A 57,468-nucleotide genomic window follows, 5' to 3' on the forward strand; every position below is an offset into this window, starting at 1 on the left:
ATTCAGTACGAGTTCTTCGGGACTAGCATGATCCATACCGTCTTGAAAATCAGCTTCACATCGAACCAGAGGCTTTGCTGACGGATATAGTACAGATCCAGCTCAACCATCTGCTGGAAGGAAAGCCCATTGCGGCCACTGACCTGCCACAGTCCCGTGCAACCGGGCACGACCAGCAGACGCTGCTTGTCGTAGCCGGTGTACTGGTCCACTTCCCGCTGTAGAGGAGGACGAGGACCTACAAGACTCATCTCGCCCTTCAACACATTCCAGAGCTGGGGCAGCTCATCCAGACTTGTGACACGCAAGATCTTGCCAATCTTCGTAATTCTTGGGTCATCCTTCATCTTAAACATGGCGCCCTGGATTTCGTTTTTGTCGAGCAAATCCTTGAGCAGATCCTCGGCATTCCATACCATGGATCTAAACTTATACATGGCGAATGCTTTGCCATTTTTTCCAACCCGCATTTGCCTGAAGAAGACCGCTCCCTTGGGGTCCTCCAGCTTGATCAAAACCGAGATGACGGCAAACACCGGCAGCAGCAGGAGCAATCCCGCCAGCGAGCCCAGAACGTCCATCGTCCGCTTAGCCCACAAATAAGATTTGCGATGCTCGGTTTTAGCATCCGTGCTGCCTTCCTTAAAATAATGATGCGGGCTTAGAGCCTCCGCTTTATTGGTGTCCGACATTCGTCTATGTGCCTCCTCTAGCCGATAGCCTGCGGCCAGGTGCTTTCTGCAACCATTTTTTCCATCGCTTGCAGCAAAGGCTTGCGCAGCTCGGGATTACGCATCGCAAACTCCAGCGTGGTCATGATAAAACCTAGCTTCTCGCCCACGTCGTAGCGCTTGCCATCAAAGTGATAGGCAAACACGCGATGCGCTTCATTCAGCTTCTGAATCGCATCCGTCAGCTGAATCTCCCCGCCCGCTCCCTCCAGCTGCAGATCCAGGAAGGGGAAAATATCCGCCGTCAATACATAACGCCCCATAATCGCCAGATTGGATGGAGCCTTGCCCAGAGGCGGCTTCTCCACGAATGCCTTGACCTCATACAGGTCCCCAGCCTTGCTGATCGGATCGATAATGCCGTATCGCTGTGTCTCCTGATCGGAGACCGGCTGAACACCGATTACGGAGGAGCCTGTCTGGTTATACTGGTCGATCAATTGCCTCAGGCATGGCTCCTTATCGCTCATGACGATGTCATCGCCAAGCAGTACGGCAAACGGCTCATCCCCAATGAAGCGCCGGGCGCACCAAACCGCATGGCCAAGACCCTTTGGTTCCTTTTGCCGGATATAATGAATGTCCACCTTGGCGGAGCGCTGCACTTCCTCCAGAAGCTTCAGCTTGCCCTTCTCTGCTAGATTGCTTTCGAGCTCGAACGCATGATCGAAATGATCCTCGATCGCCCGCTTCCCTTTACCGGTCACGATGATAATATCTTCGATTCCCGATGCTACCGCCTCTTCGACGATATATTGGATGGTAGGCTTGTCGATGATAGGCAGCATTTCCTTAGGCATAGCCTTGGTAGCAGGAAGGAATCTTGTTCCGAGACCCGCTGCCGGGATGATTGCTTTTCTTACTTTCTTCATCACTAATTCCTCCATGTCACATAGGATTTGTTAGATATATACAAATACGAAAACCATCGCAATGAAGGAATACATGCAGGCCGTCAGGTTTTCGCCGTACATCCATAACGCTAAAAAAACTAACTATGCCGTCTTGGCCTGCTTGCCATCTCCAAGGCAAGACGGCATAAGTAGAATTTTTATATTGATTTAGAAGAAAAATAGGGCATCGAACCCTCCCTCACGCCACACCCTTGACAATAGATGTCTAAGGTGAATCCACCCACAGCATGGCCGAGTGCCTACAGTGATAAAGGTACAGTAGGCATTACCTATCCCGCAGAAGCGGGAGTCGCATGATCACATCAGCAAAACTACGCCTTCACAGTCTTGTCCCTATTCATCAACACACCAAGCAGATTGGCTTTAACACGCCCCAGTTCTTCCTTGGAACGTTTAGCCAAATTACGTTTGACCTTGCCCTGCTGAATGACGAACACTACCCCGTCGCACTTGGCACTCACAATCTTGGAATCGATATGACCGATTACCGGAGGGGCATCCACGATAATGATGTCGAATTCCTGCTTGAGCTGCAGAAGCAGTTCATCCATCGATTCGGAGGAAAGCAAGTCGGAGGCCTGAGAAGTGCCTGTGCCCGCATAGAGCAATGACAAATTTCTCATATCGGAAGTTGACAAAACCTCGCGCAGCTCGTTCGTCCGGTTCAGGACATTGGTCAGACCACGGGCATTGGAGTCACCGTAAAAGGTGTGTACGCCTGGATTGCGGATATCCGCATCGACAAGGATTGTCTTTTTACCTGATTGGGCATAGGCGGCAGCCAAGTTGACTGCAGTTGTCGTACGGCCTTCTCCACGGCATGTGGAGGTGACGGCTACCGTCTTGACTCTCCGCTCGGCCGTAGACTTGAAATCAATATTCACCCTGAGCTCGACATATGCTTCGGGAAGGACCTGCAGAGGTTCACTAGTTCTCGACTGTCGCATATGCAATTTCCCCTCCTTGACTCCGCGGTCTCGTTTGCTTCAGCGACTTGAACTGGCTCTTCTTCATCTCCGGTACGGATGCCAGCAGCTCAAGCCCCATCGTCTGAGTGATGTCATATTCGGATTTCAGGGTATCGTCCATGAATTCGAGCAGCAAGACAACCCCGAGAGCAAAGATGAGTGCTACAAACGCGCTGATAAACACGTATAAGTTCGATTTTTCGTTAATTGGCATCGGATTTTCCTTAGCCTCGGCATTGTGAAGAATTTCGATATTGTTGACTTTCATAATCTTTGGAATTTCGGTTTGGAAGACGGCGGTGACTGCATTGGCGACCTGCATCGCTCTCTCATACGAAAGGTCTCTTACGCTGATGGTCATGACTTGTGTATTGTTGATAGACTGGACGTTGATAATCTGGCTGAGTTCACCCGGACTAAGTCGCAGATCCGGATAGCGCTGGACGACCTTCTCCATGATGGCAGGCGTTCGAATAATTTCCTTGTACGTGTCAATCAAACGAATGCTGTAGGCCATTGATCCCAGGTCCATCTGCTCCTTGCCAAGCTGCTCCAATTCGACAGTTTTATTGACAATTACTTTGGTCGAGGCTTGGTAAACAGGCCGGTAATTATACTTGTTGAACACGGCCGTCGTGATCGTAGCTATGACGACAACGAGCAGAACGATCCATAAACGCTTTTTCAGTATTCTCATAAGTTCTTTGGGCTCCATACGATCCTCCAAGTCGAAAGATACACTATGTATCAGGTTTATACCCTTACTCTATGATACAATATGTATCTTGTCAACCACTTTTTTTGTAAACTTTGTCACAAAAATTCGTAATTTTGAATATGCGGCACCAATGCCCCTTTGTTTTTTACACATAAGACGATAATATGACGCACCTTTTTCTAATATTATAAAAAATTGATGTAGTCACTAGACTTAAGGATACAAATCGTATATAATCCACCTGGATACAAGTTGTATCTAATACAAAGAGAAGATGGGTAGGAGGTGAAGGAAGTTGGAGAAAAAACAGTACGCAAAACCTGAAATCATGAGTCATGAAATGATCAGCTTCGAAACCGGTTTGTCCAGCTGCGTTAAGGTCGCAACTGTTGACGGCACAAACCCTGTTCAAAAGGTATGCCTGAGACCAGACAACACTTGGATCAATCTGTAAGAAGTAGTCCGGCGAAAGACCAGGGATACCTAAAATCCCTGGTCTTTTTTCTTGGGGATAATCTTCAAAAAAAGGCAAACAGTGTCTTAATTCCTAGGGTTTCGATGTGAATTGCATCATCTTCTATTAAGAGTCGGATATATTTAAGGAACCAGTCCGATATATTTTTCATAGGATAGATGGTAAAGTGATTGAGGAAAAAATTACCTTCAAGGGAGGGATTCGGATGATCAAACCGGAATGGAAGCGATTAAGAATATCCTTACTCACGGTGATGATCGCGACCATGAGTCTAACCGGGGCTATACCATTCGGCACCTCAAGCATTCCCAGCTCCAAGGCTGCCGAGCAGAAACAAACTTATGAAGATTGGCGTCAACAGGAAGTCCCGTTTGGCTACCGCTCCTTCAGTCATGCACCTTGGAAAGCCTACATGGATACATGGGATGCCAACCGTTTTCTAGAAACCCCTGCTATCGTTTTCAACGTCAGCCCTCAGGAGGCTGATGCTACCGCACAGGTTCTGGCAGAGTCAGGCATCCGCAGGGCACGCATCGAGATCGGCTGGGGAAGCTTATCCTACGAGGATGAGAGCAAGCTGGTGCCTTTTTCCGAAACTAATTTTACGCAAATTTTACAAGCGCTGCGCAAGTACAATATAAGGCCTCTTGTCCTATTGAATGCCAATGCGGGAGTCCCCGCCCCAGCACAAGATCTGAAAGCAACGCTCAAAGCAGACGCCCCGTCAGGAGCTACCGAGATTTATTTGTCCTCTACCGCAGGTATTGTGCCTGGTTATACGGGACTGATCAATATGGCGTATCAGTCGATGTACCCCGTCATCACTTCCGTCGACCCAGCGACCGGCCGTTGCGTACTGTCCGCTCCTCTACCTAAGGCTCTCCTCAAAGGAGATCTCAGCTTGCGCAAACTGAAATATCAGCCCTTCTCCGGAGTGACCTTCGAGGACGGAAAACCGAATCCGAAGGCCAAGGAAACACTCAATGGCTGGGTCAAATATGTAGAGACCGTCACCAAGTTTGTACAAACTACACTCGGGACAAAAGGCTCCTCCGATGCAGGCTTCGATCTTGAGGTTTGGAACGAGTATACCTTTGGCAGCCAATTTTTGGATATTAATAATTACTATAAGCCGGGATTCAAATTCAGTGAACCGCTCACCTACTCATCCGGGAACAATACAATGACCGGACCCGAGGTCGTTCTACCGCTCACGATCAATTATGTCAAAGACAAAGCGAACAACCTGCCGGGCGTCAAGGTGATCAGCGGCTTCTCCAACCAGCGGCCATGGGAGAACGGAACGGAGAACTGGATCGGTATGGACGGCTTTAGCCGTCATCCTTATACAGGCCGAGATGTCATTAACGAGTCGGTCTTTAATGTGCAGCAGGATAAAATCTTAAGCGACGAACAAAGACCCACCAGCTTTGTACCCAGCTATGTCTCATTTTTCCCTGAAAAATGGTTCTATGCTGTGCAGACCGAATTCTCTACCCGAGACCTGCAGCCCTTCCCGGGCCCGTGGAGTCTCCATGGGCGGTACAGTAATACCGGTAACGGGGTTCCTGCCGAAGTCTGGATGACTGAGGTCAATATGGCCAGATTGAATTTTGCCCGGCTTCTGATCCAGCAAACCGGAGCCAGCAATGACGATCCGGGCCTGCTGAATGTGATGCAGCGGATTGGCACCAAATCTACCTTGCGGCACTACACCTTTTTTAGTCACAAGGGAATCAAGGCCGTCAGCTTGTTCGCAGCCAAGGACAATGATCTGTCCAATGGAGTCATTCCGATGGCGTTTTTCGACGAGCTGCGCAAAAACAAATACGTCCTCACACCTTCCGTCCGTGAGAAGTCAGGTCCTCAGCTGCAGGCGTTGGCCAATACCGTCAATTTGATGAAGACAGGCGTCACGCTGGATAATCCCCGTAATCTGCAGGTACTGGACATCAAGGACCCGTCGCCCAAGCTAGCTTTCCGAGGAGACGGCACGCCAGACAATCCGGACTATTACGAGGATCTTGCTATACTGCCTACTCAGCTCAGAGCCAATAAGTTTGCTATCGGCTACTATGCCGTCACCCGGGACCTAAGCGAAACGCAGAATGCGAAAAAGGGTCTGCTGGATCCATCACGGTATGATATGGCACCCAAAAACATTGAAGTCACCCTCTCGAACATTCAGGGTCAAGGTGCCAAAGTGAGTGCTTATGATCCTATCGACAACCGGAATGTACCGGTAACTGTCACCAAATCGACTTCCAGCACGATTACCGTTCAACTGGAAACGGTCGATTATCCTAGATTTTTGATCGTGGAGGAAGCAAGCAACGGCCCGTTGCTTCAGGATATCAAGCTGGAGCGGAAAGCAACTGGAGGCGCTGTGCTCTCATTCACTCCGAATATAACAGGTCAGGCTTCGATTAGCTGGGGGGCCTATCCGGTTAGGACCTCCAGCACCTTCAAGGAAATTACCTACGTGGACGAACAATTCAAGAAAGAAGAGTCAGCCCGGGACGTGAAGCTGATCCAATTCGATACCCAGAACCAGGTGCTACCGGCGAGAAAAGGCTCATGGAAATGGGTCGGGACTATCGTACCAAAGTATTCCGAATCCTATACCTTCCTGATTGAATCGCCGAACTGCCGCGTCGAACTCTGGGTAGGCGATCAAAAGCTGGTCAACTGGTGTGAAACTAAACGGAGCGGCTCCATAGACCTTCAAGCCGGAAAACCGTATACTTTGACCTTGGCTTATTCCTCACCTTATCAATCCGCTCAAACCGTCAAGCTGCTATGGGCTAGCGCCAACCAGCCTCGGGAGTTGGTAGCGGCGGGCAAATCGACTCAGGCTGCCGTCGTTAACGTCACCCAGAATGTACGCAAATCGATTGATTTGCCTCAGCTGAAGGAAGGCGAAGGCGTAAAGGTGCGGATGACATCAGGAGATCGAACCGTAACCTTCCCGCACTGGAATTATGACGTACGAGGCGCACTCTGGAATACCAAATAATGTATAAAAAGGCAGCCTCTCAAGCTGAATGAGCTTGAGAGGCTGCCTTTTTCACAGCAGAAATCGCTTCACGGCAGAATCCCTGCGAGACGTTCACTTGGAGCTGACCAGTGTATGCAAGTTATGCTCGAAGCGCTCAGCCATTTTATAGGCAGTGAACCGTGATTCCACCGTAGACCGGGCATTTTTGCCGAGCGTCTGCAAGGAGAACTTGCCCTCTACAATACTTTCCATCAACTCCACGAGCTGATCTTCTGTCCCATCGTACAGCAATCCGTCGAATCCGCTGTTGATGATTTCCTTGGGCCCTCCTCGGCCTACCGCCAGTACGGTTTTGCCCAGCGCCATCGACTCCGTGATGACCATGCCGAAGGGCTCCAGCAATGACGCGTGAACCACCACATCCGTGACCGCCAGAATCGGGGCTACCTGCTGCTGATGACCCAGGAAGATGATCCGCTCCGGATGATCAGACTCCAGGGCAATCGCTCTAAGCTCCTCCTCATAATCCGTCTCAAGACCGAACAAGGCGCCGCCGATGACCAGCATATAGACTTGATGCTTACGGCTTACCCGGTTGAAGGCCCGGATCACCACATCGGGCCGCTTCCAGCGCTGAAGCCTGCCCAAGAAGGCGAATACAACCGCTTCCTCGGGGATGCCGTGCACCGGCCGGAAGTCGCTTCCCTCCGGATTAGCCAGCGGAAATTCCTGCAGATCGACGCCCAGGTTATTAAGCAGCACGGGTGCACCCGGCTTCAGCTTCTCCTGATAATGCTTGGAGATTAACGATGGGCACAGCACGCCTGTCGCTGGAATCCGCGATACGAGCCGATCGAGCCAGTGCTTATCCGGTACGCCATGCTGCCACCAGACGGCCGGCTTCTTCTCCAGACGCGCCGCCACCCCGCCGTACAAGTGAGCTTTCGGCATCCAGTTGACGATCAGATCAATTCCCTGACTGCGAATCAATCCGCGCAGCTGGCCGATGACGCGGAAGTACGAAGTGATATTGCGCAGCCTTGCCGCCTCCAGCACATGAGTTCGACAACCCAGCCTCTCGACCTCCTGCACCAGGCTTCCCTGTTGGAAGAAGACGACCTCCGCCATGAAGCGGTCGGCATTCAAATGCTTGAGAATATCGACCATCACCCGCTCGGCCCCGCCTCGCTCAGCTACAGGACTTAAAATAAGAAGCTTCATCTTTTTCATGATTTCCCGGTCCTCCTGAACTCCTGAACTGCCCCGGCTTATACAAGCCCGCCTGCAATCTGTCTTACCTGCCGATTATCCACCTGCAATTGATAGAGGCGCGCATACAGCCCCTTCTTGGCCAACAGCTCATGATGAGTTCCCTGCTCCATGATCCGGCCTTCGTCCACTACAACAATCAGATCGGCATTCATTATCGTAGAAAGCCGGTGGGCAATCACCATCGTCGTCCGGTTGCGCATCAAGCGTTCCAGCGCTTCCTGTACCTGATGCTCCGTCTCGCTGTCCAATGCCGAGGTCGCCTCGTCCAGCAGCAGGATCGGCGCATCCTTGAGCAGAGCCCGTGCAATCGCCAAGCGCTGCCGCTGCCCTCCGGACAGCTTCACGCCCCGCTCCCCGATCTCGGCGTCATAGCCGCCCGGAATTTCCATAATAAACGCATGTGCGTTCGCCTCCTTGGCGGCCTTCACAATCTCAAGCTCGCTGGCATTCGTCTTGCCGAAAGCGATATTGTCCCGGATCGTCCCGGCGAACAAATACGTATCCTGCGGCACATAGGCTGTGTAGCTGCGCAGCTCGGAGAAGGATAGCGACTGCAGCGGCTTACGGTCAATCCGGATTTGACCGCTAGTTGGCTGGTAGAAGCCCATCATCAGATTGAAGATCGTACTCTTGCCCGCCCCGCTAGGTCCTACCAGCGCCACGGCCTTGCCGGCGGGCACCGTCAGCTCGAAGTCTGTTACTGCAGGTTTCGTGCCGTCGTAGCTGAATGATACGCCATGCAGCTCGATGCCATGCTGCAGCTTAGGAGCCGGCACTTGGGTCAATAGCTCTGGACTTTCTGCCGGTATGTCCAGCACCTGCTGGATCCGCTCGACAGCGGCGATGGAGCGCTGGAATGCCCCCCAGATCCCAGCAAGGCCGGTAAGTGGCGCGACCAGATGGTTCATCAGATTGACGAAGGCGAGCAGTTCCCCGACCGACATCTTGTCGCCCATAATAAAATAGGCGCCAACTCCCAGCGTGACGATAAATGCGATCGTCCCAGCCGCACTGGCTCCAACCTGAAAATAGCCTCTCAGCTTCGCCATCTTCAGCTCCAGCGCCAGCAAGCCCCCATTCTGCTCGGCATACTTGTCATGAACTTGCTTCTCCAGCGTGAAGGAGCGTATCACCGTGTTGCCTGCAAAGCTGTCGTTCAGGAAGCTGTGAAGCCCCGCCAGCTTCTCATGCAGCAGCTTGCTATTGGAGCGGAGCAGCTTGCCGAAGACTAGCCCCGACACCGCGGCGATTGGCCCAAGCAATAGACAAATGAGGGTCAGCTGCCAGTTGATATTCACCAGATATACAAAAGCTGCAATCCCCATCAACGGGAGCCGGATCATGCCGATCAGATTGCCGCCGATGGCACCGTCGATGCTATTGGCATCGTTGGTCAGATGGGACACCTGCTCGCCGGAGTGGGTATTCCCATAGTAACGGCTTGGCAGTCTCAGCATGTGGGCGAATAAGTCATTCTTCAGATCGCGCCGGATCCGCTGCACAGCCGACGTCTCCAGATAAGTGCCGAAGAAGTACATCAGACTGGTCACTACGATGAAGCCGATTCCGTACAGCAGAAGCCGTGTCACCTGATCCGTGTTCCGCGCGATAGCCGCATCCGTCACATTCTGCATAAACCAGGTAAAAAACAGCGTTACGCCGATATTCGCCAGCATAAACACGCACAGCCAGAAATAAGTTTCCCAGTACCTCGATACATAACGCAGAAGAAAACCCATCGGCCTGCGGAATTCCCCGATTTCCAGCATTTTTTTTGCTTTCCGTTGCAGTTTTCCTACGATATTCATGTGGCCGCCTTCATTCCCCGTAGTTTTCTCGCCGCTCTCAAGTACCAGTGTATGCCAATAGACAAGAGCGGCATCCGGACCATCATACGGCTCCAGCACGCCAGCAGCACGCCGTCTACGCGGAGCTCGATCCGCTTCTTGCGGATCAGGACGAGCCTGCCGATCAACTGCTCCCTGCGCAGCGGAGGATCGTCCCGGTCCTGAGAATCCCCTTTGCAGATATAGAGCATCTGCCCGCCGTCGGCTGCTTGCCGGAGATAGCGATGCCCGACCAGCACTCCTTTGTCGGATACATACAGCAGAATATCGCCGATGCGGAGCCCGCTATCCGTAAAAGGCTCGAAGCGGCAAATATTGCCGGTACGAATCAACGGAAACATGCTCACGCCATGAGAGGGAATCTCCACGTACCCCTTGGAGGTCATCAGATTGCGGATAGCGCGTACTGTATGTTCATTAGCCAGCATGGTTGATGAGGCCGAGCTGCAGCAGCTGGTTAAGAAAAGCCTCCACGTCCTGGCCAGCTTGCTGCTTCGTAATATCGTAAACCTCCAGCACAGCATCCGTAAGCGAATCCGGCGTCTGCTCTTGCTCCAGTCTCGACCAGATCAATCCGCCCACCTCGTTCAGCTTCGTGATCGTATACTGGTCAGCATGCATGATCACCCATTCTCCGTCTACCTCGAAGGCCTCTGCATTCGTCGTACGTCGGTATGTCGTTGAAATCGATGGATTGGTCATGAAATTTCCTCCCAAAACGTTTCATTTTTCTGAAAATGAAGCTCATAGGCCGGGACATGCTCAATTAGGCGTTTGCACAGCCGCAGCACCTTTCTCGTCTCCTCAGGATCATGAGCCCAGTAAAACACACGATTCATCACGCCTACGACGCCATCGATCTTATGCACCGGTACCCGCTGATTGACCAGAGCCTGCCGCAGAAATTGAATCGCGGCCAGCGGATAAGGCCCCTTCAGCTCAGGCATCCGGGTATCACTGCGAAATGGCGACGTGTACACCTGAACGCCCGTATCGGCAATCTTAATCAGGGTCGCCTCGTCGGACAAAATGGGTCTTGGGAACGAAAGCTGCGCCACCGTTGATTTGCCCGCACCGGAATGTCCCGCGAACAGATACGAGCGCCCGCTTTGCAGCATGCAGGAGGAATGAACGAGAAGTCCCCACTCCCGATGGGTAATGAACGCGCTGAATACATTGACCAGCGCATGCTTGAGCGCGAATTCGTCATATACACTGATCGTAGCCCTGCCGTAGTCGAGATCAGACTCGATCAGATAATCCGAGCGCTTGTAGGTAGCCTGCTGCCCGTCTGAGCCGGCATCCACGTCATAATCGACAAAGGGCTCGCCATAGCCCTCGTTTAAGGTTACATACAGATCCGCCTTCATGACCGAGGCATCGGCAACCGTCAGCTCTGCGAATTTGTCCAGCACATAAGCCTCTATCCAAGCTGACTCGGTATCGAAGATCACCTGATGATCCGCAATATGTACACCTATTACAGACATATCCATTGACTCCTTACTTCCTATATAATGGGATTTACCTTAATAAGCTTTACGCACGGATTTGACTTGATGCTTCAATGTATCGAAGATGAAGTGCCGGAAAAACAGCTTATACCGGTAATATTTATTAGACCGGATGCCCAGCCGGGCATTCTTGATCATCTGATAGTCCCAATGCGTTTCCAGATGTTCGAAGGGAAGGGCACGCCGCAGCTTTAACTGCGGGAATTGAGCATAGACAATGGATAATACGGCCTGTACGCGGCGGGATGTCTTGTCCCGGCGGGAGATTGCCATCACTTCATCCAGATTGAGCTCATCCTCGCATCGATACAACATCTGGGCAAGGTCCAGGACATAACGCACGGAATCCATCTGATGCCGGGCGCCGTGCAGGCACATGAAGTAGAACGTGTGCAAGGTAGACAATTGCTTGACATATTGGTAGTCCTCCAGCTTCTCCGCACCCTGCCAGAACGGATCGCTGCTGAGCTCCGACCACTGAAGCTTGTCGAGCGTCCAGTGAAGTTCCACCATCAAACCGTCCTTTTTCTGCAAACGGGCATGATGGTCCTTCACAATCTCGAACTCATAGCCTAGAGTCTCTACAAGAGAGATCGTCTGCTTGAGATCGTCGGCAGGTACAAGCAGATCAATATCGCTTGTGACCCTGGCCGTAAAATGACCGAAGTACCGCTCAGCAAACCTGACTCCCTTTAAAGGAATAACCGGTTTTGCGTGCTGTTCGAACAAGGCCAGCAGCTCCTCCTCCTTATGCTTCATGAACATATTGTGGTAGCTGGCCTGCGCCGTTCTTTGCTTCAGTTTGTCCTGAAACCAGACTGGCGTTTCTTCATAGCGCCCTGCAGCCTTTAGCAAATGCTGAACTTGTGTCGAAAGCACGAACAGCTCGATTTCTTCCAGAAGCAGCTTATAATCCTCATCCGTGCGAGGCAGGGGCAGATGGAGATGATACAAGGCCTGTAAAAAGGGGATAAGCATGACATCCTCCAAATCGTTTTATTGCCAATCAGTGGTTTTCAAGTACATATAAAGATACAATTTGTATCCTATAAGGCCTACTTTAGTACACGAAATGTATCATGTCAAGTGAATATTACCGTACACGCTGCCTTTCCAGAAAGCGCATTCAAGGCTTGAACCGCTATTTAGTTGCTCTCGACTTCCTCCATTACATACTCCATACTTACCGAAAAATACTGGGCCAATTTCTTCAAGGTTTCATAGGCCGGTTGCCGTCTGTCATTCTCATAATGAGACAGAGCCGCACGGGTTACTCCGAGTATTTGAGCCAGCTCGCCCTGTGTCAACTGCCTGGTTTCCCTAAGCTGGGAAATTCTTTTTCCTAACTTCATGTTTGCCTATCCATCCTTCCGCTTGTACTTGGTAGAACGCCTTTCCGCAGCGCTTTTTCTTCACTAATACTATTGATGTGTTATATTATACACACTTTTTAACTCCGATACAATTTGTATCTTAATGATTTTTAAGATTTTCTTGTCTGTTTTTCATTTTCGTCTTACTTGTTTACATTTTCGCTGCTTTTCTTCCATTTTATAAGGAAATATTCCCCATTTTTAAGGTTCTAAATTTAAATTTATCCACTAGCAAATTCAGAAACCTTATAGTATAATTATCCCAGATACATAATGTATCAAATTTATATAGATAGGAGCTGAACTCTATGGGTAAAAAGTTGTATGCTCGTCCCGAAGTTATGTCCCATGAGATGATTGCTTTTGAGACCGGCTTGTCGAGCTGCATTAAGATTGCAACGGTCCAAAACACCAATCCGCCGGAGAAGGTATGCCTGTATCCTAACCATAAATGGGGTCCACTGCCCAAATAAGGCCGTGTTCTCTGGACTGCTCGCTGTCCTTCATAGACCTGATGTCTGCGCCCGGCTTTACGAGCAGATCTCAGGTCTTTATTCTGTCTAGCGTTTCTCTTCTGCCTCGAGATTATGATACAATTAGTAACGTAATCTATAGGGAAGGTGAACCGAATGCTCAGTCTAACCGCGACTGCACTTATCGTACTGATCGTGATGACATTGCTTCTGTATGCTCTGCTGATTCTCCCTACACAATGGCTTAAGGTCGAACGTGTGCGCTTCGATGCCGGTCTGGGTCTCAAAATTTTGCAGCTCAGCGATCTGCATGTGGAGAGGATGCGGATTGCACCCGGGACAATCCGGCGCATTCTGCGGGAAGAACAGCCCGACTACGTTTTTATTACGGGGGATTTCACCAAGCTTCCGGGACAACTCCCGCGCCTGGGATTGTACTTGTCTGTGCTGGAGGAAAGCGGGGTTCCGGGTTACGCTGTACTAGGCAATCATGACTATCAGCAACCCAAGGTGCGAAGGCTTATTCGTTTTGTCGAACAATACGGCATCCGTGTACTCCGCAACGAATCGGCCCAGCTTGACAGATTTCAGCTCATCGGCATCGATGATTGGAGTAGCGGGAAAAGCCACATCGGGCAGTCCTTTGCCAAAGTGACCGAAGGGCAACCGAAGATCGTGATTACCCATGATCCGAACATTGTGTTAAAGCTGAATCGCCCATTCGGGTACTTAATGGCAGGCCATCTGCACGGCAGGCAGCTCAATGTACCGTTCTTCTTCCGATTTAGACCGATGGGTCCCCTACCGGCAATGGGCATCTATCGTGGGCTGCATAAGACGGATTACGGGGCATATTACATATCGAAAGGATTGGGGCAAACGGCTTTCAATGCCAGATTTCTGGTACGGAGCGAGGTCACCATTCACGAGCTGTAAGCTCACTTATATTAGACCAGCGTATCGATCGAGGATACGGGTGTACCCATCTGATGGAAGGCTAGATAGCTATCTGTCGCTTTGTTTCGCTGAAGCTCCGCATACTCATTTCTTTGTTTGATTAGTTGCATCAACTCTGCCCGGCTGGTGTGATCCATCGCATGAATCGCCGAATACTGCTGGCCGGCTGTCCCCCTGTTCACTTGTCCCGTCAAAATTCCCGTGAAATGAACGGTACCAGAGAGGAGCTCCAGCTCAAAGGATAGGACAATATGCCGATGAACGGGCAGCAGCAAAGGGCTCGCAAAACGAATCTCAGCCATGTCTAGGCCTGTGAGCTCAACCACAGCTTGCCGGGTCTGGACATTTCGGTGATCGATACAAGAGACGGACAGCTTGCCATATATCGCCGGAAGATCGGGAATTTTGAACATGAGGTATTCTTCCTTTCGCTGTAAATGGTCGTTAGGTCATAGACTTCACAATACTTTTTGTATCATAAATAAATAATAAGATACATTTTGTATCTAGTCAATGGGTACCTATGAACCATTACATCCCCTATTACGGGAATGATATAATTGATACATATTGTATCACGAAAGAAAGGATCGATTATGCAAAAAAAAAATGTGAATGAAATTTTCCTGTTGCGGAGTCTAGCTTGTCTCGCCATTGTTTTCCTGCATTCCATTACCTTTAGTCAGTATGATTCGCTGAATCTTCCCACCAAAATGGCTGATGGCCTGGAAGCCTTACAAATGCTGCTCATGTTCGGTACACCAATGTTCGTTTTTATTTCGGAATTTCTAATCTCGTACTCTTATCCAAATAGGCTCCCGTCAGGATTTTTCTCCAAACGGCTCAAACTGATCGCCGCTCCCTTCTTCAGTATGGCGCTAATCTATGCCCTGCTATTCGCCCTGGCCAATTATCAGGGACAAACCCTGCATGCGTTTCTAGTACAAAGCGCACGAAACCTGTTCCTCGGTGATTTTCACGGTTATTTTATTTTGATTATCTTTCAATTTTATGTATTGCATGCACTATTCCAGGCATTTCGCATAGACCGCTTTTCCGCCAAAATGGTCATCCCAATAGCGCTAGTCATCAATATTGCCTACTTGGGGATTTATAATTTTGTCGCCCCGCTCTTCATTGAATACTATTGGAAGCGGCTTGTTCCGCTAGCCTTTCCTGCGTGGCTGGCGTACTTTACTGTAGCGTACTACTGCGGCAGAAATTACGAGAAATTCAAAGCCTTCTGCGCCTCCTACAAAACCGCAGGAATCATGCTGACGCTCGTCTTCGGCGTCCTGATGCTTTACCTGAATCATAGGGAGATTATCGACGATATCCACTCCAAGCGAATCGATGTGCTGTTCTACACGTTCGGCGTCATCATGACGATGTTCCATCTGGCTTCCCGGCTCAAACGTGTCCCCAAGGCGCTAATCGTCATCAGCAACTACTCATTCGCCATCTACTGGATTCACATTGGTATTCAAGTTTATGTCATGCCCCATCTCGTGAAGCCGGCCTCAGTCGCGTCTGTCTTCACGTTTATCCCGCTTGCCTTCTGCATCAGCCTTCTAGGCTCGCTAGGCATAGCCTACTTGATCAACAGAACCAGCATCGGGATGTATCTGATCGGGCGAACGGGATTCGGAGCTTCACAAGCCGGCAGACTGAATATGGTCAGAGGAGGCTCCTCATCAAGACAGAGATAGCTTACGACTTACCTATCGCTTCCTGTCCAGGGATCTAAGCTCTGGCCATGTCCGGCTTCTGTCCATGCATAGATGTACGCAAAAAAAGCTGTTCCCGGGTCTTGTAGGACCTCAGGAACAGCTTCTTTAAGTTCATCTTACAGATCGAAGTACAGGGAGTACTCGTGCGGATGAATTCGGATCGAGACTGCTTTCGCTTCGTCACGCTTGATGGACACATAGTTGTCGATGAAGTCCTTCGTGAAGACGCCGCCTTCGGTCAGGAACTCATAGTCAGCTTCAAGAGCGTTAAGCGCTTCGTCGAGCGTACCTGGTACGCTGCGGATTTCTTTCTTCTCCGCATCGGACAGCTCGTAGATATTTTTGTCGTAAGGACCATAGCCCAGTGCACTTGGATCGATTTTCTTCTTGATACCGTCCAGACCTGCAAGCAGCATAGCTGCGAAGGACAAGTATGGGTTAGCTGTGCTGTCCGGTGTACGGAACTCGATGCGACAGCCTTTAGGCGTAACGGCAGCAACTGGAATACGAACTGCAGCGGAACGGTTGCCTTTGGAGAATACCAGGTTAACCGGTGCTTCGTAGCCAGGAACCAGACGTTTGAACGAGTTGGTGCTTGGGTTCGTCAAAGCGATCAGGGCTGGAGCATGGTACAGAATACCGCCGATGTAGTGCAGGGCCATCTCGCTCAGGTTAGCGTAGCCGTTTTTGTCATAGAACAAAGGCTCATCGCCATTGAAGATGGATTGGTGAACGTGCATACCGCTACCGTTGTCGCCGAAGAGCGGCTTAGGCATGAAGGTTGCGACTTTGCCGTATTGGCGTGCCGTGTTTTGCACGATATATTTGTATTTCATCAGGTTATCGGCTGTCTTAGTCAGCGTGTCGAAGCGGAAGTTGATCTCGCCTTGACCGGCTGTTGCCACTTCGTGGTGATGGCGCTCGATGCGAAGACCGGCTTCCATCAGCAGACGACACATTTCGGAACGGATATCTTGTTGAGTATCGGTTGGAGCAACTGGCACATAGCCGCCTTTGTGGCCGACTTTAAAGCCCAAGTTGCCGCCTTCTTCCTTACGGTTGGAGTTCCAGTGAGCTTCTTCGGAATCTACAAAGTAAGAGGAAGAGTTTTGCTTGCTTTCGAAACGAACTTCGTCAAAGATGAAGAATTCGGATTCAGGCGCGAAAAATGCTGCCGTACCTACGCCTGCTTGTTGCAGATATTCTTCAGCCTTCTGAGCAATACCGCGCGGATCGCGCTCATATCGTGCTCCGTCCGGCGTGTGAATGCTACACATAATGATCAAAGTCGGATGAGCCGTGAATGGATCAATATAGGAGGACTCTGTGTCCGGCAGCATAACCATGTCGGATTCCTCGATGCCGCGGAAACCGATGATGGAAGAACCGTCGAAAGCTACGCCGTTCTCGAATGTGGACTCATCCACTTCAACTGCAGGCAATGAAATATGATGCGCTCTGCCATTAAGATCGACAAAACGGAAGTCTACCCACTCGATACCTTTTTCTTTGATGGTGTTTAACACATTTTGAACTGACATAGACTGCTTACCTCCTAAATTCCGAACATTTTTGGCTGTTCAGTCGTTCATTGTTCAAGTTTTGTCTTGAATATGTGGTTATTATAAAACTTATCGACGAGAATCGTCAATACTTATGTCAGGTATTTTTTGTGGATGTGTTAGGTATGCTCACACTCCCTGCTTTTACGTTCACATTTCAGACAAAAAAACAACTTGACGCCGCATATCACCTATGCAGCATCAAGTCGATGAAGTTCAAAAAACGAATATTACAATCATCCGGCATCTTATAAAGGCTGTTTCGGAGTGTCAAAGCGCTTGCCGCAAAGTGGTGCCAATTTCTCCAAATCCTGCATCAGACGGGCGAATTGGTCCGGGAAGAGCGACTGCACACCGTCGCCGGTCATCGAGTTGTCAGGGTCGGTGTGCATCTCGACGATCAGTCCATTGGCTCCTGCGGCGACAGAGGCTTTGCTCATCGGCTCAACCAGCTCGCGACGTCCTGTACCATGGCTGGGATCGGAGATAACCGGCAGATGGCTCAACGATTGGAGCACCGGAATGGCCGCCAAATCCAATGTATTGCGCGTGTAAGATTCGAACGTTCGGATTCCGCGCTCACAGAGCATAACGTTCGGATTTCCGCCGGCGAGGATATATTCCGCCGCATTCAGAAACTCGTCATAGGTCGAGCTGAACCCGCGTTTCAGCAGGACCGGTGTCTGGATCGTGCCGAGCTTGCGCAGCAGATCGAAATTCTGCATATTGCGAGTGCCCACCTGAAGAATATCCGCGTACTCCGCGCATACATCGACGTACTCCGGCGTCATGACCTCCGTGATCGTCAGCACGCCATGCTTCTTCCCCGCTTCCGCCATCATGACGAGCCCTTCGACACCTACGCCCTGGAAGCTGTACGGCCCGGTTCTCGGCTTGAAGGCTCCGCCTCTCAGTACTTGAGCGCCGCTAGCCTTGACCAGGCGCGCAATCTCATCGATCTGTTCGGGCGACTCGACAGCACAAGGTCCTCCCATAATGACGAGTTGATCTCCACCGATCTCAACGTCCTTAATCTTGATCACAGTCGAGTCCGGATGGAAGTCCCGGCTGGCCAGCTTGTAGGACTTGGAGATTTTCACAACCTGCTCGACACCGGACAGCTGACGGATCTGCTCAGCGAGCACCGGCGTAGCCTTCCCGATAATACCGACCACCGTGCGGTCTACTCCGCGGGACACATGCGCCTGCACATCATGCTTTTCAATGAAATGAACAATTTCAAGAATCCGTTCTTCCGTTGTTTTATTGGATATGATAGCAATCATCATAGTCAGCCCTTTCCATGGCAGAATAATAGAAACACTTTCGCGCTTCGATGCTTATACGCTTTTAAGCTTTTAATCACTAAAGCGATTATATAACGAATAGCTCTGAATCGTCAAGCCGAAAGACGACTGCTTTCAATAAGAAAAAGACGACAGGCGCTCCACGCGCATCTGTCGTCCTTCCCATGCATACAGGACTTGCAGCCCTGCTTAATGCACAATCAACTGCTCCTTACGCTTCTGCCGCTTATCCTTACGCTTCTGATGAAACCACTCGAGCGTCCACTTAATGGGAAAAAAGACAATAAGCCCGAGAATCAGTCCATCGATGACCCCGCCTACAAACAGCTTCAAGTTAAACTTAATGAAGGTCTCCAGCCAATGAGGCAGCACATGCAGCCAATTGCCGTGAACACGATGAGGCAGCACCAGATCTCCAATTATTCGATGGAGGAAGGAGAATGGAATATAGATAATCTTGCCGAATACGAAACCGATCAGTGCCGCCGCCACGCTGCCTCGCAGCAAGTAAACTAGAGGGAAGATGAGAAAAAAAGCCAGCCCTGCCGTAGGCAACGTGAACATTTCCACAAACAGCCCGATGGAGAACCCCATCGCCACCATCGCAGGTCCGCCCTTCGCGCGAATAAGCTGCAAATACTTGTACTTGAACCAGCGGCCGATGGCTCTGGGCTGAAACTTAGCCTTCGGTTTCGCGGCTTTGCTCATAGCGTATCCTTCTTTCCCGATCAGTCTGTTTTGCCGGCTTTCGATCGTACTGCTGGTATCAGACGCGCCAGATTAGCGGTTCTGCGGATTTCCCAAGTGGACGGATCATCCTCTTGATAGCGTTCCAGGTAATCGATAACTTCCTTGGTGATCGGAGTAGGCGTCGAAGCCCCCGAGGTCACGCCTACACGGCGAACCGGAGCCAGCCACTCCCGCTTCAGCTCGGTAATATCGCCGATGCGGTAAGCCCTGACCCCGGCAATCTCCTCGGATACCTGCGCAAGCCGATTGGAATTATTGCTTCGCGGGTCGCCGACGACCAGAATCAGGTCTGCATCCTTCGCCTGCTCGGCTACAGCCTCCTGACGCACCTGTGTAGCCATACAAATCTCGTTATGAATTTCCGCCTGAGGGAACGTCTCCAGCAGCCGGTTCATGATATGCTTGATATCCCACTGCGACATCGTCGTCTGGTTGGTGATAACAATCTTCTTGCCGGACAAGTCCAGCTCGTCGATCTCCTCCAGCCTCTCGATCAGATGCACGCGCTCCGGAGCAACCCCTATTGCCCCTTCTGGTTCAGGATGCCCCTTCTTCCCGATATAGATGATATGGTAATCTTCGGCTGTTTTCTCCCGGATCAGATCATGGGTTTTCGTCACATCGGGGCAGGTTGCATCGACGACCGACAAACCGCGTTCACGTGCTCGCCGACGCACTTCGGGAGACACGCCGTGAGCTGTGAAAATAACCGTTCCCTCCGTCACCTGCTCCAAAATTTCAAGCCGATTAGGACCATCCAGCGTAACGATGCCTTCCTTCTCAAAAAAATCGGTCACATGAGAATTATGAACGATCATGCCCAATATATATACCGGCCTCGGCAAGTTGAAGTTTTGCGCCGTTTGCATAGCCAGCTTCATCGCATCTACGACCCCATAGCAGTAGCCACGGGGAGAAATTCTGAGTACGTCCACGCCTAGCACCGCCTGTCGAAATTAGTCTATTCATCCATTATACCCGATTCCCGTCAGAGAGGAAATGGGCGGACGAGTTTACCTCTTCCAGACCCGTTAGCGGTGCGACAGGAAGCCAGATGATAAAGGTCGAACCCTCACCCTTAGCAGTCATGACTTCAATCGAGCCTTGATGCTCGTCAATAATCCACTTGGCAATCGACAGCCCCAGGCCGGTGCCGGCCTTCTGTCCCCGAGATACGTCCGCACGGTAGAACCGCTCGAAAATATGCGGAACCTCGTCCTTCTCCATCCCGATGCCCGTATCCTCGATGCTGATGCCGACCTGTCCGGCATGAAGCCTTACCTCCATCCGCACGTATCCCTCTTCGGTATACTTGAAAGCATTCTCGATAAAGATGAACAGCAGCTGCTGCAAGTAGTCCGGACTGCCGTAAATATAGCTGCCAGCAGCGGCAGATAAATCCCCGACCCGCCAATCTGAAGTCCGAGGAAGCAGCACGGCCTTGCGGGCGACGTCCTCCAGGAGCGTCTTGACCTCCAGCTCGCGCTTCGGCATCTGAATGCCGGCATCCGCTCGGGCCAGCGCAAGCAGATCGTTCACCAGACGCGACATGCGCTCTGCTTCATCCGAAATATCTCGCATAGCCTCCAGACTGAGTTCAATCGCCGGCGTTGTTGTGGCATATTGCCGCTGCATCTCCGTCTGCCTCCACATCTTCTCCAGCAGCTCCACATTCCCCCGGATCGTCGTGAGCGGCGTTCTCAACTCGTGTGATGCGTCGGACACGAATCTCCGCTGAGCGGCAAAGGCCTCCTCCATCTCCACATAAGCAGCCTGTAGACGCTCCAGCATGCCGTTGATCGTCTCCGTCAGCACGCCAATCTCGTCACCGGGACCGTTGTACTCGATCCGTCGCTGCAGATCGGCGCCCTTCTCAATTTGATTGGTCGCAGAGATGACCTGCTCGATCGGTCTAAGCGCCTTCCTCGCGAGGAACCAGCCGATGGACGCCGCCAGCAGAATCCCCACCAGCATAGAGACGGTCAGCACCAGACGGAGCTTGCCGAACAGTTGTTCATAGTGGCCGATGAAGAAGGCAGCCTGCATCATCCCGATCGGCTTGTCCTTCGGACTGAAAATGGAGGAAGCGTAGACAGGAGCGTTATAGATTAAGAAGTCATAGCCATTGATACGGACCCTCTCATACAGGCAATTGCTGTCCTCTGCCAGTACACAGGCCACCTTCTTGTCATTGACGCCAGGAAATTCAAGCCCTGCCTCGATCAGCTCATCCGAGCGAAACTTGCGGCCGTCCTGCAGATTGACAACTTGCACCAACAGCTTGCTGCTGCGGATCGAATTGCGGCCGGACAGCTCAAAGTTAAAGCCGAAGCCTTGTGAGGAAATGACCGGCAGCGCCTTGATGCGCGGCAGCACATAATTAGCCTCATCCTTGAGATCAGGCTTGAGACCCGCAAAAATAATGTAATTCATATATAGATACAAACCGAGCGCCAGCACAAAGAGCGTTGCCGTCAAAATCCCTGTGTACCATAGTGTCAGGCGCAAGCGAATGGACATATCAAGCCTCTCCTCTTAGCACGTAACCCGCGCCTCGAACAGTAATAATCACGCGCTTATGTCCGTGCTCTTCTGTTTTTTGCCGCAGCAGCGCAATATAAACCTCCAGTACGTTGGATTCCCCGCTATAATCGTAGCCCCAGATCTTCTCCATAATAATATCCCGGGACAGCACCCTCCGCGGGTTCTGCAGGAACAGATGAAGCAGATCAAACTCCTTGGTCGTCAGCTCAATCCGCTGTCCTCCGCGGAATACCTCGCGGGTATCCAGATCCATGAACACATCCTGGTACTGCAGCTTGTTCGCAGAGTTATCCGCCTTCTCTGTCGTCTTGCGGCGCAGCAGGACGCGGACGCGGGCGAGCAGCTCTTCCAAGGCGAACGGCTTGACCAGGTAATCGTCAGCTCCGAGATCCAATCCCTTCACTCGATCGCTAACCTCGTCCTTGGCCGTAAGCATCAGCACCGGCACCTCGGAACCGCCCTCCCGGATCCGGCGGACCACTTCCCAGCCGTCCAGCTGGGGCATCATCACATCCAGAATGACCACGTCCGGCTCGTCCTCGAGAATCTGCTTTAGCCCGTCCATGCCATGATTCGCGGTCATCACCGAATACCCTTCGAATGCCAAGCTCCTGCGGAGCATAGATGTAATTTTTTCGTCGTCATCAATCACCAATATTTTCTCTCGCACGCGCGAATCACCGCCTTCCCCGTTATTTTACCTAAATTCCGGCCAGGAATCTAATCGTCCCTTCAAACAAAAAAGAAGCAGGGCGTCCTCCCAGGCAGCCCTGCTTCTTGGTGAGCCGACTTACTCGGCATTCCGGTTGCCGACCGTCACCTCGATGTTCTGTTTCTTCCCGTCGCGCATAACACCGATCGATACTTTATCGCCAACCTTGGCCTTCTTAATCGCTTCGCTGACCTCCGACGGCGTCTTCACCTTCGTACCGCCTACGTCCACGATAACGTCATAAGGACGAATACCTGCGGTAAAGGCCGGGCTCTTGCGCTCAACTTGTGAGACGATAGCTCCCTGGTTGTTTTCGAGCTTCAGCTCGGACACCCACTCCTTGTCGATATCGGCCATCGTGATACCCACAAACGGCACCGGTTCCTTCGGAATCTTCACATTGTTTTTGAGATTCTCCAGTACGGAAGAAATCGTGCTCGTCGGAATCGCAAAGCCGATACCCTGAGCCTGTGCACTGACAGCTGTATTGATACCGATGACCTCGCCGTTAAGATTCAACAGCGGCCCACCCGAGTTGCCGGGATTAATGGAAGCGTCGGTTTGCAGCAAGTGCTTGTAGTTACGCGTTCCGTTGGCATCCGGGATACTGATCGGACGTTCCTTGGCACTGAGTACGCCGACCGTTACCGTATGGTCGAAGCCGTACGGGTTACCGATAGCGACAACCCAGTCACCTTCCCTCAGATCATCTGCACTGCCCAGCGGGAGTGTCGGGAACTCTTTGCCGCTCTCCGGCGTAATCTTCAGGGCTGCTAAGTCGAGATCATAGCTGTTGCCCAGCAGCTCGGCCTTGAATGGCTCCTTGTGATCCTGGACATAGACCCAGATCTCATCGGCTCCGTCGATCACGTGCTCATTGGTCAGAATATAGCCGGACTTTTCGAAGATAAATCCGGTTCCCATCCCTCCCGGCTGCAATTGGCCGCCTTGATTCGGCTGCTGAGAGCTGCCGCCGCCGAAGTCATCTCCGAAGAACTGGCGGAAGAACGGATCGTTAAACAGCGAATTGCCGCCGCGGGTATTTTTGGGCTTGACCTTCGTCTCAATCTTCACGACCGCCGGACTCGACTGTTCCACGATCGAGGAGATATTGTTAGGACGCGTCATGTCCAGAGCCGTCGGACGGACGGCGCCGCTTCCTCCGGAAGAAGCCGGGACTGATGAACTGCTGCCAGCTCCTGTCATCACGCCTTCGCCTCCGGTAAATAGGTTGTATTTATCCGAAAGGAACATCAGCGACCCGACCACGACCACGCCAGCCATGAAGGCAGCAAACATACTGCGAAATCCGCTTCCCTTCCTAGGTGGCTGCGAATCCGAAAACTGCCACTGGCCTTGACCCGAAGAATCTCCGTCGCCCGTATAGAACGGACGGATGGGCTTCGGAGGTGTCACCTCAACAGGTGAAGAGCCGCTGCTGTCGCTTGCACTCGTCGACTCCGCCGACTTCGACTGATACGGACCGTAGGAGAAATAATGAGAGGAGCGGCCTCCGCTATCTGTTGACCTCTCCTGCGAAGAACCGGACGCGTCTGCTTGCGAATCCGGGGCCTTCGCCTGATTGCCCTCGCGGTCTTCCGGCTGGCGGAAGAAATCGTTGAAGGGGTTATAAGAACCGTTGGAATTGTTATTCGAATTGTTATTGTTGTTTTCCATACGTGGTTACCTCCGTTTCGATGATCGGAAATGAGTAAGGGATAAGGACATCACCCATGGTTGTTCCTCTTGATTTACATATTGAACCTGTAACCTTAAAACAACCTTAAAGAAACATAAAACGAAGGTAAAGTCAGTAAAGTGTTTTGTCGAACAACAAAGAACTCTTCGACTAGTAAAGGAAAAGCACGATGGCAAAGAAGACCAGGGGAGTCTTCCCAAGGTCTTCTTCGTCGTCGCGGGCTAATGTACCCAGCGGTTCTCTACTTCCTGCAGCAGCGACCTCGCCTGATCGATCCACTTGTCCTCGACCGGCGCATCTTTATCCACCGGCTCCTGGAATTGATCGATAAGCGCACCAACGACCCGAATCTGAGCTTCCGCATCCAATCCTTCATTATAAAGATGCTTAAGCACGAAAGGAGACCCCAATTGAATGACCGTACCGGTACCGCCATGTTCACCTTCCAGCAAGCCGTGCGTAACCTCAAACGGTATACGGAGCCATACCTTATGCCCTTCATCTAAATATCGGTCGAAGCACCCATGCTCATAGTCCCAATTGCCGCCCAACGCAAACTCCAGCGGCTGCAGCACACTTATCGCTTTGTCAAAAGGCTCTTCGACCCCGACCAGCTTTGACTCCAATGGCACCACTTCAACATTCCCCCATCCATCCTATGTAGGTATCTATAGAATGAACGTGATCCGGAGAAAATATGCTTGTCCCGTGAAAGCAAGCTTGCAAGCTTGCCATCGGAAACATGTCATCTAGGAGAAACAAGCTCATGTAATGCAAGTTAACGTCTTTCGTTGACATAGTTGCCACCCGAACTTTATAATGGGAACCGAAACCGCTTTAACCGAGGATTGGGGGAATCGATTACCATGGATTTGACCGCATTGCAGAGCGGTTTGGATACGATTTGGGTCGTGCTGACCGCTGCCATGATTTTGTTGATGGAAGGCGGTTTTGCTTTGCTCGAAGCCGGCTTTGTCAGGCAGAAAAACGCCGTCAGCATCATTATGAAAGTATTCGTAGACATCACATTCGGAGCGCTTATTTTCTTCTTTTTTGGATTCGGACTGATGTACGGGGAGGATTTTGCGGGACTTATCGGGACAAGCGGGTTCCTGATGGGAGGGGATCTGACCCATATTCAGCTTACCATCTCTCATGATACGTATTGGCTATTCCAATGCGCCTTTGTCATCGCGGTCATTTCGATCGTGTCAGGAGCGGTAGCGGAACGTATCGACTTCCGTGCCTATATTCTGTTTGCCATTGCGATGACTGGCTTTATTTATCCTATCGCCGGCCACTGGATATGGAGCACAGGCGGATGGCTGGGTAAGCTTGGCATGATCGATTTCGCCGGCTCCGCCACCATCCACGCGCTTGGCGGTTTCGCCGCTCTGGCCGCAGCGATGCTGATCGGGCCAAGGATCGGAAAATTTACCAAGGACGGCGTAGCCAACATTGTGCCACCTTCCAACCTGCCGCTTGCCTCGGTAGGGGCTTTTATCCTCTGGTTCGGCTGGTTCGGCTTCAACTCAGGCAGTACACTTAGCGCTACGAACAGCTCCATCGGGCATATCGCCGTCACGACCATGCTGTCGGCTTCTGCTGGCGGCGCGACATGCATTCTATTCACGATGTTCCGTTATCGCAAAGCCGACCCTCCCATGGTCATCAATGGCTCGCTGGCCGGATTGGTCGGGATTACGGCAGGCTGTGCATTCGTGAGCGATCTGGTCGCGATCGGCATCGGAGCAGTATGTGGGATCGCGATGGTCTTCGCGACCGAATATCTCGAATCCAAGCGAATTGACGATCCGGTGGGCGCTTTCGCCGTGCATGGCGTCAGTGGCAGCATCGGGGCGCTGGCTGTAGGATTATTCGCCCGTCCGGACCTCACGGAGGGAGTCGGCCGGGGCTACAGCGGGCTTTTCTATGGGGGCGGCTTCCAACTGCTCGGCGTCCAGGCGCTAGGTCTCATAGTCGTGATCGTATGGGGCTTCGGGCTGACCTGGATCGCCTTCAAGCTAATCGGCCGGGTAGTAAGAGTGCGGGTTAGCCGCGACGAGGAGCTGGTTGGCCTCGATGTCGGGATTCACGGCGTGCCTGCTTATAGCCAGGAGCATGATTTTATCGAGCTCGGACAGCTCAAAGACAGATAGTACGATGCTACAACAATAGCCCGCTCTCCTCGTCTGAAGGAGCCGCGGGCTTATATCTTGGCCAACAAAAAAACACCCCCAGCTTCCGCCTAGAAGTGCTTCATCCCTATTAGCCACTCATTCGGCCGAGCCGCTCTCCCCATGCGTTACGAGGAAATTTGCTTAGCTAGTTCATCGCTGACACTTACCAGATCCGAGGGATCGCTCTCGGTCAGAATTGAACGAGCCTGATCAACCTCCAGACGAAGCTGGCGGATCTGCTCCATCGGCTTCTTCACATAATGGATATATTCGACGGCAAGATGATGGTCCGGCTTCTTTCCCGCAAACATCCGACGAAAAGCTGACATCGCCTGATAGCTCCGTTCTTCGATTTGCCGTTTTTTCTCATAGCGGTCTATCACCTGTTCCATCTCTGCGATTTGCGCTTCTTTATGAGCGATAAAAGCCTCTAAGAAAGGATATACTTCGGCCGCTTTCCGTTTGCTCAGCAACGCCGGACCTCCAGCTATCCAGGCATTCACCATGACACATCACCTTCCTAATGACGTAAGGATTCATCACAATGAATTTATTCTACACGATAACTAACAAAAAGGAAACCCCGGCTTTAGGCCAGGGGTTCCCTTTTTCAGAAGTCTTGCTTATTTTTGAGCTTGGTTTGCCTCATTGGTTTGGTCTGCAGCGTTATTCGCTTGATTCGCGTTGTTGTTGGCTGCTACTTCTTGGGAAAACTCAGCATTGTATTGCTGATTGTTGTTTTTGCTGTTTTTGTTGTTGTTGTTGTTCTTGGCCATGGATATCACCTCCCCGACAACCATTAGTATGGTTGGTTTGAGAAGATATTATGATGGAAATCTTTGCTTTTATCTTAGGAAATCTTCTTTCATTTGCTTCCACATTGTCTCCGTGATTTTCCCTTCGCCCCGACTCACAACGAATACATTCAATGTTTTTTTGCCCCATTCTTTATATACCTGATCCTTGGTTTCAAAGTACAAATCAATCCGGTTTCCTTTGATAGCTCCACCCGTGTCAGCCACAACCCCGTAGCCATAGCCGGGGATATACAGTACCGTACCGAGCGGAAATACGTTCGGATCAGCTGCAATCGTAGACAGCGAGCCATAATCACGGGATACCTTGAGTCCTGAGAACGTGACTCCGTATTCGGGATGTCCCGGATTTTTACCTGTTGATTCCCTCCCTGCGTAGTAGCCGGTAGCCGTTACCTCCACCGCACTTAGCTTCGACAAGTCCTGATCCTGACGCGGGAACAGCTTGTAGTTCCGCTGTCTTCGCGCCCCTGCTTCTGCAGCCTTCACACTTGTCTTGCTATCCGGCGAACTTACACCGGCACTGGATGGCAAGGGCTGATTCGCCGCTCCCGCAGCAGCAGGAATAGTGGCTGCTGGCGCAGAATTCGCAGTTGGGAGAATCGGTGGAGTTCGATTTTCTTCAAGCCACAACAAGACGGACAGAATCGCAACAAAGAAAACAATCCACTTGGCATGACTTGCATTTTTCGTTAGCATAGGTTTTGTTAAACCTCCCCTTAATATAAAAGACTGTCCATCAAGGAAAGGTTCTATACACCGGAAGGAAAACTGCACCTACAAATGCAAAAAAGCCCTCCCGTGAAAAAGGAAGGGCCTTGCTCTTCATACTTGCTTGCTAATTGCCTAGAATATCGTCTTGTTCACAATGTCATCTTGAATCATCGCAATGACCTGCTCGGTGCTTTGCGCGCCCAGATCGCCCGCCCCACGCTTGCGCACAGAAGCTCCTTGCGACTGAACCTCGTTCTCGCCTACGACGAGCATATATGGAATTTTCTCCAGCTGCGCTTCCCGGATCTTGTAGCCGAGCTTCTCGTTGCGCAGATCCGCTTCGACCCGGATGCCCGCCGCTTGCAGCTTCTCCTGCAGCTCCCTGGCGTACGTTTCGAAGTTGCCGGAAACCGGCAAAATCTTCGCCTGAACAGGGCTTAGCCAGGTTGGAAGCGCTCCGGCGAAATTCTCCAGCAGGAACGCCGTCATGCGTTCCATCGTGGAGATGATGCCGCGGTGGATAACCACCGGACGGTGCTTCTGCCCGTCGTTGCCCACATACTCAAGCTGGAACCGCTCAGGCAGCAGGAAGTCCAATTGGGCGGTAGACAGCGTTTCTTCCTTCTTCAGCGCCGTCTTGATCTGCACGTCCAGCTTCGGTCCGTAGAAGGCCGCCTCACCCTCAGCTTCGAAGAACGGCAAGCCAAGCTCCTCGACAACCTCACGAAGCATCCGCTGCGACATTTCCCACATCTCGTCATTCTGGAAGTATTTCTCCGTATCCTTCGGATCGCGGTAGGACAGACGGAAGCGATAGTCCTTAATGCCGAAGTCATCATACACATGACGGATCAGGTTGACGACACGGGCGAATTCTTCCTTGATCTGATCCGGACGGCAGAAGATATGGGCATCATTCAAGGTCATCGCACGCACGCGGTGCAAGCCTGTCAAGGCGCCTGACATCTCATAACGGTGCATCGTGCCGAGCTCCGCAATCCGTACCGGCAGATCGCGGTAGCTGCGCATGTCGCTCTTATACACCATCATATGATGCGGACAGTTCATGGGACGCAGCACGAGCTCCTCATTGTCCATGATCATCTTGGGGAACATATCCTCCTGGTAGTGCTCCCAGTGACCGCTTGTCTTGTACAGCTCGACATTGGCCAGAACCGGTGTATACACATGCTGGTATCCCAGACGTTCTTCCAGATCTACAATATACCGTTCCATCGTGCGGCGGATCTTGGCGCCGTTCGGCAGCCAGAGCGGCAGCCCTTGTCCAACCTCACTGGAGAATCCGAACACCTTCAGCTCCTTGCCGAGCTTGCGGTGATCGCGCTTCTTGGCTTCTTCCAGCAGGTGAAGATGCTCGTCGAGCTCTGCTTTCTTGGGGAAGGCTGTGCCGTAAATCCGCTGCAGCATCTTGTTCTTGGAATCGCCGCGCCAGTATGCGCCCGCTACGCTAAGCAGCTTGAACGCCTTGATGCGTCCGGTCGAGGGCAAGTGCGGGCCGCGGCACAGGTCGAAGAATTCGCCCTGATCGTAGATCGTCAGCACGGAGTCCTCAGGCAGATCGCGGATCAGCTCCAGCTTGAGCGGATCCTCCAGCTCCGTGAAGATGCTAATCGCTTCTTCGCGGCTGACGACACGGCGGCGGATCGGCAGATTCTCCTGCACGATGCGCTCCATCTCCTTCTCAATTTTGACCAGATCCTCCGGAGTAATGGAGCTTTCGAGATCGATATCATAATAGAAACCGTCCTCGATGACCGGACCGATTCCGAGCTTGACCGTTTTTTCGCCGTAGATGCGTTTGATCGCTTGGGCCATCAAGTGAGCCGTACTGTGGCGGTACACCTCAAGTCCCGCTTCGCTGTCTAACGTTACGATCTCAAGTGCCGCATCCTCTTCAATCGCCGTATTCAGATCGACGGCCTTGCCATTGAGCTTGCCAATGACCGCATTTTTCTTCAAGCCGCTGCTGATGGAGCCTGCAACCTCTTCGATCGTCGTTCCTTGCTCATACTCCCGAACGGCTCCGTCCGGAAACGATACCTTTACTGCTGCCATGTCGTTCAAACCTCCGTATTCAAGTAAGAGTTGCTCCATTCGGAGCCTTAGCCAGTGCTAAAGTAAGCCTTCAGAGAACAAAAAAAAGCGCAATCCTCCCGTCAAGGGACGAGTGCGCTTGGCTCGTGGTTCCACCCTAATTCAATCCGTGCGTGACTGGTTTAGATGCTCCAGCCGTTCCATACGCAGCAGATCCTTCAGCATTCGTTAACGAGAATGACTCGGCAGCTTATACTTAACATCTCCCTGAAGAGAAGCCGTTCCATGCCGCGGCTACAAAGGGGTAAACGACTGTCGCCAAACCGGAGGAGATTACAGCCGGGGTCCCCTCTCTCTGAGCGGTGCTTCAGACGTTATTGTCTTTGGTTGTTGCCTTACCCTTTATTATATTCAGCCGCGGCCGAACGGTCAAGGTTATGGCATAGTCGGCAGTAGCCACACAGCTCCACACGGTTCTCGAAAATCTGCCGGATGGTCTTAATCACCTGGGCATCCGGCTCCCGGGTATGAATATAGATGGTTTGAGGGGACACCGTAATCAGCGTGCTGACGATCATGTCCTCGAAATTCATATCCTTCTCCAGCATCTCTACCGTGACGATAGCATCTGGGTCATCCGTCTCGATCTGCTCCATACGGTCATTCAGCAGAGTGAACTCGTTGCCCCCCTTGTGCACGAGATGAACAAACGGAATTTTGGCCTCCTGAATGTAGACAAAATATTGCAGCAGAGAAATGAACTCCTGGTACTGCCGGTCCATGACAAATTCATCGACCGCATATTCCACGACATCGCGCAGCTCCTGCTTGTACGACTGGAGCCGGAAGCGCAGCAAGCCGTCCAGGTGAAGCACAGTCTCCGTGCTGACATAAGCCTCAATCTCCGTGGCCAGCTTTTCCTTGCGTCTGGACATCGCCAGCCGGTACTCCTCTCCCTCGTCATGCCCCTCCCCGAGCATCTGCTCGCAGTAGGCCAGGATCTGCTCCGCTTCTTCTTCCTGACTGTAATGAAAATCGTCACGGATGAGCTTGCCCAGCAGTCCCCTCTCCTCATGGCGCATCACATAATCAGCCAGCGCCACTGCAGACTCTGCTTGAAATTGCTGGCTATCCTGATCCAATCGGAAGGCAGGCAGCCGCCCGGACAATTCGATCCTGCTTATCCCCTCTTGGCTATCCACAGTCATCTGAATTTTATTTTTATTATGTAACAGCTCTCCGCTATGCGCGAAGACTTGGGCAAAATGCTCCGACTGGGCTTCCGAACGTACAGAGGCTACAACGGTTAACAGCTTCATCATCCTGGTACACTCCTTTCGGTGCCGCTTGCTTATCTTCCCCTAAAGTATATGGCCCACCAGTACCATATATACAAATAACAAGCCCCCATGGTATAGTAATAAATGAGATTTACACAGAATTATGGAGTGAGTCCTATGGTTTTTGATGTGGTTAATCATGCCAAGATGCCGCGTTGGAACCGGAGGTTTCTGAACGGTTATTGGATTATAGCTGTCCTATGTATCGTGGCAAGCGTAGTGATTGCCCGCATCAACAGCTTCATGAACGCACAGGATTTCCCGATCGCGCTTCTCGGTCAGTATGCATGCTGGACCTGCGTCGGGCTTTTAGTCGTTGAGGCCGCCATGAGGTTGCTGAAGCGCTGGAGTGACTACATTGTCATTGCTGGGAGTCTTGTCCTTTCTCTCAATCTAATTGCCGCCTTTCCTTTGGTTCTGCCGACGCTGGCAACTTTGTTTTTACCGATATTGACCTCGATTTTTTATTTTCAGAGACATAAAATCGGGTTTGCTTTGCTGGTTACCGTCTCTTCCTTCTGGATCTTATACGGCGTAAAGCTTAGACATATGCCCTTCTACAGCTGGATCGATCTGTTCGTGATGACGAACGTGCTGGTCGTTGGTACCATAGTGGGGCTGGAAGTTATGAGACGCGGTTCCGATCTCATGAAGGATCTCCGTTCGACGATTGCATCCGAGCAGGATCTGCTGGTCAAAAACATCTTGATGGACAAGCTGGCCAAGACGGATGCGCTAACCGGGCTATACAATCACATGTCCTTCCATGAATATCTGGAGGAACTGATCCGGCAAGGGGAACAAAATGAACTGACGTTCCAGCTTGCTCTGCTCGACATTGATCACTTCAAGAAAGTCAATGATACTTACGGCCACAGAGCCGGAGATGCCGTATTGAAGAAAGTCGCTTCGATCTTTCAGGAAATGGTTTCGCCCAATGACTTTCCGGCCCGCTATGGAGGCGAGGAATTTGCCATCTTGTTTACAGAAACGGATATCCGTGACGCCATGCAGCAGTTGGAGCGAATTCGTCATCATATCTCGGCGGTGCGTCATGATGAATTAAGTGGAAATCCGATCACGATCAGTATCGGTCTGCATGCCTACCGCAAGGGCTGCACCAAGGAGGATCTCTTCGGAGGCGCCGATACCGCCCTATACCGTGCCAAGCATAAAGGTCGTAACCGGATCGAATTGTTCCAGGAAGAACGCGTGACCTTGTCCTCCTAATGAGGGCAAGGTTTTTTTATCCAGATAAGGATACAAGTTGTATTAAATATTGCTGTTTATTCTATATTATGATACTATTTGTATCATTAGACCTTATGGAAGCTAGGAGGATTGTGATGCAGTCAACACGCAGTCGGTTCCCCTCTCCATCCGCAAACCAATTGGTGCGCCTGCGCAAAAACCTTTATGTAAACCGTCATGATCCGCTGTATCATCAGAAAGTCATCCGGTATCTGGATCCTCACTCTCCCGAGGCCCATTTCCGTCTGGCCCAGCATTATGAACAGCGGGAGCTGCCGAACAAGGCGCTCCTGCACTATAAACAAGCGATGCATACCTATCCCTCGGAGTATTACTATCCGGCATCGGCAGCTATTCGCCGTCTGGAGCAGCCCGAGAAACCGCTTGAAGCCGGATCCTCCGTGCCTATTGATGAATATTATGATACAAATCGTATCAACAAAGCATTTCCTCTGTTTCTGAAGGTTTTGCTGCTAACCCTGCTGCTCATCAATGCGCTGCTGTTGTTGTTATTTTTTACGCCTCCTGCCAGTGTATCCAAGGTCATTACGTTCCTGAAGCCTTGGTCTGCGGTCGGAAAGTCCGTGACCTATGAAAGCCAAGAACGACCTTTCGTCCTGCATCTGCCATACGGCCGGTCCGATCTGCAGGTCGAGGAGGCGCTCCACAAGAAGGCACTCACTTTAGCTGAGGCGTATCCGGACTCCTCTATCGTCTTATACGGAGTTTCTTCACCTGCAGCCGATGAAGACTTGAAAGCGGTTCCTCTTCCGGATGAAAGCTGGAAAGATCGGGCGTTTGTCGTAGCCGAATATAATCCCGCCGTTGACCGTGCCGTCAAGATCAGGTTTCTTCATCCCGATCTCTTCAAATCGCGCAATCAGGCCGCCGCTAACCTGGTCCGGACAGCTCTAGTAGCCTACCAGCAGGCTTACGGACAAGCACCGGCATCGATTTCCGATCTGCTTGGAGACTATCCTCACAATTACTTAAGCACCCTTCCTTCGGAAGCGGGGACAGGTTCGGACGTTGTCCGGACCTTTTTTGATGGCAGCGGAGGCTGGGTGTATGAGCGCAGCGCCCAATCTCCGGAGCTGATGTTCTATCCCAACACGGCAGCATACGGCCCTGGTGCGGTTCAGGAGAAGCAGACGTCTGCCCTTCTTCCGTTCCAGCCGGTACGCTTGCATGTGAATAGGTCTGAGCACACGGTTGAGCTGCGAAGCGGTGAGCTGATCATGGCACGTTACCCCATTGGAGTAGGAGCCGACGGGGCCACGCCTTCGGGAACGTATCACGTCAGCCAGCGCGTGCGAGAACCGCAGGGGCGTACCCCGGACGTCTATGGGTCTGCTGCGCTCGGATTAGGCGAGATCGCACTTCACGGCACTTCCGACGAAACCTCCGTCGGAGGAAATGTATCCTTGGGCTGTATCCGGTTGAACAACCGGGATATGGAGGCTCTATTTCCACTGGTACCGATCGGCACGGAGGTGGTCATCGGGGATGGCTCGGGAGCAGATTCGGGGGCTAGCGTGGCTAGCCGTTTAAGCCCGAATACTTCCAGGAGTGCGGGCGATCCCGGTGTGGCAGCCAGGCCATTAAGCGGATCAACCGTACTGGAAGGGAGTAGCGGGAGAAAAGCGGAGACGGCAATCGGAGACTTGTTATTTCTTGCTAACCCTTCACAGCCAGAGGAAAAACAGCGTGAGAAAGCGCCGGGCGGAACCGTATTTCATTGGCTCGGCTAGCCTGGATGTCACGCTAATAAAGGGATGCGGGAGAGGACATTACATGCTGGCAGACGTTAATTTAGTCCAGCCTCATACCCAGCCAGTCGGAGCAGCTCCTCCGTGTGATCCTGCTGCAGCGCTCGTGCCAGGGAAAGCACAGCTTCCCGGGTCGGAATGAGCTCATCCTTCTCGATGGCGTGGCTCAATGAATAGCTGATGCCGGACTTCTCCGACAGCTTGCGAAGCGTCAGCTCCTGCTGCTGGCGCAGCTGCTTAATACGTGTACCGAAGGTCATCTTGAAACCTGCTTTCCTGAATATGATAGGATTGTGTTAAATTCCATTTGGTGGTAACATAATTAGGTAATTAGAACTAATAACGCGGGACAACCAAGGAGACTATTCAGATGAACCCCAGATCACTCGCTTTATCGCTCGTGCTTTTCTTAGGCGTCGCTTCCAGCGTTTCCGCCCATCCGGGCAGAACCGATGCGAAGGGCGGACATACGTGCAGGACCAACTGCGAGAAGTGGGGCTTGAAGTACGGAGAATACCATTACCACAATGGGGGCAGCAGCAGCGGGTCTTCCAGTAGTAGCAGTTCTTCCGGCAGCAGCTCTTCCAGCAGCAAATCTGGCTCAACAACCCCATCTGAGTCTGCATCCGCACTTTCCCGTACGGAAACTGCCATTTCCGTCAAGTCCCCGGACTTCAGCGTATCGATCAACGGACAGCAGATCGATAACGCCACGTCCAGCTATCCTGTGTTCGTATACAAGGATATTACGTATTTTCCCATGACGTGGAGCTATACGCAAGCCCTTGGTCTCGAAACCAAGTGGGATGCCGACGTCGGATTTGTCATCCGCAAGACAGACAATCCGGCATCGCCGCTAGCACTGGACACTGGGAAGGCTGCAGGCGCCTGGAAAGCCAAGCTCCCCTCCTTTTCCATCTTCGTCAACGATGCCTGGGTCGACAATGCGAAGGAAGATTATCCGGTATTGGTAATGAACGATGTCACCTACTTCCCCATGACCTGGCATTATGCTGTGGAGGAATTGAGTCTGACGACAAAGTTCGAAAATAATACCTTCTACATTTCCAAATAACTGGAGGGCTATAGCTCTCCACATGAACAAGATAGCTGCCTGTCTGGCCAGGAAGGCCGGAAGGGCAGCTATTTTAATTTTATTACAACACCGAATCCATTCATTCGGCGGGTACGACCCAATCGAGAAGGATGGAGTCCGTCAGCTCCGGCTCCTCGAACATCGGATTATGGCCGCTTTGCCGGAAAATAACCTTTGTCACATGCGGATGTCGCTCTTCGACTGTATCCCACAAAGAAGTGGGGGCCACTAGATAATCGTATGCTCCCAGACCTAGGAGCACTGGCTGGTGAATATCCGCCAGCATGTCCAGCAGGTCAAGCTGTGCAAAGGCCTCGCCCCATAGATGATCAATAACCGGCATATTCGTATAGACTCCGTCCCACATCCGAGATGCATCAAACTCATAATCGTAAAAGCTATGTGCCCCCATACGTACCAGCAGATGGGCAAACCGTCGCTCCGGCTCCCTCTCTAGTTCAGCAGCCAAACCCGCTATATCTTCTTCAAACTTCTTTTTTCTGCCCAGACTGGCAGTTTCATCGAAATACGCAAAGCTCTGCTGCTGCCTTTCCTGACGATTTGAAGGCGCCGAGTTCATCAGAACAACTTTTCTGACCTGTCCAGGGTACTGTCTGGCGTATTCGGCAGCAAGAAATGCATGCCCCGAGTGGCCCAGAATGACAAAATCCTCAATTCCAAGCCGCTCCCTCATCGTTTCGATGTCAGAGACGATCTGGCCCAGCAAATAATCCTCCGGCTCCAACTCACGCGGCGCAGGAACAAAGCCCCGATGATCAATGAAAATCAATTGAAGCTTACTCCGCAAGGCTTTAGAAAAAAGCCGGGGATAGTACACGGAGCTTCCCACAATCAGAACCGGCAAGCCTTCTCCTTCGATGCGGTAGCCCAGTTCAAAACCGTCGATATGTATGGTTCCTTGATGTGTTTTCATAAATGGAGCGCTCCTTAAGTCTATAAGTTTAATAGCGTAGCAGGGTAAGGAGAGAGGGGTCCCTCCAATCTCTCATCAACAGGAAAGAAGATCTCAAGTACCGTATAACATATGCGGCTGTGTAGCTTAACGCATGCGTCCGGCCCAAGGTTTCCATATTAAGAAACGCTTGGCTGTCAGAAATCCTGAAAGGGATTCATGACGGCCAAGCGTCGCTATTTCAATTTAGATTTAATTCTGCATCACAAAATCATGCTCGACCTTCGCATTCACATCGTCAAACACTCGCAAAATCTCGTAGCGGGTATTGCGCTGCGCAGGAATCTTGCCCGCCGCGCGGATCAAATCAAGCGTCGATCCGATGTTGACCTTATGTGTCGTGCCTGCCGCAGAGACTACGTTCTCCTCAATCATCGTCGAGCCGAAGTCATTGCAGCCGAAGTGCAGCGATTGCTTGCCGACCTCTGGTCCCATCGTGACCCAGGACGACTGGAAGTTCTTGATATTATCCAGCATAATCCGGCTGATCGCTACATTCTTCAGATAATCCTCAGCGCCCAGCTTCTCGGCCTTCAGATTCGTATTGTCCGGCTGGAAGGTCCAGGAGATAAAGGCCAGGAAGCCTTCCGATGGATGCCCTGCACGGATACATTCATCCTGCGCCTCGCGGATGCGCAGCAAGTGCATCGCCCGCTCCTCGTAGGTCTCGCCGAAGCCGATGACCATCGTAGCCGTCGTATTCATCCCGATACGGTGAGCCGTCTTCATGACGTCCATCCACTCGGTCCATGAGCCCTTTTTCCGGCTGATTTTCCGGCGTGTCCGGTCGTCCAGAATCTCGGCGCCGCCTCCAGGCAGCGAATCCAGACCCGCCTCATGCAGCGCACGCACGACTTCTTCCAGCGACAGACCCTCGGATACTTCCTTCATTTTCATGATCTCCGCAGGGGAGAAGGAATGCATCGTGATTTGCGGGAACCGCTTCTTGATCTCACGCAGAATATTCGTATAATACGTGAATGGCAGATCGGGATTCGTCCCGCCCTGCATCAGAATCTCTGTTCCCTTCACATCGAGCGTTTCCTGAATTTTCTGGAAGATCGTCTCGTCCGGCAGCACGTAGCCTTCCTTTGATCCTGGCGCACGGTAAAAAGCACAGAAGCGGCAGTACACATCGCAAATATTCGTATAATTCACATTGCGTCCGATCACGAAGGTCGTAATCGGGTCTGGATGATACTTAAGCATCATCTGGTTGGCAACGTGGCCCATTTTTTCAATCTGATCTGATTCATATAACGCTACGCAATCCTCGACGCTCAACCGGTTGCCGGCAAGCGCTTGTTCCAAAATCCGGTCGACGGAACTCATCGCAGATCATCTCCTTTATCCTCTCCATCCTACCATAAAACGCACGTATTTCGCTATAACTAAAGCCCAATGAACAAGAACGTATGTACGTTGATCACAGATTGTTAATAAAACTTTCAAACCAGGGGCAGATGCCTCATTCCCGTTGTGCCGTCCAGACGAAAAAAGCCCGTCGACATAGTTACGTCAACGGACTACTATTTGTTTAGGCTGGCCGTACCCTGCGGTGATGCTCCAGCTTTTCCTGCATCAGCTTGAGCTGCTGCACCCGTTCCTGATCGGGAACAAGCGGCTGGGGCCGGGCAAAGTAAAAGCCTTGTACCATGTTGACGCGCATATCAACCAGCGTGTTTGCTTCTTCCTCGCGCTCGACGCCTTCGGCGATCACTTCGCAGTTAATATGCTCGGCCACATGCAGAAGTGCCTTCAGCAGCGACTGCTTCACGGACATCTGATCGATATTGGAGATGACCGAACGGTCGATCTTGATCATATCGGGAATCAGCTCGGAGATGGACTGAAGACTGGAATACCCTGCTCCGGCATCGTCTACAGCAAACCGGAAGCCATGTGCCCGGAACGCCTTCATGATCGCACCCAGATGTTCAAAGTCCCGGATCGCGTGGCGCTCTGTAATCTCCAGTACGATCTGCGAGGCCTTCACCCCCGGATACAAGCGTAGCATGTCCAGCAAATGATTCAAGAACAACGGGTGCCCCAGAGAAACCGGGGTGACGTTCAGAAAGACCTGCTCACGGATACATCGTTCCGAAATTTCCCGAAACGCCTTCTTAATCACAACGAACTCCATCTTGCTAAGCAAGTCAGCCTGATAGGCGAGATCAAACAGCTCGGCAGGCGTGTGAAAAGGCGTGTTCAGCGGGCCTCGGGTCAAGATCTCCCAGCCGAAGATTTCACCACTCGATAAGTTCATGATCGGCTGCGCCAGCACGCTGATATTCTCATGCTTGACGATCTGCAGCAGCTGATCTCTTGCTTCGCTGAAATGAGCGGGCAATTTCTTCGTCGCAATGGAACGCGCATAGTGGTAGGCGCTTTGCACCGCGGCAGCCGTATTCTCGATATCAGGTCCGATGACATAGCAGCCTGCAACGAAATTAACCTGCTCGCTGCGGGTTCCGACTTGTGCTTGCAGGTGCAGGCGCCGCTCCAACTCGCGAAGCAGCAGCAGGCTTTTTCGCTGCAGTTCATCATAGCCCGTTCCCGGGTTAACTTTTACAAACAAACCGTATTCTTCTTCTCCACAGCGCTTGACGCCGATAAGATCAGAAGGCCTGAAGTAGGTAGGCAATATGGTTAATAGCGTGTGCCTGATGCGCTGCTGCAGAGCCACAATCGACTCGTAGGAGGCTGACGCGAAGAGATGATGGTAATTTTCCAGATGCAGTAGAATCAAAGCGCAGGAATTTCCTGTTTTTCTGTGACGCTTAATTAAGGAAAGAACAGGATCACGGAAAACAAATTCCGGGGGAAAAAACCGAAGTGAGTGGTTGGAGAATGGCAGTCGGCAAATCATTTTGATTCTTTGTACCCAATCGCTGCCCGAGAACGAAAGTCTCATAGCTTCTCCCCTATTCCGTCGCAGAATGTCATTAAAATCCATCATAGCACGAGTTCTTGAAAGTGAACAGGGTCCGATTTCCCAAAAAGAAAACCGCTGCAGCCCTAGAGCCGCAACGGTTCGACAATTAGGATCGGAGTGCCTGATCCAAATCTTCGAGGATGTCCTCAATGTCTTCCAAGCCTACCGAATAACGGACAAGTCCGTCCGTTATTCCACGCTCATGACGTACCTCACGCGGCATGGCCGCATGTGACATCATTGCCGGATAGGACAGAATGCTCTCCACGGCACCAAGACTTACAGCCACCAGAGGGATCTTCACCTTGGAGAGGAGCTGCTTGGCTTTCTCCCCAGAGCCTGTATCAAAGGAAACGACCGCTCCGTATCCAAGCGACTGCTTCTCATGAATCTCACGCCCCGGATGATTGGGCAGACCCGGATAATACACAGCCGTGACCGCCGGATGGGCCGACAGCCAGTCCGCAAGCTTGCGCGCACTAGTCTCATGCGCTTCCATGCGGGCCTTCAGCGTCTTCATGCCTCGCATCAGCAGCCAAGAATCCTGTACGCCCAGGATGGTGCCAAGCCCGTTCTGGATTTGCTTCAGACGGTGTCCCAGGCTATCCGTAGCCGCTACGGCCAGTCCTGCCGTTACATCGCTGTGGCCGCCCAGAAACTTGGTCGCGCTATGCAGCACAATATCCACGCCCAGCTCGATCGGACGCTGATGATACGGCGTCATGAACGTATTATCGAGCATGGTCAACAGCTCATGCTCCTTGGCCCATGCAGTGACTGCGGCAACGTCCGTGATCTTCAGAGTCGGATTAGACGGCGTCTCGATGAAGATCGCCTTCGTGTTCGGCTGAAGCGCCGCCTTGACCTTGTCCAGATCGGTCATATCGACGAATGTCGTCTCGATATTCATCCGGGTCAGAATCGTAGTGAGCAGCCGATAAGTGCCTCCGTATACATCCTCTGTGCAGATGACATGATCGCCAGCCGACAACAGCATGAATGCGCCCGAGATAGCGGCCATCCCCGATGCGAAGGCAAAACCGCGTACGCCGCCTTCAAGCAGCGCAATGTAATCCTCCAAAGCCTGACGAGTCGGATTGCCGGAACGGGTGTAGTCATACTCCGGCGGCTCGTCCAGCGAAGCCTGATGGAACGTCGAAGCCTGATACAGAGGCACGCTGGAAGCGCCCGTCTGCTTGTCAATCTCTGCCCCGAAGTGAATGAGCTTTGTGGCAAACTTGCGGTTTTCGGAATTACCCATGCAGCGTGACCCCCTCCTCAATTTCCTGCTTAGCGAGCTCGATAGCTCTAGAGAGGTCTGCGATCAGATCCTCGATATGCTCGATGCCGACGGAGTAGCGGAGCAGCTTCTCATCCACGCCGACCTTACGGCGGATTTCTTCGGGAATATCGGCGTGCGTCTGCACAGCCGGGTATGTCATCAGCGACTCGACACCGCCCAGACTTTCGGCGAAGGCGATCAGGCGAATGTGACGCAGGATCGGTTCGATGTAGCGGGCATCCTTCATTTTGAAGGAAAAGATCCCCGTGTTGCCGGACGACTGACGGTTCTGCACATCATAGCCCGGATGCGACGGGAGCGCAGGATAGTAGACGGACTCTACGTCCGGGTGCTGCAGCAAATACTCCGCCATCCGCGTCGCGTTGTGCTGATGCCGCTCCATCCGGATCGCCAGCGTCTTCATGCCGCGCATCAGCAGCCAGCTGTCCTGAGGATTCAATACCGCGCCGATTGAATTGTGCAGGAACGCAATTTCTTCCGAGAGTTCCTTGCCCTTGGTCACGATCAGCCCGGCCAGTACGTCGTTATGTCCCCCGAGGTACTTCGTCGCGCTATGAACAACAATATCCGCTCCGAGCTCAATCGGACGCTGGAAGAACGGCGTCAGCAGCGTATTGTCGACAATGGAGAGGATGCCCTTGGACCGGGCCCATGTACACACCTTCTCGATGTCCGTAATCATCATCAGCGGGTTGGTCGGCGTCTCGATGACGATCGCCTTCGTGTTCGGCTGAGCCAGTGCTTCGATGCCGTCCAGGTCGTTCGTGTCCACGTAAGAAGCCGTTACGCCGTACCGGGACATCACTTTCTCGATGAGACGGTATGTCCCGCCATACAGGTCTAGAGACACAATCAGATGATCGCCCTGTCCAAACTTGGCGAAAATTGTCTGAAGCGCCGCCATGCCGGAGCTGCAGGCGAAGCCGGCATCACCGGACTCCAGCTGGGCGATGGCATCCTCCAGCACCTTGCGTGTCGGGCTTTTCGTTCTCGCATAGTCGAAGCCCGTGCTTTTCCCGAGCTGCGGGTGGCGGAAGGCCGTTGCCTGGTAGATCGGGAAGCTGACCGCTCCGGTTACCGGCTCCTCCACCGAACCGATTTGAGCCAGCCGGCTCTCAATTTTCAATTGCTCTCGGTTGTCTTGCGAACTCATATGACATAATCCCCCTTGTATAGATCGTAAGGTGTCTCCTGATATACATAATAGTTCAGCCAGTTGGAAAATAACAGGTTCGCATGAGCGCGCCAAGTGTTCAGCGGCGGTCTGGACGGATCGTTGTTCGGGTAATAATTTTTCGGTACAGCGATCTCCATGCCCTTGTTGATGTCGCGGTCATATTCCGCCTTCAAGGTACACGCATCGTACTCTGAATGTCCGGTCACGAAGATTTGCCGCCCGTCGCGTGTAGCTACGATATAAACGCCGGCTTCATCCGATTCGGACAAGATCTCCAGCTCCTGTACAGCCTCGATATCTTCGCGGCGCACCTCGGTATGGCGCGATTGGGGAGCCTGGAACAGCTCGTCGAAGCCGCGGAGCAGCTTGACGTTCGGAGTCGTCACCGTATGCGGATACACACCGAATATTTTCTCGCTCAGCCCGTATTTCGGAATATCGAAGTGGTGGTAAAGCCCCGCCTGCGCGGCCCAGCATATATGAAGCGTCGAGGTGACGTTCGTCTTGCTCCACTCCATGATCTCGCGAAGCTCGTTCCAGTAGTTCACATCTTCGAAGTCCATCGTTTCGACCGGGGCACCAGTAATAATCATACCGTCCATCCGCTCGTACTTGATGTCGTCGAACGTTTTATAGAACTGCTGCAGATGCTCGACCGACGTATTTTTGGAAACATGCGTCTTCGGATGCAGCAGCACGAACTCGACCTGCAGCGGCGTATTTCCAACCAGACGAAGCAGTTGGGTTTCCGTCGTTTCCTTCGTCGGCATCAGGTTCAGGATGGCGATCCGAAGCGGACGAATGTCCTGCTGGAACGCTACGCTCTCGTCCATGACGAAAATATTCTCGTTGACGAGCACTTCTTTGGCGGGCAGATGGTCCGGAATCTTGATAGGCATGGGGTTCACTCCTTTTCTTGTCAGGATTCGAAATGTCTCGCACTCTGTGCAGGAGTCGGCCCCCGCTGCCCCATGGACAAACGAAAAAGACCTTCTTCGCACGCACGAGAGAAAGGCCTTTGTATAATACATCGTCCTCTCTCATCTGTCAGAACCCTCGCATGGCGAAATAAACCATTCGAGAACTCCGCAAGAATTAGCACCGTGCATATACATCCGCGAAAGCCGCCACTGGGGCTGCTGTTCGTGAAGATATGTCGGTTGCCGGGTATCATCGGGCTAGTCCCTCAACCTGCTCTTGATAAGAGTGTGAAACCGAATCTATTCAATTGGTTTTGTAACACTTTTGGTAATACTACTGTAATCGAAAAAGCCGGACGCGTCAAGCGGCATCCTGCACCAAACCAGCAGCCTGATCATAAGCTGTAACAAGGAATTTTTCATATACAAAGTGATTGTATTCTGAAAATCGAAGGGGTATACTAGACAAGTATTCGACAAACTTCTGCTTAAAAGGGGTGCAGCTTCGAATGGACGGAGACCCGATAAGTCGTTCCAATCATTCAGGACAACAATTGAATACCTTGATCGGAACCCGGCTGCCGTCTGCCCGTTTTCTGCCCGCCCGGCCCTTGCAGGTGTCGTCAAAACCCTGAATTTGCCTTGTGGCTTCACGCTCGATAGCTGCGGCTGCACGGCGTTCCGCTCGTTAACTACAAAGGGGTGGAACTATGAAGGCACGCTTAGTTCAGGACGGAATTTTTACACTTGTTGATGATATTACACAAACAGTTGAAGCGCCGCATCATGGATTTTATTGGATCGATGCAGAACCGGAGGACTTGGAATTACTCCAGCCTCTGTTTCATCTCCACGAACTCGCCGTCGAGGATGTGCTGACGGAAGAAGAGCAGCGTCCGAAGATTGAGCTGTATGACACGCATTATTTCGTCGTGGTGAACAGCATCCGGTTCGATGATGAAGAAATCTTTCTGCGCGCATTGAATATATTTCTCGGCAAGCATTATATCATTACGATCACCCGGCAGAAAATTAATGAGATCCGCTCGTTAAAGCCCATTCTGTGGGAAGAGGAAGTTACGGCTCCGGATCAGTTTCTGTATCACCTGATGGACCTGATCGTCGATAACTATACGATCGTCGGCGACCGGATCGAGGCCAAGATTGAGAAACTGGAAGAAGACATTCTGATGCACACCAAAAAATCGCATTTGAATGAAATCATCGGGCTTCGCAGTGAAATTTTGTGGCTGAAAAAGGTGCTCGTGCCTCAGAAGGAAGTACTTAACACGCTGAACAAAAAGGATCTCAAGCTGATCAGCGAGCCGCTTCGCAAATATTTTGGCGACATCTTCGAGAACGCCGTGAAAATATCCGAAACCTTTGATACGTTCCGCGATCTGATGGGCAACTTACGTGAGGCCTACCAGTCGAGTCTGGCGAGCCGGGCCAATGAAATAATGCGCGTGTTTACCGCACTAACAACGATCTTCATGCCGCTCACCTTCATTACCGGTATCTATGGCATGAATTTCGATTATATTCCAGGACTTCATGTACCTTACGGCGGCTTGATTGTCGTCGTAACGATGATCATCTTAGGCCTTTCTATGTTATTCTTTTTCCGTAAAAAAGACTGGCTCTGAGCCAGTCTTTTTGTTTGGACTTTCTTGCCTTTCTTCTTTCCTCCTCCTCTCTTCTAGCTAGCCTCCTCGTCCTGACGGACACGCGTTTCCTGCCTGAACTTCAATCTTAACAAGCGAAGCCATTCATACGCATGCTCGGTTTCCTTTGGCGTCAGACCTTCCAGCTTGATAACCTTCTGCAACACCGGCTTCAGGTAACGATCGCCCTGCTGCTCGAAGGCTTGCCAGGCCTGCTCACGTTCTGCGGCAGGAATCAGGTCCAAGACCAGATCAACATAAGGAATCAAATCATAGCCTTGCCGGTCGAGATCCTCAATCCAGCCGATCAGCTCCCTGCGTTGAACCTGCAGAGATGCTTGAAGCTCATCCAGCATTTCCCCACGGGCAATCCCCTCGAGCAGCTTCTGCCTGCTCTCGGATTTTTGTAGTTCTGCTCGGCGTTTACGCTCCTTCTCCTCCAACAGCCATCCGTTCATCTCTGCGGGGTCGACTCGCGACTCCACCCAATCCAGCGGGAATGCCGTGGTTCGTTCCGTCTGCACAGTCATCGCCAGAATCTCTTTGCCGAACCGCTCCGTTCTGCTCTTGCCCATACCTGGAAGCTGACGAAGCTCATCCTCCGTATGCGGAACAAAGGTACTGATCATTTTCAGCAGCCGGTTGGTCGCCACAATAAACGGGGCTTTGCCCTCCTGGGCAGCCTGCTTGAGCCTCCACTGCCGCAGTGCCTCATAGAGCACTTCATCCGTGTTTCGTTCGCTATAGAAATGAAGAAGCTGGGTATAAGCCGAGCGCTCATCCATATAATCAAGTTCGCTCACCTTCATGTCAAGCAACGGCTTGAACCCCTCGCATTGCTTGGCGAATACATGCTCCCGGAACGACTTCAACATATCCTCCCATTGGACACCCTCATACCAGAGCTCCTGCTGCTTGTCTCCTCCATCCCCTTGAGCTTCAGTCCACATAATCTGCCAGAGGCCCTGTTCCTCGCCAATGGACACCTGACCTGTGCTTACGCCTCCGGCTTCGTCAACCCTCTCCATGCTGTTCAGAAATAACAGATTCATCCGTAACCCTCCTGTGTGCTGAGATTGGTATTATCAAACGCAAAAAAAGCACCACTCTTCCCCGAACGGGGAAAAGAGGTGCCTCCTCAATGTTATGCGTTTGAAATTATTTCCATACTACCATAGATGAATCCGCGTCGTCAATGGACTACCCCGACTCCGCTCTATGTTCTGCCGGATAGCTCCCTGCCTTATCGGTTACATTAAGACCATGAAACCTATGAGACACTGCAGCTAGGAAGGAGCAACCGTTCATGACAGAATCCAATGATGCAAGAAAAGGCTTTGTAGATGAAGCACCGGAGCGGAAATACACCGATCTCAAGACGGTTGAGTCCGCACGCAATGACCTGACCGCGGAAGAGTTCCCAGAAGGGCCCTATGGGAGTGACCTGCTCACCGAATCGCTCGGCAAAAGCAGTCCGTGGAGGGAGGATCAACGGACTCAGAATCGGTTCACTTACGAGAACCGCGAGCTGCATGCAGGCCTGCCTCGAGAATATCCCGGGGACCATCCCATGCATGATGACGAGGAAAAGGACAATCGGACAGAATAGCATGTCCCATGTTCATCCCTAGGGCGACCACCTGGATACATGAAGTCCGCTTCCTCACGAGAAGCGGACTATCATTCGTTAGAATCTCATGGCTATGAACGTAGGGCTCGAATCTCGGCTTCCGTTAGGCCTGTAGCCTTGCTGATTGTCTGGATGTCGATTCCCATCGCCAATAAGTTAGCAGCCGTTTCCGTTTTTCCCTGAGTGACTCCCTCGGCCCGGCCCTTGACTAAGCCTTCTTCCCTAGCTCCTTCAGTCCGGGACACCTCATCTCGCAGCGCCTTCATGCGGGCCTGATAAGCCAGCCACGTGGCTTCGTCCTGACTCAGAAACTCCAGGGTATCCATGGCCTTCTTCAGCATTGGCTCGTTCACCTTCAACGCCTCCCAGCTTGATTTGTCCACACCCTTCAAGAACAGCAGCCAGTTCACCAAACCTCCCTCGACGGGAACCGCGTGCTCCTGAAGCTTGGGTAGCTCCATCACATGAACCTCGATATCATCGATTAATGGAATGAATGTATGATCTTCCCTCAAATGAAATACACTGTGATAGCGGTCATGAGGCAAGCATGAATAATTAACTATATTAATGGTCACGCATTTTTTAAGCAGATTGTAATTATCGCCCTTGTTGATCTGGTGATAGTACATCTCACTCCAGTAAAAGAGGGTCCGCTTCTCCATATTATACGGGTTAAACAATTGCATTTCGATATTGATCAGCTTGCCTTCCGAAGTTTGGGCCTTGATATCCAGGATTGATTGCTTATCTGCCGGGCTGTCCTTGTCCGTAAATGTATTCACTAATAAGATTTCGCTTAGCGGAGGCTCACCCGCCTCCAGAAAGGTACTGTTAAGAAACGCCAGCAGCACATCCTTATTTCGCTCGCTGCCGAAAATCCGCTTGAATACAAAGTCCACCCGGGGGTCCAGCAATTCGATCATCAAACGCCACTCCGTTCCTCCTAATTATACCACTTACTCTGGCATACATATACTTGAGATAACTTCCAGGTTTATGCTCTAATAACTCTATTATACACAAACATATGTTCTCATTCAATATAAAACCGTTAATCTCATGCTTGATTCTCATTCTCCAAATACAAAAAGCCGTTTCAGGGTTAAAACCCCGAAACGGCTTTCCAGGAAACCTTATTATACTTTCATTACGCCGCCTGTGCTGGCGGAGGTTACAAGCTTGGAGTAGCGGGCCAGATAGCCCGTCTTCACCTTCGGCTCGAAGCCCTTCCAGTTGGCTTTGCGCTTTTCCATTTCTTCATCGCTGATTTCCAGCTGAATCGTGCGGTTTTTGAGGTCCAGCTCGATGATATCGCCGTCCTCGACGAAAGCGATCGGTCCGCCCTCAGCCGCTTCCGGCGAGATGTGTCCGATGCTGATTCCGCGGGATGCTCCGGAGAAGCGACCATCGGTGATCAGACCGACCTTCGCGCCCAGACCCATACCGACGATTTGCGATGTCGGAGCGAGCATTTCCGGCATACCCGGACCGCCCTTCGGACCTTCGTAGCGGATAACAACGACATGGCCTTCTTTAACCTTGCCGTTCGCGATGCCTTCAAGCGCCGTTTCCTGGGAATCGAAGCAGATCGCAGGACCTTTGTGGTAGCCGCCGACCGACTTGTCCACCGCGCCGACCTTGATGATCGAACCGTTAGGAGCCAGGTTGCCGAACAGAACCGCAAGACCGCCTTCTTCGGAATGCGGGTTGTCGAGCGGATGAATAACATCCTTGTTCAAGATCTCGCAGCCAGCTACGTTCTCAGCCAGTGTCTTGCCCGTTACTGTGATGCGGGTTCCGTCGATAGCGCCCGGCTTTTTGAGCAATTCGTTCAGAATCGCGCTTACGCCGCCCGCATTGTGTACATCTTCAATATGATAATCGGAAGCCGGAGCAATCTTGGCCAGATGAGGAACACGCTTGGCCACTTCATTGATCCGTTCGATCGGGTATTCAAAGCCTGCTTCATGCGCCAGCGCCAGCGTATGCAGCACAGTATTGGTCGAGCCGCCCATCGCCATGTCCAGAGCGAAAGCGTTGTCGATCGCTTCGATCGTCACGATATCACGCGGCTTGATGTCCAGCTTGATCAGTTCCATCAGTTGCGTAGCAGATTGTTTTACGAAATCTCTGCGCTCAGGAGCGACGGCGAGAATCGTGCCGTTGCCCGGCATAGCGAGTCCGAGACCTTCGGCGAGGCAGTTCATCGAGTTGGCCGTGAACATACCGGAACAGGAACCGCATGTCGGACATCCGTATTGCTCCAGCTCTTGCAGGCCCTTCTCGTCGATCTTGCCGGCCTGGAAAGCACCGACGCCTTCGAATACGGAGGACAGGGAAATCGAACGTCCGTCGCTCGTTTTACCGGCTTTCATCGGTCCGCCGCTGACGAACAGCGTAGGGATATTGACGCGCAGCGCGCCCATCATCATGCCCGGTGTGATCTTGTCACAGTTCGGGATACAAACCATACCGTCGAACCAGTGCGCGGATACGACCGTCTCGAGGGAATCCGCGATAATCTCGCGGCTTGGCAGCGAGTAACGCATGCCGATATGGCCCATCGCGATACCGTCGTCGACACCAATCGTGTTGAACTCAAACGGTACACCGCCCGCTTCACGGATCGCTTCTTTCACCAGCTTACCGAATTCTTGCAGATGCACGTGGCCCGGCACGATGTCGATATAAGAGTTACAAACCGCAATAAACGGCTTATCGAAATCTTCTTCCTTGACTCCTGCGGCACGCAGCAAGCTGCGGTGCGGTGCGCGGTCGAAGCCTTTTTTGATCATGTCACTTCTCATCTTTGTTTTGGCCATCTCGGGTGTAAGCCTCCGTTTCTATCAATTGCTTCCGATATAGTTGTCTATCTCGATAGACGATCGGTTGACTATTTATTCGCTTTTCCGATTGTACCATGTTTCTTCCGAAATGGGAACGAACAGCTTGGCCGGAAAATCGGACCGCAAGCCCTATTTTCCAAGCCTTTTGCCGCTATACGGGCAAATCTGGTATAATGCGTGTGACAGATGGACGATGGACAAAGAAAGCGGTGAACCCTGATATGACGGAATTCGATTATTTATATGACGGCTCGGAAGAAACCAAGACCCGCTTCGTCTGCTTCGTGGGCGATACGATGCGCCGCTTCGACCTCGCGATTACGACGACCAACCGCTTCTACGGCAAGAAGCTCGTCACCGATATGCAGAGCGGCCGCACGGCTGTGCTCGGTCCCGACGATCTGGAGGCCGAGGGCTATCTCGAGCACGCCTACAAGCTTTCCGAGGAAGAAGCGGCAGAGCTGGGCGAGTTTCTGAGCGCGATTCTAGGGCCGATCCACTTTACAGACATTTAGGGGTAGGAGCAGAGTCCGTGCTCTGCACTTGCACCGACGGCAAAAAAACGTTTCACCCTATCCGGCTTTCCGGATAGGGTGAAACGTTTTTTTATTGGACAACCGGTCCGCAACAAACGGCTAGCGCTTCACCAGGTCCTCACGCACCGGCGTAAACGTATCGAGCAGCTTGCTCGGTGCCAGCGCACGGCAGCCGTGGCGGGCTCCGCTAGGAATATAGATCGTCTCCCCTGCCACGATCACCTTGGATTCGCCATCTATCGTGAATTCCAGCTTGCCCTCCAGCAGGTAAGATAGCTGCTCATGGGGATGGCTGTGCTGATAGCCCTCCGCCCCTTCCTCGAAATGAACCTCCATCATCATGATGCCGGCTCCTGGCTCGAATATTTTACGCTTGACGCCGGGCTCGGCGTTTTCCCAGACATTGATATTGCTCATCTTCGCACACGCCTTTCGCTTAGGATGAAAAACCGCCAGACCCACTTAGCGCGGCCGCTTCGATTATACCGCATAGGCCGTCGCCCGGCGTGGTGGGTTCTTTGGCTCGTCTATGGTTTTCTTTGGGTGCGCGGTATCCCTATTCCCAGGCAAATTTGGTCGTCAGCACATCGGCGAACTTCTTGCTCTGCTCTCTGCGCTGCCTGCGCATCTCCGAGCGATGCTCGGCCGTTTCATGCAGGCGGATTTCCTCGGCCGTCTCCGGCACAACGGCAGGCACCGTCACCGGACGGTTCTGCTCATCGAGCGCAACGAAGGTCAGGAACGAGGTAGCGGCAATATCCCGTTCCCCGGTACGCAGGTCCTCCTTGATCACCTTCACGAACACCTCCATGGAGCTGCGGCCCGTCCAAGTGACGAAGGATTCGAAGCAGACCGAATCCGTAGGCCGGATCGGCGTCAGAAAGTCGACCGAGTCGGTCGATGCGGTGACGACGCTGCACCGGCAATGCTTATACGCGGCGATGGAGGCGATATCGTCGATATAAGCCATCAGCTTGCCGCCGAACAGGGTATTGTGGTTATTCACGTCCGTAGGGAATACACGGTTCGTCTTGTAACATCGGGTTTCTTTGACATAGCGCTGCTCCATACTGTGGGGTTCCTCCTCGGGATGCGGCGTCCCGGCCTTGCAGCTGTTCCTGCAGGGTTGCCGCCGGACGCTCGTTTGCCCACATTATACATCGCCATCCTCACCTGCGGCTATATGCAAGCTCAGATTGCAGGCAGGCTCTCATGCAGGCTACCCGAGGACACCATGGGTGCATCAGATACAGTCACGTCACCCTATGCTCGGCCTCCCCCTATCCGGGCCCGATTACCGCTGTTCCCCACCTCATCCTCTATCACATTGCTCCCGGGCCCTTCATCGGGTACACTTCTTAACGAAGAACCCTGAGTTGTGCACCATCCATCGCCCCCAAGAAGGAGTTGTATCCCGTGGCCCAGAACAGGCGCCTGATTACTGATCAGGACTTTCAGGAAGCGTTAGATAGCCAGAGGCGTATCCGTGTGTTTAAGGACGATCATGTCATTGATTATGGCGGACTGATTATCCGTTTCAGTGACGATACCGTAGTGATTCAATCCGGTGTCAGCGACTTGACCTATCATTCGCGGAACGGCTGTGAATTTTTCGAAATGCGCAAGTAAGCACTTGTGGGCCCCCTAGTTCCACTGCTTGCTGAGAAAGGAGGCATCCCTATGCCGAGAAATCCGGAAAGAGATCAGCAGCTGCGCGAGCAGCGCAAGAAGCTGCTGTTAGATTCTGCCCTGCAGGTCATCGCCAAGAGAGGAATCGGCCTGACGAGCATCCAGGATATCGCCAAGGCCGCGGGGCTGTCCGTCGGCAATGTGTATACGTATTTCAGCTCCAAGGACGAGCTGTTCAGCGAGCTGCTGCGCCGGGCTCAGACCGAATACGGCATCAGCGTGACCCTGCTGGCCGAACTGGACGAAGATCCTCTCCTTAAGCTGCGTAGAATGTGTGCCGAGTGGCTCGCACTGGAAACGAATTGGGCGTTCACCATCATCCTGCAAACCGTCCGGACAAATGAAATGGTACCTGCTGACATCCGTCAGGCGGTCACCGACCGCTTCACCGCCAATCTGGAGCCAGTGGCCGACATCATGCGCCAGGGCCAGCGAAGCGGGCAGATTCTGAACGGCGATCCGCTGCAGCTAGCCCTCTACTTCGTTAGCTTGATCCAGGGGCTGACGCTCCAGCAAGCGCCCGGCTATGTGATTCCCGTCCCGGTGAACCCGGACGACATTGTCCGCCTGTTTGAAGCTAAAAACACGCATGCAAAAAACATTTGACAACGACAGGCCGTCGTAGGTAGAATGACTTCAAGACAACAAAACGAATACATATTCATTTTGTTAAATGCGATTCATACGACATGTGATCGACCAGATAACTGGAGATTTAACGTGCCCGTCGTCAGGGCTGTCCGTTGAATCTTCTTTTTTTACCCTTAAACCAACTAAGAAGGTAAGAATAATTGTTTTAATGAAAAGGAGCTATGGATTCATGAGAAAAATGAACGTGTTGCTGGCCGGGCTTATCGGTTTATCTATCTTGGTCTCCGGCTGCGCCAGCCCGACAGCCGCTCCGGGAACCGGCGTTAGCCAGGCCGGTGGAGCCGACAAATACGCAGGACTCACCGTGAAGCTCGGTGTACAGGGCAGCTCTGGGATGTTCCGCAAGGCGCGCGACGCCGGCTGGTTCGAGGACGCCTTCGGGAAGCTAGGCGTCAAGGTCGAATGGGCGGAATTCCAAAGCGGGCCCCCGATGACGGAAGCAATGGCTTCCAACCGGCTGGACTTCGCCGGACTCGGCAACATGCCGGTTATCGCCGCACAGGCAGCTGATATCAAGTTCTCCATCATCTCCCAGGCGCTGGAGGGAACGAATAATGTGGCGATCATCGTGCCGAAGGGCAGCGCCATCCAAAGCATCGATCAGTTGAAAGGCAAGAAGGTCGCCGTAGCCAAGGGCAGCAATGCCTTTAATTTCCTGTACCGGGGACTGGAGCAGGCCGGTCTGAAGGCCTCCGAGCTGGAGATTATCCAGCTTCAGCCGGACGAAGCGCAGCCTGCCTTCGAAGCCGGCAAGGTGGATGCCTGGGCCACGTGGGATCCGAGCATAACGCTGAATACGTTGACAGGCAAAGCCACCGTACTCGCTGACGGCGCGAAGCTCGGCGTGCTTTCTCCCAGCTTCTATATCGTTCGCCAGCAGTTCGCTGACAAGTATCCGGAGCTGGTTACTTTGTACTTAAAGGTACTGGAGCAGACACGGGTCTGGGAAGCGGAACATACGAAGGAAGCCTATGAGAAGTATGCCGGGGAAAACAAGGCGCCGGCCGCTCTGATCGAAGCGATCTATAAGCGTTCGCCCAATGTCAACATTCCGGTCACCAAGGAGGTTATCGCCGAGCTTCAGAAGACGGCGGACTTCCAGTATTCGATCCAAAATATCCGCAAGCAAGTCGATGTCTCGAAAATCGTTCATAACCAGTACCTCGAGGAAGCGCTGAAGCAGGCTGCTCAGGAACCTAAGAAATGAGCCGCCTGCGAGACGCCGGAGCCTCCAGGCTCCTCTCGGTGCACGGAGCCAACATCGCGCTCGGCCTGCTTGTGCCTGCAACCCTGCTGGCGGTCTGGCAGATCGCAGGCGCGATGGATATGCTGAACCCGGTGCTGCTTCCGACACCGCTCGTGATCCTGCAGGAGCTCGTCCACCTGACCTTGTCCGGCGAGCTGCTGCGCGATGTCGGCATCTCCCTCTGGCGCGCTTTGCTCGGCTTCCTGCTTGGCGGCGGTCTCGGGCTCCTGCTGGGTCTCTTGGTCGGGTTCTCCCTCCGCACGGAGCGGCTGCTCGATCCGTCGCTGCAGATGCTGCGTACGCTGCCTCATCTGGCGATAGCTCCGCTCTTCATCCTATGGTTCGGCTTCGGGGAATCCATGAAGATTCTGCTGATTGCCAAGGGTGCGTTTTTCCCTTTGTATGTCAATACGTTTCTAGGCATCCGCTCGGTCGACAACCAGCTGTTCGACGTCGCCCGGGTGCTGCAGTTCAGCCGCCGCCAGCTCATTACGAAGCTGGTTCTGCCTGCAGCGATGCCCAACATTTTTCTCGGCATCCGCCTGTCGGTCGTCGTCGCCTGGCTCGGCCTTGTCGTCGCCGAAATGATGGGCTCCAGCTCCGGCATCGGCTTCCTAATCAACGACGCGCGCTACTTTTCCATTACGTCAGTAGTCTTCGCAGGCATTATCGTTTTTGCGCTCGTCGGGAAGCTCACAGACTCGCTGATCCGGCTGCTGGAGCGCAGACTACTGCGCTGGCAGGACAGCTACAAGGGGGAGGGCTGGTCATGAAGACACAGGCTGTGCCGCTTCCAAGCAAGCCGCTTCTGCTGCAGCAGGGCTGGCTGCATCACATCCCTGCGCCCCTGCATGGCTGGATCGTGCCTGCAGCCGTCACAGCCGTCTGGCAAGCCGCAGGCTCCGCGGGACTGCTGTCCCCGTCTGCGCTGCCAACGCCGCTCAGCATAGCGGCCAGCTTTGTCGAGCTCTGCGCGAGCGGCGAGCTGTACCGTCATCTTGCGATTAGCGCCTGGCGGGCCGGACTAGGCTTTCTGCTCGGAGGAGCGCTCGGGCTGCTGCTCGGGATGTTCGCCGGGCTCGGCAAGCTTGTTGAGCGGACACTGGACCCGTCGCTGCAGATGCTGCGGGCGGTTCCGCTTCTGTCGGTTATCCCGCTATTCATCCTGTGGTTCGGCATCGGCGAGTTTTCCAAGATTCTGCTGATCTCACTCGGCTCCTTCTTCCCCGTGTACGTGCATACGTTCTTGGGCATACGCAGTCTCGACCGTAAGCTGTACGAGGTATCCCTGATCTTCGAATATTCCGTCTGGCAGCGTGCCGTCAAGCTGATTCTGCCTGCGGCGCTTCCGCAGCTTCTGCTCGGCATTCGGCTCTCGCTCGGCGTCTCCTGGCTGCTGCTCGTCGTAGCCGAGATGATGGCTGCCAGCGCAGGCATCGGGTATATGATTCAGGATGCCCGCACGTTCTCCAATACGCCGGTCATCTTTGTCGGCATTATCCTGTTCGCCTTGATCGGCAAGCTGTCGGATTCGTCCGTCCGCCTGCTCGAAAGACGGTGGCTCCACTGGCAGAACACCTACCGGGGGCTCTAGCCCCCGATTCCAAGCCCACGAAAGGCAGGCTCAAGCCTATGAAGCGTTCCGATCAGCTCCACTTGGGAGCTTTTATTTATTACGCCGGACACCATCAGGTCGGCTGGCGCCATCCCGAATCCCGCGCTAGAGACTTGTTTGATTTCAAGCTGTACCGCGAGCTGGCACAGACGGCGGAGCGGGGCAAGCTGGATATGATTTTTTTCGCCGATCTGCTGTATGTGCAGAATGTCGGCCAGGCGGCAGCCGGTATGCTGGAGCCAGTCGCCCTGCTATCCGCTCTATCCACAGTGACGGAGAGGATCGGGCTCACGGCCACCGTGTCCACGACCTACAACGAGCCGTACAATGTCGCCCGCAAGATGGCTACGCTGGACTTCCTCAGCGAGGGCCGGGCCGGGTGGAACATCGTCACCTCACAGCTCGACATCGAAGCGTACAACTACGGACGTTCCCATCATCCCGAGCACGGGCTCCGCTATGAAATGGCCCGGGAGTTCGTCAGTGCCGTAACCTCCCTCTGGGACAGCTGGCAGGATGACGCCCTCGTCATCGACAAGCAGGCCGGACTTTTCGCCGATGAGGCCAAAGTAAAGCCCATAGACTTCGCCGGACAATGGTACAGCACGCGGGGGCCGCTCAATGTGCCACGCCCTCCGCAGGGCTATCCGGTCCTGATCCAGGCCGGCTCCTCGGGCCCTGGACAGGACTTCGCCGCCAACTACGGGGAGGTCATCTTCACGGCGCAGCAATCGCTGGAGGCGGCGCAGCTCTTTTACCGCGAGGTGCACGACAGGCTGGCCGCCAACGGCAGGTCCCCGGACAGCTTGAAGATCATGCCGGGTCTGGCGCCGATTATCGGGGATACCGAGGAGGAAGCTTGGCTCAAGTACCGGGAGCTGGAGGAACTAATCCCGGATAGTGTCATCCTGCCGGGACTGTCCCAGATGTTGAACTTTGACCTGAGGCCGTATCCGCTCGATGGAGAACTGCCAGATATTCCTGATCCGGTAGAGGCGTCCAACGGCATGAAGAGCCGGGTCAAGCTGGTCATGGATATGGCTAGAGGTGAGCAGTTGTCCATCCGTCAGATCGGCCGGCGCCTGATCGGGGCGAGAGGGCACCGGCAGTTCATCGGAACCCCAGAGCAGCTCGCGGATACGATGGAGGAGTGGTTCCAAGAACGCGCCTGCGACGGGTTCAATATTATGCCGCCGGTGCTGCCTGTCCATCTGAACGACTTCGTTGACAAGGTCGTGCCGATCCTGCAGCAGCGCGGTCTGTTCCGTACCGAATACACGGGGCATACTCTGCGCGACCATCTCGGACTTTCCAGGCCGGAGGCCGGACATTTTCGCCGGGAGAAGGAGCAGCCCGTAGAGCGGAGAGCTTAACCGGAGAGGCAGCACGCGAGGCGTACCCGCCCAACGAACATCAAACAGACAGGCCACCTTGGTTCAGAGGAACCAGGACGGCCTGTCTGTTTGATTAACGTATAAGTCTATGCAGCAGAATGACGCCTGCATCATACTTCTAAGGCTAAGATACCGCCGTAAGCCGCTCGATTTCCTTCACCAGGCTGTTGAACTCGAGCTCCGTGAATTTGTCGTGCACCGTCCGGTAATCCGGGCTCCACACAGCTTCCTCGATCGCACAGTCCACAGGCGCCTCGCAATAGATCGTCGCCAGCTCCCGGCACAAATGCAGCATCTCCAGATCGGCTTCGATCTTGGCCTTGACGGACTTCGTCAGCAGCTCCAGATTCTCGACGATGCCGTCGATGGAGCCATGCTCCAGCAGCAGCTTCACAGCTGTCTTCTCGCCGATTCCCTTGACGCCGGGGTAATTATCGCTCGTATCTCCGATGAGCCCCTTCAGATCAATGAACTGGAGCGCGGTGAGCTGCTTCTCGGCCAGCAGCGTGGCCGGATCGTAGACAGCGTAGTTGGACGCTCCCTTTTTCATGATGATGACCTTTACCCGATCCGTCACCAGTTGAAGCATATCGTGGTCTCCTGTCAACACGTGCACATCATGCCCCAGATTCGCTCCGAACTTGCGGGAAAGCGTCCCAATACAATCATCAGCCTCATACCCGACTATACCCACATTCGGAATGCCGAAGCTGGAGACGACCTCCTTGACCAGATCGAATTGCGGGATCAGCTCAAGCGGCGCATCCGGCCGGTTGGCCTTGTAATTCGTAAACTTCTCCGTGCGGAACGTTTGGCTGCCCATATCCCAGCAGCAGATAACATGTGTCGGCTTGAACGTCTTGATCGCATCCAGCAAATACTTGACGAAGCCGAATATTGCATTGGTCGGGGTTCCATCGCTCGTTTTGCGGATATAGCCGCCATACGAGTTAGCATAAAATCCGCGGAACAGCAAGGCCATGCCATCTACGAGCAGCACATTGCCCCGCTGCACGGCCGCAACGTCCGTTGTTGTGATAGCTTCCATATCGATAATCGCTCCAAATCTTTTTTACTCAGTATACCACAGCTTGTCCACCCGCTCGACCGGAACCGGCAACT

56 protein-coding genes and 1 riboswitch are annotated in these 57,468 nt (G+C 52.7%); of the genes, 18 read left to right on the forward strand and 38 right to left on the reverse strand.

All coding sequences use genetic code 11. From position 1 onward, the window contains the following. Positions 1-2: 2 nt before the first annotated feature. The 4 genes from WMW72_RS03405 to WMW72_RS03420 all read right to left on the reverse strand — a co-directional run bounded on the left by WMW72_RS03405 (position 3) and on the right by WMW72_RS03420 (position 3,310). Positions 3-692, reverse strand: a complete 690-nt coding sequence (locus WMW72_RS03405; protein ID WP_341413991.1) for a sugar transferase — start codon at positions 690-692, stop codon at positions 3-5. Positions 693-709: 17 nt separating this feature from the next. Further along, positions 710-1,603, reverse strand: a complete 894-nt coding sequence (gene galU, locus WMW72_RS03410) for a UTP--glucose-1-phosphate uridylyltransferase GalU (protein ID WP_341413992.1) — start codon at positions 1,601-1,603, stop codon at positions 710-712. A gap of 353 nt (positions 1,604-1,956) precedes the next feature. Continuing rightward, positions 1,957-2,592, reverse strand: coding sequence for a CpsD/CapB family tyrosine-protein kinase (locus WMW72_RS03415; RefSeq protein WP_341413993.1), 636 nt, complete (start codon positions 2,590-2,592; stop codon positions 1,957-1,959). Continuing rightward, positions 2,573-3,310: a YveK family protein gene (locus tag WMW72_RS03420; RefSeq protein ID WP_341413995.1), complete on the reverse strand. Its 738-nt coding sequence runs from the start codon at positions 3,308-3,310 to the stop codon at positions 2,573-2,575. The genes WMW72_RS03415 and WMW72_RS03420 overlap by 20 nt, the downstream gene beginning before the upstream one ends. Before the next feature lie 316 nt (positions 3,311-3,626). Between WMW72_RS03420 and WMW72_RS03425 the strand changes: the two genes are divergently transcribed. Together WMW72_RS03425 and WMW72_RS03430 are read left to right on the forward strand one after the other, a co-directional pair. Continuing rightward, entirely contained in the window at positions 3,627-3,785 is a 159-nt protein-coding gene (locus WMW72_RS03425; RefSeq protein ID WP_341413996.1) for a hypothetical protein, read from the forward strand. 226 nt (positions 3,786-4,011) lie between these two features. After that, the gene (locus WMW72_RS03430) at positions 4,012-6,822 is read left to right on the forward strand and encodes a PA14 domain-containing protein (RefSeq protein WP_341413997.1); all 2,811 of its coding nucleotides are present in this window, start codon (positions 4,012-4,014) and stop codon (positions 6,820-6,822) included. Between the two features lie 93 nt (positions 6,823-6,915). Here the strand turns inward: WMW72_RS03430 and WMW72_RS03435 are convergent, their stop codons facing one another. The 7 genes from WMW72_RS03435 to WMW72_RS03465 all read right to left on the reverse strand — a co-directional run bounded on the left by WMW72_RS03435 (position 6,916) and on the right by WMW72_RS03465 (position 12,789). After that, entirely contained in the window at positions 6,916-8,034 is a 1,119-nt protein-coding gene (locus WMW72_RS03435) for a glycosyltransferase family 4 protein (protein ID WP_341413998.1), read from the reverse strand. A gap of 38 nt (positions 8,035-8,072) precedes the next feature. Continuing rightward, positions 8,073-9,815 (reverse strand): ABC transporter ATP-binding protein, encoded by a 1,743-nt coding sequence (locus WMW72_RS03440; RefSeq protein WP_341413999.1) that lies wholly within the window; start codon positions 9,813-9,815, stop codon positions 8,073-8,075. 65 nt (positions 9,816-9,880) lie between these two features. Beyond that, positions 9,881-10,351: a S24/S26 family peptidase gene (locus WMW72_RS03445; RefSeq protein ID WP_341414000.1), complete on the reverse strand. Its 471-nt coding sequence runs from the start codon at positions 10,349-10,351 to the stop codon at positions 9,881-9,883. After that, positions 10,341-10,625, reverse strand: coding sequence for a PqqD family protein (locus WMW72_RS03450; RefSeq protein WP_341414001.1), 285 nt, complete (start codon positions 10,623-10,625; stop codon positions 10,341-10,343). The genes WMW72_RS03445 and WMW72_RS03450 overlap by 11 nt, the downstream gene beginning before the upstream one ends. Next, the gene (locus WMW72_RS03455) at positions 10,622-11,413 is read right to left on the reverse strand and encodes a hypothetical protein (protein ID WP_341414002.1); all 792 of its coding nucleotides are present in this window, start codon (positions 11,411-11,413) and stop codon (positions 10,622-10,624) included. Before WMW72_RS03455 ends, WMW72_RS03450 begins: the two co-directional genes overlap by 4 nt. Positions 11,414-11,452: 39 nt before the next feature. Further along, entirely contained in the window at positions 11,453-12,415 is a 963-nt protein-coding gene (locus WMW72_RS03460; protein ID WP_341414003.1) for a nucleotidyltransferase domain-containing protein, read from the reverse strand. Positions 12,416-12,582: 167 nt separating this feature from the next. Then, positions 12,583-12,789 carry a helix-turn-helix domain-containing protein gene (locus WMW72_RS03465; protein ID WP_341414004.1) on the reverse strand — a complete coding sequence of 69 codons (207 nt, stop codon included), beginning with the start codon at positions 12,787-12,789 and terminating at the stop codon, positions 12,583-12,585. 329 nt (positions 12,790-13,118) lie between these two features. Here WMW72_RS03465 and WMW72_RS03470 point away from each other — a divergent pair, with 329 nt between their 5' ends. Together WMW72_RS03470 and WMW72_RS03475 are read left to right on the forward strand one after the other, a co-directional pair. Next, positions 13,119-13,283, forward strand: a complete 165-nt coding sequence (locus tag WMW72_RS03470; RefSeq protein ID WP_341414005.1) for a hypothetical protein — start codon at positions 13,119-13,121, stop codon at positions 13,281-13,283. A gap of 156 nt (positions 13,284-13,439) precedes the next feature. Next, positions 13,440-14,219, forward strand: coding sequence for a metallophosphoesterase (locus tag WMW72_RS03475; protein ID WP_341414098.1), 780 nt, complete (start codon positions 13,440-13,442; stop codon positions 14,217-14,219). A gap of 11 nt (positions 14,220-14,230) precedes the next feature. Here the strand turns inward: WMW72_RS03475 and WMW72_RS03480 are convergent, their stop codons facing one another. Next, entirely contained in the window at positions 14,231-14,653 is a 423-nt protein-coding gene (locus WMW72_RS03480) for a hypothetical protein (RefSeq protein ID WP_341414006.1), read from the reverse strand. 183 nt (positions 14,654-14,836) lie between these two features. On the opposite strand from WMW72_RS03480, the gene WMW72_RS03485 reads away from it, so the two are divergent. Next, the gene (locus WMW72_RS03485) at positions 14,837-15,949 is read left to right on the forward strand and encodes an acyltransferase family protein (protein ID WP_341414007.1); all 1,113 of its coding nucleotides are present in this window, start codon (positions 14,837-14,839) and stop codon (positions 15,947-15,949) included. Between the two features lie 137 nt (positions 15,950-16,086). Here WMW72_RS03485 and glnA read toward each other — a convergent pair whose 3' ends face one another. The 8 genes from glnA to WMW72_RS03525 form a co-directional block, all read right to left on the reverse strand. Continuing rightward, positions 16,087-17,511: a type I glutamate--ammonia ligase gene (glnA, locus tag WMW72_RS03490; protein WP_341414008.1), complete on the reverse strand. Its 1,425-nt coding sequence runs from the start codon at positions 17,509-17,511 to the stop codon at positions 16,087-16,089. 269 nt (positions 17,512-17,780) lie between these two features. After that, positions 17,781-18,818, reverse strand: coding sequence for a 3-deoxy-7-phosphoheptulonate synthase (aroF, locus tag WMW72_RS03495; RefSeq protein WP_341414099.1), 1,038 nt, complete (start codon positions 18,816-18,818; stop codon positions 17,781-17,783). A gap of 210 nt (positions 18,819-19,028) precedes the next feature. Then, positions 19,029-19,547, reverse strand: coding sequence for a DUF2062 domain-containing protein (locus tag WMW72_RS03500; RefSeq protein WP_341414009.1), 519 nt, complete (start codon positions 19,545-19,547; stop codon positions 19,029-19,031). 20 nt (positions 19,548-19,567) lie between these two features. Further along, positions 19,568-20,524: a 4-hydroxy-3-methylbut-2-enyl diphosphate reductase gene (locus tag WMW72_RS03505; RefSeq protein WP_341414010.1), complete on the reverse strand. Its 957-nt coding sequence runs from the start codon at positions 20,522-20,524 to the stop codon at positions 19,568-19,570. 37 nt (positions 20,525-20,561) lie between these two features. Continuing rightward, positions 20,562-22,109 carry a sensor histidine kinase gene (locus WMW72_RS03510; protein ID WP_341414011.1) on the reverse strand — a complete coding sequence of 516 codons (1,548 nt, stop codon included), beginning with the start codon at positions 22,107-22,109 and terminating at the stop codon, positions 20,562-20,564. A 1-nt stretch (position 22,110) separates the two neighbouring features. Continuing rightward, positions 22,111-22,803, reverse strand: coding sequence for a response regulator transcription factor (locus tag WMW72_RS03515; protein ID WP_341414012.1), 693 nt, complete (start codon positions 22,801-22,803; stop codon positions 22,111-22,113). Between the two features lie 120 nt (positions 22,804-22,923). Then, a complete protein-coding gene (locus WMW72_RS03520) occupies positions 22,924-24,522 on the reverse strand; it encodes a S1C family serine protease (protein ID WP_341414013.1) in 1,599 nt (532 codons plus the stop codon). A gap of 243 nt (positions 24,523-24,765) precedes the next feature. Further along, positions 24,766-25,176 (reverse strand): YugN family protein, encoded by a 411-nt coding sequence (locus WMW72_RS03525; RefSeq protein WP_341414014.1) that lies wholly within the window; start codon positions 25,174-25,176, stop codon positions 24,766-24,768. A 234-nt stretch (positions 25,177-25,410) separates the two neighbouring features. Between WMW72_RS03525 and WMW72_RS03530 the strand changes: the two genes are divergently transcribed. Further along, positions 25,411-26,703, forward strand: coding sequence for an ammonium transporter (locus WMW72_RS03530; protein WP_341414015.1), 1,293 nt, complete (start codon positions 25,411-25,413; stop codon positions 26,701-26,703). 146 nt (positions 26,704-26,849) lie between these two features. Here the strand turns inward: WMW72_RS03530 and WMW72_RS03535 are convergent, their stop codons facing one another. The 5 genes from WMW72_RS03535 to ytxC form a co-directional block, all read right to left on the reverse strand. Beyond that, positions 26,850-27,230 (reverse strand): hypothetical protein, encoded by a 381-nt coding sequence (locus tag WMW72_RS03535; RefSeq protein ID WP_341414016.1) that lies wholly within the window; start codon positions 27,228-27,230, stop codon positions 26,850-26,852. 117 nt (positions 27,231-27,347) lie between these two features. Further along, positions 27,348-27,500 carry a hypothetical protein gene (locus WMW72_RS03540; protein ID WP_341414017.1) on the reverse strand — a complete coding sequence of 51 codons (153 nt, stop codon included), beginning with the start codon at positions 27,498-27,500 and terminating at the stop codon, positions 27,348-27,350. A gap of 69 nt (positions 27,501-27,569) precedes the next feature. Further along, positions 27,570-28,238 carry a 3D domain-containing protein gene (locus WMW72_RS03545; protein ID WP_341414018.1) on the reverse strand — a complete coding sequence of 223 codons (669 nt, stop codon included), beginning with the start codon at positions 28,236-28,238 and terminating at the stop codon, positions 27,570-27,572. Between the two features lie 147 nt (positions 28,239-28,385). Further along, complete coding sequence (gene thrS, locus WMW72_RS03550) at positions 28,386-30,329, reverse strand: threonine--tRNA ligase (RefSeq protein WP_341414019.1); 1,944 nt, start codon at positions 30,327-30,329, stop codon at positions 28,386-28,388. 374 nt (positions 30,330-30,703) lie between these two features. Next, entirely contained in the window at positions 30,704-31,630 is a 927-nt protein-coding gene (gene ytxC / locus WMW72_RS03555) for a sporulation protein YtxC (RefSeq protein ID WP_341414020.1), read from the reverse strand. Between the two features lie 135 nt (positions 31,631-31,765). On the opposite strand from ytxC, the gene WMW72_RS03560 reads away from it, so the two are divergent. Both WMW72_RS03560 and WMW72_RS03565 read left to right on the forward strand, forming a co-directional pair. Further along, positions 31,766-32,878 carry a GGDEF domain-containing protein gene (locus WMW72_RS03560; RefSeq protein WP_341414021.1) on the forward strand — a complete coding sequence of 371 codons (1,113 nt, stop codon included), beginning with the start codon at positions 31,766-31,768 and terminating at the stop codon, positions 32,876-32,878. Positions 32,879-32,994: 116 nt separating this feature from the next. Next, a complete protein-coding gene (locus tag WMW72_RS03565; protein ID WP_341414022.1) occupies positions 32,995-34,650 on the forward strand; it encodes a L,D-transpeptidase family protein in 1,656 nt (551 codons plus the stop codon). A gap of 56 nt (positions 34,651-34,706) precedes the next feature. Here WMW72_RS03565 and WMW72_RS03570 read toward each other — a convergent pair whose 3' ends face one another. After that, positions 34,707-34,928, reverse strand: coding sequence for a helix-turn-helix domain-containing protein (locus WMW72_RS03570; RefSeq protein ID WP_341414023.1), 222 nt, complete (start codon positions 34,926-34,928; stop codon positions 34,707-34,709). 110 nt (positions 34,929-35,038) lie between these two features. On the opposite strand from WMW72_RS03570, the gene WMW72_RS03575 reads away from it, so the two are divergent. After that, positions 35,039-35,743: a YHYH domain-containing protein gene (locus WMW72_RS03575; protein WP_341414024.1), complete on the forward strand. Its 705-nt coding sequence runs from the start codon at positions 35,039-35,041 to the stop codon at positions 35,741-35,743. Positions 35,744-35,843: 100 nt separating this feature from the next. On the opposite strand, the gene WMW72_RS03580 is transcribed toward WMW72_RS03575, so the two are convergent. From WMW72_RS03580 to metA, 6 genes are all read right to left on the reverse strand, one after another. Continuing rightward, positions 35,844-36,698 (reverse strand): alpha/beta fold hydrolase, encoded by an 855-nt coding sequence (locus WMW72_RS03580; protein WP_341414025.1) that lies wholly within the window; start codon positions 36,696-36,698, stop codon positions 35,844-35,846. A gap of 231 nt (positions 36,699-36,929) precedes the next feature. Beyond that, complete coding sequence (mqnC, locus tag WMW72_RS03585; protein ID WP_341414026.1) at positions 36,930-38,069, reverse strand: cyclic dehypoxanthinyl futalosine synthase; 1,140 nt, start codon at positions 38,067-38,069, stop codon at positions 36,930-36,932. 205 nt (positions 38,070-38,274) lie between these two features. Further along, positions 38,275-39,486 (reverse strand): EAL domain-containing protein, encoded by a 1,212-nt coding sequence (locus WMW72_RS03590; protein WP_341414027.1) that lies wholly within the window; start codon positions 39,484-39,486, stop codon positions 38,275-38,277. Positions 39,487-39,778: 292 nt separating this feature from the next. Then, positions 39,779-40,933, reverse strand: coding sequence for a trans-sulfuration enzyme family protein (locus WMW72_RS03595; protein WP_341414028.1), 1,155 nt, complete (start codon positions 40,931-40,933; stop codon positions 39,779-39,781). Further along, positions 40,926-42,128 (reverse strand): aminotransferase class I/II-fold pyridoxal phosphate-dependent enzyme, encoded by a 1,203-nt coding sequence (locus tag WMW72_RS03600; protein WP_341414029.1) that lies wholly within the window; start codon positions 42,126-42,128, stop codon positions 40,926-40,928. Before WMW72_RS03600 ends, WMW72_RS03595 begins: the two co-directional genes overlap by 8 nt. Beyond that, complete coding sequence (gene metA, locus WMW72_RS03605; RefSeq protein WP_341414030.1) at positions 42,125-43,051, reverse strand: homoserine O-acetyltransferase MetA; 927 nt, start codon at positions 43,049-43,051, stop codon at positions 42,125-42,127. Before metA ends, WMW72_RS03600 begins: the two co-directional genes overlap by 4 nt. Positions 43,052-43,189: 138 nt before the next feature. After that, a riboswitch (SAM riboswitch) is annotated at positions 43,190-43,359 on the reverse strand. 423 nt (positions 43,360-43,782) lie between these two features. Between metA and corA the strand changes: the two genes are divergently transcribed. Beyond that, positions 43,783-44,718, forward strand: a complete 936-nt coding sequence (corA, locus tag WMW72_RS03610; protein ID WP_341414031.1) for a magnesium/cobalt transporter CorA — start codon at positions 43,783-43,785, stop codon at positions 44,716-44,718. 53 nt (positions 44,719-44,771) lie between these two features. On the opposite strand, the gene WMW72_RS03615 is transcribed toward corA, so the two are convergent. Beyond that, positions 44,772-45,788 (reverse strand): HRDC domain-containing protein, encoded by a 1,017-nt coding sequence (locus tag WMW72_RS03615; protein WP_341414032.1) that lies wholly within the window; start codon positions 45,786-45,788, stop codon positions 44,772-44,774. A gap of 254 nt (positions 45,789-46,042) precedes the next feature. Here WMW72_RS03615 and WMW72_RS03620 point away from each other — a divergent pair, with 254 nt between their 5' ends. After that, positions 46,043-46,345: a hypothetical protein gene (locus WMW72_RS03620; RefSeq protein ID WP_341414033.1), complete on the forward strand. Its 303-nt coding sequence runs from the start codon at positions 46,043-46,045 to the stop codon at positions 46,343-46,345. 92 nt (positions 46,346-46,437) lie between these two features. Here WMW72_RS03620 and WMW72_RS03625 read toward each other — a convergent pair whose 3' ends face one another. Then, on the reverse strand, positions 46,438-47,292 hold the full coding sequence (locus WMW72_RS03625; protein WP_341414100.1) for an Rpn family recombination-promoting nuclease/putative transposase: 855 nt from the start codon (positions 47,290-47,292) through the stop codon (positions 46,438-46,440). A gap of 213 nt (positions 47,293-47,505) precedes the next feature. Beyond that, complete coding sequence (ilvD, locus tag WMW72_RS03630; RefSeq protein WP_341414034.1) at positions 47,506-49,191, reverse strand: dihydroxy-acid dehydratase; 1,686 nt, start codon at positions 49,189-49,191, stop codon at positions 47,506-47,508. A gap of 245 nt (positions 49,192-49,436) precedes the next feature. On the opposite strand from ilvD, the gene WMW72_RS03635 reads away from it, so the two are divergent. Further along, positions 49,437-49,730 (forward strand): DUF3055 domain-containing protein, encoded by a 294-nt coding sequence (locus WMW72_RS03635; protein ID WP_341414101.1) that lies wholly within the window; start codon positions 49,437-49,439, stop codon positions 49,728-49,730. Positions 49,731-49,850: 120 nt separating this feature from the next. On the opposite strand, the gene WMW72_RS03640 is transcribed toward WMW72_RS03635, so the two are convergent. After that, positions 49,851-50,168 (reverse strand): cupin domain-containing protein, encoded by a 318-nt coding sequence (locus tag WMW72_RS03640; RefSeq protein WP_341414035.1) that lies wholly within the window; start codon positions 50,166-50,168, stop codon positions 49,851-49,853. A 139-nt stretch (positions 50,169-50,307) separates the two neighbouring features. Further along, on the reverse strand, positions 50,308-50,820 hold the full coding sequence (locus WMW72_RS03645; RefSeq protein WP_341414036.1) for an acyl-CoA thioesterase: 513 nt from the start codon (positions 50,818-50,820) through the stop codon (positions 50,308-50,310). Between the two features lie 347 nt (positions 50,821-51,167). On the opposite strand from WMW72_RS03645, the gene WMW72_RS03650 reads away from it, so the two are divergent. The 6 genes from WMW72_RS03650 to WMW72_RS03675 all read left to right on the forward strand — a co-directional run bounded on the left by WMW72_RS03650 (position 51,168) and on the right by WMW72_RS03675 (position 56,325). Next, positions 51,168-51,380, forward strand: a complete 213-nt coding sequence (locus WMW72_RS03650) for a hypothetical protein (RefSeq protein ID WP_341414037.1) — start codon at positions 51,168-51,170, stop codon at positions 51,378-51,380. 51 nt (positions 51,381-51,431) lie between these two features. Further along, positions 51,432-52,046 (forward strand): TetR/AcrR family transcriptional regulator, encoded by a 615-nt coding sequence (locus WMW72_RS03655; protein ID WP_341414038.1) that lies wholly within the window; start codon positions 51,432-51,434, stop codon positions 52,044-52,046. A 214-nt stretch (positions 52,047-52,260) separates the two neighbouring features. Next, on the forward strand, positions 52,261-53,298 hold the full coding sequence (locus WMW72_RS03660; RefSeq protein WP_341414039.1) for an aliphatic sulfonate ABC transporter substrate-binding protein: 1,038 nt from the start codon (positions 52,261-52,263) through the stop codon (positions 53,296-53,298). Then, positions 53,295-54,110 (forward strand): ABC transporter permease, encoded by an 816-nt coding sequence (locus WMW72_RS03665; RefSeq protein ID WP_341414040.1) that lies wholly within the window; start codon positions 53,295-53,297, stop codon positions 54,108-54,110. The genes WMW72_RS03660 and WMW72_RS03665 overlap by 4 nt, the downstream gene beginning before the upstream one ends. After that, positions 54,107-54,931: an ABC transporter permease subunit gene (locus tag WMW72_RS03670; protein ID WP_341414041.1), complete on the forward strand. Its 825-nt coding sequence runs from the start codon at positions 54,107-54,109 to the stop codon at positions 54,929-54,931. Before WMW72_RS03665 ends, WMW72_RS03670 begins: the two co-directional genes overlap by 4 nt. Positions 54,932-54,969: 38 nt before the next feature. Further along, positions 54,970-56,325: an LLM class flavin-dependent oxidoreductase gene (locus tag WMW72_RS03675; RefSeq protein WP_341414042.1), complete on the forward strand. Its 1,356-nt coding sequence runs from the start codon at positions 54,970-54,972 to the stop codon at positions 56,323-56,325. 145 nt (positions 56,326-56,470) lie between these two features. On the opposite strand, the gene WMW72_RS03680 is transcribed toward WMW72_RS03675, so the two are convergent. Further along, entirely contained in the window at positions 56,471-57,394 is a 924-nt protein-coding gene (locus tag WMW72_RS03680) for a 5'-3' exonuclease (RefSeq protein WP_341414043.1), read from the reverse strand. Between the last annotated feature and the right edge of the window lie 74 nt (positions 57,395-57,468).

The sequence above is a fragment of the Paenibacillus filicis genome (genome assembly GCF_038070315.1).
In the GTDB taxonomy this organism is placed as follows: domain Bacteria; phylum Bacillota; class Bacilli; order Paenibacillales; family NBRC-103111; genus Paenibacillus_G; species Paenibacillus_G filicis.

Coding starts and splice junctions, on each gene's coding strand:
- WMW72_RS03535 (WP_341414016.1), bottom strand. CDS start 27,230: ATGGTGAATGCCTGGATAGCTGGAGGTCCGGCGTTGCTGAGCAAACGG.
- WMW72_RS03480 (WP_341414006.1), bottom strand. CDS start 14,653: ATGTTCAAAATTCCCGATCTTCCGGCGATATATGGCAAGCTGTCCGTC.
- WMW72_RS03415 (WP_341413993.1), bottom strand. CDS start 2,592: ATGCGACAGTCGAGAACTAGTGAACCTCTGCAGGTCCTTCCCGAAGCA.
- WMW72_RS03580 (WP_341414025.1), bottom strand. CDS start 36,698: ATGAAAACACATCAAGGAACCATACATATCGACGGTTTTGAACTGGGC.
- WMW72_RS03520 (WP_341414013.1), bottom strand. CDS start 24,522: ATGGAAAACAACAATAACAATTCGAATAACAATTCCAACGGTTCTTAT.
- corA (WP_341414031.1), top strand. CDS start 43,783: ATGAAGGCACGCTTAGTTCAGGACGGAATTTTTACACTTGTTGATGAT.
- metA (WP_341414030.1), bottom strand. CDS start 43,051: ATGCCTATCAAGATTCCGGACCATCTGCCCGCCAAAGAAGTGCTCGTC.
- WMW72_RS03540 (WP_341414017.1), bottom strand. CDS start 27,500: ATGGCCAAGAACAACAACAACAACAAAAACAGCAAAAACAACAATCAG.
- WMW72_RS03615 (WP_341414032.1), bottom strand. CDS start 45,788: ATGAATCTGTTATTTCTGAACAGCATGGAGAGGGTTGACGAAGCCGGA.
- WMW72_RS03640 (WP_341414035.1), bottom strand. CDS start 50,168: ATGAGCAATATCAATGTCTGGGAAAACGCCGAGCCCGGCGTCAAGCGT.
- WMW72_RS03530 (WP_341414015.1), top strand. CDS start 25,411: ATGGATTTGACCGCATTGCAGAGCGGTTTGGATACGATTTGGGTCGTG.
- glnA (WP_341414008.1), bottom strand. CDS start 17,511: ATGTCAGTTCAAAATGTGTTAAACACCATCAAAGAAAAAGGTATCGAG.
- WMW72_RS03570 (WP_341414023.1), bottom strand. CDS start 34,928: ATGACCTTCGGTACACGTATTAAGCAGCTGCGCCAGCAGCAGGAGCTG.
- WMW72_RS03435 (WP_341413998.1), bottom strand. CDS start 8,034: ATGAAAAAGATGAAGCTTCTTATTTTAAGTCCTGTAGCTGAGCGAGGC.
- mqnC (WP_341414026.1), bottom strand. CDS start 38,069: ATGAGTTCCGTCGACCGGATTTTGGAACAAGCGCTTGCCGGCAACCGG.
- WMW72_RS03600 (WP_341414029.1), bottom strand. CDS start 42,128: ATGAGTTCGCAAGACAACCGAGAGCAATTGAAAATTGAGAGCCGGCTG.
- WMW72_RS03655 (WP_341414038.1), top strand. CDS start 51,432: ATGCCGAGAAATCCGGAAAGAGATCAGCAGCTGCGCGAGCAGCGCAAG.
- WMW72_RS03470 (WP_341414005.1), top strand. CDS start 13,119: ATGGGTAAAAAGTTGTATGCTCGTCCCGAAGTTATGTCCCATGAGATG.
- WMW72_RS03440 (WP_341413999.1), bottom strand. CDS start 9,815: ATGGGTTTTCTTCTGCGTTATGTATCGAGGTACTGGGAAACTTATTTC.
- WMW72_RS03475 (WP_341414098.1), top strand. CDS start 13,440: ATGCTCAGTCTAACCGCGACTGCACTTATCGTACTGATCGTGATGACA.
- galU (WP_341413992.1), bottom strand. CDS start 1,603: ATGAAGAAAGTAAGAAAAGCAATCATCCCGGCAGCGGGTCTCGGAACA.
- WMW72_RS03665 (WP_341414040.1), top strand. CDS start 53,295: ATGAGCCGCCTGCGAGACGCCGGAGCCTCCAGGCTCCTCTCGGTGCAC.
- aroF (WP_341414099.1), bottom strand. CDS start 18,818: ATGATTGCTATCATATCCAATAAAACAACGGAAGAACGGATTCTTGAA.
- WMW72_RS03670 (WP_341414041.1), top strand. CDS start 54,107: ATGAAGACACAGGCTGTGCCGCTTCCAAGCAAGCCGCTTCTGCTGCAG.
- WMW72_RS03635 (WP_341414101.1), top strand. CDS start 49,437: ATGACGGAATTCGATTATTTATATGACGGCTCGGAAGAAACCAAGACC.
- WMW72_RS03575 (WP_341414024.1), top strand. CDS start 35,039: ATGAACCCCAGATCACTCGCTTTATCGCTCGTGCTTTTCTTAGGCGTC.
- WMW72_RS03510 (WP_341414011.1), bottom strand. CDS start 22,109: ATGTCCATTCGCTTGCGCCTGACACTATGGTACACAGGGATTTTGACG.
- WMW72_RS03460 (WP_341414003.1), bottom strand. CDS start 12,415: ATGCTTATCCCCTTTTTACAGGCCTTGTATCATCTCCATCTGCCCCTG.
- WMW72_RS03420 (WP_341413995.1), bottom strand. CDS start 3,310: ATGAGAATACTGAAAAAGCGTTTATGGATCGTTCTGCTCGTTGTCGTC.
- thrS (WP_341414019.1), bottom strand. CDS start 30,329: ATGGCAGCAGTAAAGGTATCGTTTCCGGACGGAGCCGTTCGGGAGTAT.
- WMW72_RS03405 (WP_341413991.1), bottom strand. CDS start 692: ATGTCGGACACCAATAAAGCGGAGGCTCTAAGCCCGCATCATTATTTT.
- WMW72_RS03455 (WP_341414002.1), bottom strand. CDS start 11,413: ATGTCTGTAATAGGTGTACATATTGCGGATCATCAGGTGATCTTCGAT.
- WMW72_RS03680 (WP_341414043.1), bottom strand. CDS start 57,394: ATGGAAGCTATCACAACAACGGACGTTGCGGCCGTGCAGCGGGGCAAT.
- WMW72_RS03595 (WP_341414028.1), bottom strand. CDS start 40,933: ATGGGTAATTCCGAAAACCGCAAGTTTGCCACAAAGCTCATTCACTTC.
- WMW72_RS03625 (WP_341414100.1), bottom strand. CDS start 47,292: ATGATCGAATTGCTGGACCCCCGGGTGGACTTTGTATTCAAGCGGATT.
- WMW72_RS03445 (WP_341414000.1), bottom strand. CDS start 10,351: ATGCTGGCTAATGAACATACAGTACGCGCTATCCGCAATCTGATGACC.
- WMW72_RS03545 (WP_341414018.1), bottom strand. CDS start 28,238: ATGCTAACGAAAAATGCAAGTCATGCCAAGTGGATTGTTTTCTTTGTT.
- WMW72_RS03620 (WP_341414033.1), top strand. CDS start 46,043: ATGACAGAATCCAATGATGCAAGAAAAGGCTTTGTAGATGAAGCACCG.
- WMW72_RS03465 (WP_341414004.1), bottom strand. CDS start 12,789: ATGAAGTTAGGAAAAAGAATTTCCCAGCTTAGGGAAACCAGGCAGTTG.
- WMW72_RS03450 (WP_341414001.1), bottom strand. CDS start 10,625: ATGACCAATCCATCGATTTCAACGACATACCGACGTACGACGAATGCA.
- ytxC (WP_341414020.1), bottom strand. CDS start 31,630: ATGATGAAGCTGTTAACCGTTGTAGCCTCTGTACGTTCGGAAGCCCAG.
- WMW72_RS03560 (WP_341414021.1), top strand. CDS start 31,766: ATGGTTTTTGATGTGGTTAATCATGCCAAGATGCCGCGTTGGAACCGG.
- ilvD (WP_341414034.1), bottom strand. CDS start 49,191: ATGGCCAAAACAAAGATGAGAAGTGACATGATCAAAAAAGGCTTCGAC.
- WMW72_RS03645 (WP_341414036.1), bottom strand. CDS start 50,820: ATGGAGCAGCGCTATGTCAAAGAAACCCGATGTTACAAGACGAACCGT.
- WMW72_RS03430 (WP_341413997.1), top strand. CDS start 4,012: ATGATCAAACCGGAATGGAAGCGATTAAGAATATCCTTACTCACGGTG.
- WMW72_RS03565 (WP_341414022.1), top strand. CDS start 32,995: ATGCAGTCAACACGCAGTCGGTTCCCCTCTCCATCCGCAAACCAATTG.
- WMW72_RS03660 (WP_341414039.1), top strand. CDS start 52,261: ATGAGAAAAATGAACGTGTTGCTGGCCGGGCTTATCGGTTTATCTATC.
- WMW72_RS03485 (WP_341414007.1), top strand. CDS start 14,837: ATGCAAAAAAAAAATGTGAATGAAATTTTCCTGTTGCGGAGTCTAGCT.
- WMW72_RS03500 (WP_341414009.1), bottom strand. CDS start 19,547: ATGAGCAAAGCCGCGAAACCGAAGGCTAAGTTTCAGCCCAGAGCCATC.
- WMW72_RS03675 (WP_341414042.1), top strand. CDS start 54,970: ATGAAGCGTTCCGATCAGCTCCACTTGGGAGCTTTTATTTATTACGCC.